Origin of the sequence: Legionella gresilensis (genome assembly GCF_900639865.1) — a bacterium.
Taxonomy (GTDB): domain Bacteria; phylum Pseudomonadota; class Gammaproteobacteria; order Legionellales; family Legionellaceae; genus Legionella_C; species Legionella_C gresilensis.
Map to the genome: position 1 here is coordinate 1 of NZ_CAAAHX010000006.1, position 57,671 is coordinate 57,671.

A 57,671-nucleotide genomic window follows, 5' to 3' on the forward strand; every position below is an offset into this window, starting at 1 on the left:
CTCTTTTTTATCCCAGGTGTTTAGTTGACAAGGCTATAAGTTCTGCCACGATTGTCACACGATTGCAGCCAATTTCGTCAGGTGTTTGACTTAGCAGGGTCTTTAATAAAAGATGCAATTTGAGCTGCTGATAAAAAGCACCGCGCTGATTCCTTTACACCACGTTTTTTATAGTCAAAACTGCGCTCACCCTTTAATTCAAACTCTCGAACATATTTGAGCACTGACGTAAGGCTAAATCCGAATAATTTCGCGGCCACGGTTTTCTTAACATCATGGTACACAACCGCATACACTACTTTTTTACGTAGCTCTAATAATACGTCTACTGACAATTTCCTGTTACTCATCTTAAGAAAATAATTAATAAAATTGCCTAGAATAGCACCTCTAATCATCAACTTTTAGACGCCAGAGTAATAATGAGTTAACCAATGAAAATGGGATTAATACAGATTTGATGTTGAGAAAATAAAAGAGATTAATCTTTAGTGTATTCATTTAATAACTTCAAACTTATTTCAAAAAGCTTTTTAAAATAAGTTTGAAAAAATTTAATAGCGATATATGAATGAATCTACTTAATTAAGAAATTGAGTTGAATTTTTATCAGTCAATTCAGTTGAGCTTTCATCTGATTTAAGAGTAGCGTTTAAATTAAATAGAGAACCTTTATATTGTGATACTGATGAATTTTGTGGCTTGTCATTATCAACTATGCCTAAAGAAAGAAGCTTGGCTTTTAATTCCATCACTTCATCTTCTAATTCAACATTTTTATTTTTTAACTGTTGAATTTGAGTTTGTAAAAAATCACATCGGCTATTTAATTGGTCAATTACTTGTTTATCATTTAATTGCATACTATTTGAACTAGAGAAAATATGATTAAACATTAGTGCTACTGCTTGAGCTTGTTGAAAGCGCTCCCAAGCCTCTTTAATAAAATCTAGAATCTCATAAGGAACTTTTTGAGCTTTCGCATATTCATAAATGTTTAAATATGAATCACTATCTTCATCATGTATTATCATATCTAATTTAGCATTCCCTTTGGTAATAAGGGTTTGAGCAATGTTGGTTTTTTTAGAAAGAATATGATCAGGTCCATCAATAGCTTTTAACATTTTAGCCATTTTTTTATCATAAAAAGAAGTCAGGCCAATTTCTTCAGGCGTGAATTGCATGCCTTCTATAGCTAAAAATTTATGTAATGGAGTGAGCCCTTTGCTGTTACGAATATTTGCATCAGCGTTATGTGCAATTAATAAATCGACTGCTTTTTCTTTTTTTCTTTCTATAGCATAGTGCGAAGGCGTGTCTTGATCTTCATCTTGTGTATTAACATTTGCGCCTTTGTTCAGAAGCATGGTCATAATATCAAGGAATTCATTTGCAGACGCGCAATGTAAAGGGGTTTCGCCATCTTTTGCTGCTATATTTGGATTTGCTTTATATTCAAGCAAAAGTTCGGCTGCAGTCGTATTATTATTAAGTGCTGCAATATGCAGGGGAGAATATTGCTCATCGCCAATTTTAAGATCAACTTGTGCGCCATTTTCAACTAAAAACTTAACGAGTTCATTTTTATTTGAGTGCACTGCAAGATGTAATAAGAAATAATCATTGCCATCAACATTTAATGACATAGTGTTAATGTCTAGCTGCTTATTAGCAATCCAAGATGCGATAGTAGTTATGAAATCGTGCTCAGATAATTCTTTAAAAGAATGCAATAAAAGAGCTTTAGTTACACTGAGCTCAGCACCATACTCTTTTAATAATTTTACTTCATCTGCTAATTGCATCATATAAGCATAATTCACTGGTGTATCACCATTGGCATCATTAAGATGAGTTTGTGCCCCTTTTTTAAGTAATAATTCCATACAATCAGGTTTTCCAAGGGCATAATGCAAAGGCACCTTACCATTATCATCTTGAAGATTGATATCAGCACCATGTTGAATTAACAAATCAACTACAGTAACGTTACCTACGTCGGCTGCATAATGTAGCGGACTTTTATCGTGAAATCTACTTAAGCAATTAACATTTGCTCCATGGTCTAATAATAACTTAATTATTTCAACACTATAAGAGTATGCTGAATTGTAAACTGCCATATGCAATAGTGAAACGTAATCATAGTAAAAACTATAATTATCATACAAATAGTTGATATCATTTTCTGTAGTAGTGATGTAATCTCTTAATGCATCAACATTTTTCTCTTCAATAGCGCTAATTATTTCATCGTTAAGCTTCATAAATAATCCAAATAAACCAAAATTGGGCGCCATTATACTGGCTTTGATAACTTATACAAATGTAAATCAACGATGCATTGCGTCAGAAAAATCTTACTTAGCGATAAGCAAATTTATTTTAGTTTATTCCAATCTCTGAGGAAGAGCTTGCTGGCACAATATCTGATAGCTATTTTATAGTGAATAGTGAGGAAGATAGGTTTTTGAAAAATTTATAGTAAGTAGTTTAATGGTTATCAAAAAGGGTCGTTTTTTGAGAGTAGCAGTAAACCGTACAAGAGACTCAAAAATTGTAGTGTTTATTGCGTCTCAATAGATTCTTCTTAATCTAATTATAAGCATATAAGTGTATGATAAATATACTGTTGATTAATATTTATAACATTTATGGGCAAACGAATAATATATAGATATCCATTTAAAGTTGCTGTCTTTGGCCTACCTGGTAGTGGTAGAGATGCTCTTATTAAGAGATTTAAAACCGGCAAATACTCAGATAAATCTCGAAATTATAAAAGTGATTCAAAAATATTTATTGCTAGGATGCAAGATAAAATTTGCAGTTTATTAATTTCAAGAAATCCAGGTAAACAAAATACATCAATTTCATCTGAAAACCAGAACTTCATTAAAGGTATACTATCTACCGATAGTCAAAAAGATGAGAATATAAAAACACTTAAGGAAATTTTCGATATCCCTATAGGAGATAGAATTTGGCAGGATCATTTACAAAAGCATTATGATAAATTAGCTTCCACGCAAAGTGATTTAAACTTAAGTAAATTTTAGTAATGATCGAGTTTCAGTCATCCGAACTAAATCGTTCATTGATAAAAGCATTTCATTATGATGACAATGCATCTATAGATATTGAATAGTTCCATTTTAACGGTAGTAATGTAATGGGCACTGTTGCAAAAGTATGAAAGCTACGAAAACACAAATTCAGGTCATACTTTAGCTGTATACATAAAACAATTGGTTAATAAATGAGACCTCATTCCGCTTGCCAACCATCCACTTATCAAATTGTCTTTTTCTAAACATTAGCATGACTTCAGATCCTTTAATTGTAGCGAACGCTGTCTTCATAGTCTGAAAGCCTCTGATTGGGTTAATAAGCCGTTTAAGCTTGCCATGGTCAGACTCTAAGCGGTTATTGCGATACTTAATTTGGTGATGCTGAGATAACCGATTTTCTGGTTTTAGCTCTTTAATAGCCTGCGTATAAGCTGGGTTTTTAGCCGTATTGATAATGCTAATATCGCAAGTTGGATTGCTTTTAATAATTTTTTGTAGAAAACGCCTGGCAGATTTTGCATTCCTGCGGTGAGGCAGGTAAAAATCAATCGTACTGCCATGCTCATCAATAGCACGATAAAGGTATTTCCATTCACCTTTGACATAGGTTTCATCAAGATGCCAGCGGCGCGAGTAACGTTTTTTATACCAAGTTAGTTTATGCTGCAAAAGTGGCGCATAATGTTGGACCCCTCGATAAGCAGTCGTGTGCTCTAATTCAAGTCCGCGTTCTTTCATCATTTCCTCTAAATGTCGACAGCTGATACTGTACTTACAGTACTAGCGTACACATTGTAAGATCAATTCGCCATGAAAGTGACGCCATTTGAATGCCAGAGATTTGGTTGAACGCATTTTGTGATTATATTATTCATCAAGTTAGATTAAATTATAAACGAATGTCGTTTTTGCAACAGAGCTAAAATTTTAAAGTACACGGGTATTCCAACGTCCATTGGTATAGGTCGGACCAAAACGTTAGCAAAAGTTGCTAATTTTGTTGCTAAGAAGAAATTAAGCGAGCCCGTCTTTGATATTAACGGCTTTGAAACGATATCGAGTAAGTATACTACAGCTTAATTTTTACAACAGGACCACATTGCCTCAGAATTTATCGAAAAACTACCGTTTGCAGAGTATTTCATTGCTGATAAAGGCTATGATAGTAAAAAATTCCGAGAGCGTATTTACAGGAAATCCTCTAAGCCTGTCATTCGAAGAAAAAGTAATTCTAGGTTTGGCAACGCAGATATAGATTGGTGTTTATATAGATATCGCCATTTGATTGAAAATTTGTTCGCTAGAATAAAACATTTTCAGGCCGTTGCCACAAAATTTGATAAATTAAAGCGCAATTATGTTTCTCTGGTGGCTATGGCATGCCCCTTTTTTATGGTTACCTATGTGAAATGTCAAAAGGCCCTAGTATTATAATCTTTGCATCTCAGCTGCAACTTTTTCTTATTTGGAAATTTTTGCTTTCCATATTAATGGGTTCTCAAAATAATAACAAGTCGTATAATTACAGTTCCTTTTTGTTTTTTAATGAGCAACATCATGTCTAAAGAATTTATTAAAGCTGCCCAGAATGGCGATCTAAAAAAAATAAAACAACTTATTTCTAATGTAGATATAAATTTTACTGAAAAACTTGAAATTTACCCTTCAGACTTTGGGTCTACTTATCAAGTTACTGCTCTATCGGCAGCTGTGACTAACAATCATCAAGAGGTGGTGGAGTTTTTATTAAAAAATGGGGCTAAAGTTGAAGGACTTGATATCGAGAATTACTCATATGACAATTTCAGAACTAATGCTATTTTTGCTTATTGTTTTAATGAAAATATTAAAAATAGAAACCTAGCCATTTTTAAACTGCTTCTAGAATATGCAGTAAATATTAATCCTAAATTTGGCCTTAAGAGTATATTTTCTTTTGAACAGCTTTTTGATCTCTCAGATCGTAGTTATATAGAGAAGCAGTGTATAGGAACTGATGCAAAAGCGTGTCTAGAGCTTTTATTCCATGAAGCACTAATTCGTAATGAGCAAAAAATGCTTCAGGGAATTATAAAACTTCAAAGTAATATTGATATCACCGCATCCTTATTTCAAAAGTACTTAGAGAATCGTAAGCTTACGGAAAAGCAAGTTTCTTCAGTAATGAATAGTGTAGATTTTCTAATTTCTATAAAACATCTCTGGCCAAATGTAAAAAATGATCTCAAAAACTTATTTGAACAAGATATAATTTCTAAACTAGAGACTCTTCCTGAGCAAACGGATGCTAGGATAAAATGCTTAGAACAAACGGTACAAGCAATGAACAATAAAATAGATGAGCAATCAAAAGAAATTCAAGAAATGAAAAAGCTTATTGGCAGTTTATGTAAACTGCAAGAAATAGAAGAAAATAAAAATACGCAACGTTTTTTTAGCTCGTAAGCAAGCATGACAATGGCCTCAGACAATGGGCTTTTCAGGATAAAAGCCCATCATCAGACAATTCTTAAGCACCAGGGGGTGGGATGGTTTATTACATTGGTGCCAAAAATCTTACCCCTACATCAAGATTGGAGGTGATCTTTACACCTTTGGATGCTAATGGAGGGAATTTGTTGACTCTGCTTCGAAATGAACCGGAGTTGTTTGCACTGTTGGAAGGCATAGAATTGGATGCGCCAGCAACTAAAGAATCCCTGGAGCGAATTTGCTTTTATGCTTCAGCTAAAACTCATGATGTGATTGACAGTCATGAAGAAACCCAAATGCAGGGTTATTACAAATGATTAAAGTCCGTAGGCTGGGCTTTGCCGCTCAGCCTATGATTACTGAAATTTTACTGGTTATTTTTAATTTTTATTATCGGTCTGCTCAGTAAAATAATCAGCGTAGCAATAATTGCACCCAGCACCGTGCCAAAACCTAATGACTTTAAACTTCCAATGATTCCGCCTACGAGCATCCCTGCAGCAAGCTCGATGCTAGCGCTTAGAGAGGGGAGTAAAATTTCTGCAATATTATCTTTTGAAATTGCATTGACGTGTTTTTTGTTTTTATAAATTTTTAAAAGAGTCGCGCTTCCAGTAAACCCGCCACCTAAAACTGAACCGATAATCACACCAAAGGCACCGCCCACAAAAATATCAACGTCCAATCCGAATTGATGATCTTTATATCCGGTAAAGAAACCAAATAAGGGAGAAAGATAGGCTCCTGACACTGCACCAACAATTGCTCCAGAAATCCCTCCTGGCACTGTTCCTGCAATGGCCGCCACATAATAAATTGGATTTTTTAACAGGTTCAATAAATTTAAAAACCCATTTTTAATTCGCATATAAATCAGAGGGTTAAATTAACTGTTGTTAATTTAACAAAAATTATAGTGTAATAGCAATATTCCACATTTTTGTATATTCCTTGGATTTAACTTGTGAATAGATTTATACATCTTCATTTACAAATTATATTTGTCTTGATTGGAGCACCTGGATTTGTTTTTATTGATAGCCCTTGGTTCCAGCAACATTATTTTGTAGGACAAGATATTAATAATGTTCTTATGTGCCTTTTTTATTGCTGGATATTTTTTACTACCGCAGATACCAAGCTGTATTTATTAATGATGCTAATAACTGTAGTGAGTTTTGGTGCAGAAATTTGCGGCTCGAAGATTCTAACTGCTTATCAATATCATCTGGACAATATTCCCCTTTTTATTCCTCTTGGTCATGCGGTGGTTTATGCTACAGCTTACCATATATCCCGACATGATTTTGTATGGAAACACCATCATATTTTCGAAGCTGCATTAAGGAAATTGGCATTTATTATCTGTTTTATTTCTTTGATTTTATTAAACGATATTGCAGGATTTTTCTGCTATTTACTTTTCTTAATGCTGGTTGCAACAAGAAAAAAACCTTTGTTTTATTTAACTATGTATGCAGTAAGCTATTATTTGGAATTTTTAGGTACGGTTAGCTCAGCCTGGTCTTATTATTTTGTTCTGGGAAACCACCCTAATTATCCACCAACCTCCATTATACCCTGCGGTATCGCTGGCATTTATATGTTTGTGGATATCGTCACTAATTCAATCTATCTATATATTAAAAAAATTAAACATTATGTGAGTAAAAATTTTAAATCTCCAATGACTGTTGCTAGCTAAACTAGCAAGCCAATTGATTCTCCAAAGAAGCCCAATAATGAGAGCTAGATTATTCAAGTTGTTAAAATTACTAACCAAGCTTGTCTGCCTATCTCTTGTAGTTTTGCGTATCTGTTCGGAGAAATACATCTACCACAAACCTAAGGGTTGTTAATCAAGTCAATCCTATTTTCATAGTTAACTTGTTTATTCTTAGCAAAAATCAGAAATAAATATACACATTAACTAAAAATAAACCTATATTTGCTTTTTACTTTTTCTAAGATTAGTTATTCAATATGCTTATTTATGATGTACATACGCAATCATTTTTAGACGCTTCAACTCATACTGAGGCTGAATTAATAACCAGGATTGCCGGAGAAATCTTAGCAGGTAACTACACGAATTCTTCACGTTTAATTAATACATTTGATTCGCCTTCATTTAAAAGGAATATCCAAACAAAACATATCTTACAACAATGTATTAACGCCATTAGCGCTCAATGTAAACAAAACAGTAGTTTCGCGCTTTAATCTTTAACACGTTGCTAAAATTTGTCTAATATCCATAGCGACTCCATTCTTGATAATATTCCAATCTTGCCTATAAAGAGATATTTTTTCGGTTACACGCCGCTTGTGCTTATCAAGCCATGCCAAAATAGACATGCAAATATGATTTCTCTGCGACCGGCCGGTACGTGCCTGACATCGCTCAATACCGCAAGTTTGCTTCAATTCTCGGTGATAGGTTTCAATTGACCATCGTGCATCAAAAATAGCTTTAACTTTTGCCAGGCTGGGCTCTTCCATCTTAGTATTTACGTAATCAATGCGGCCATTTTTAGCGACAAACTTGAAACCGGTGCCCCAGCCATATCCACGGAGGTGAACCCTTAGCCCTCCATCGGGAATTTCTAAATCACCTAAATTCTCATTGCGGTTAACTTTACGATTTTTTCTAAGCGTCGTTACCCAAATCCATTCGTGATCGCGAACGGCTTTTAAGTTTTTTAAGCTAGAATACCAAGTGTCCATAACAATAGACTCAGGTACTATGCCTCGCTGCTTTGCTAGTGAGCGCATCTCACAAAAATGAGTGTTTTTTGTTTTGCCGTCCGTATCTTTATCGTATATTCGATAATTAATAGGTACAATTTGCTCTGATTCAAGCTCATACCAAAGCATATTGACTAAGCCAATCCCAACAATAATATCATGCGCGTTACCTGAGTACTGATAATTAACCAGCTCTATTTTACTGCTGTGTTGTTTCGACAGTACTATGTCATCCGCAATTAACAAGCAAGGTGTTGTCTTATCAACGTAATGTTGAGCGGTCGACCACACATTACTTGGCCTGAAATTTTTGTCCGACAGCCAGCGACTTATACTGTCATGAGATAATTCTGTGGGGCTCAATTCTGAAAGTGCCAGGCCTGAGTATCTAACACTACTGGCTTGAAGAAATGCTTTATACAATTCCTTTGTGCATTTATGACGAGACATCCTGATAAAAATAATGCGTGACATTGCGCAGAATTATAAATCAATTCTGGCTAAGTGCAAAACTTCTGACTCATTACATTTTCATGTCGTACTCAGTAGGTTTCCCAAAAATCTATCTACGGAAGTAAAATTAATCTTTTTTCTGATTCCATACGTTCCTTTCTATTGAGATCTAAATTCCACATTGGACACGCTCCTACCTAGGTTTGCTGGTAAAAGTTTGTTTTTCTACCTCTAAACCGGGGTCGCGTAATTGTCGAATTGTATCTTTGAAGAAGGAAGCAATACCGCCAGACTGAAAACAACTAGCTACCTCATGCTGTTGTACACCCTGTAATCGCGCTGACATTTTTTGGTCTTCTTCCCTACTAAGATTTGCTTGCCTGCCATCAGGTGTAGTCATCATGATGGTTGGACTAGCAATAACTTTGGCATTTTTAATACCGTGTTTAGATAATTCGTCTACCAGAAGTTGAGCAAACGCAGGTCGATTAGGCGCGGAACTTGCTGCCTGACAGGCTATCAAATCGATAGTGAAAGGGGTGTCTAGTGGCGTGTTGTTTTTTTTCATGTTGATTAATATTTGTTTTGCAATCTCTGCTGCGCTTATTCTTCTTCCAGAGTTATCTGATAAATGATTTGAGCCGCGAGAACAATGGCCAATTAAAGTTAAAATAGTACCCTCAGAAATGGAAAATTTTGCATTATCCGCGGAAAAATTATCTGGTTGAGTCTGAATTAAATTTGCCTCTAATCGTTTAGCGCATTTTACCCCATAACTGCTATAAACAGGCATATCTGCCGCAAAGTCAATAACCACTTGTTTTTTAAGCGGTTTAGAAGGAAGCTGAAGAGAAATTTCGTGGGAAAAGGCGGCCCTTATAGTTGATAATAAGCGAGGAACATCTTGATTAGTGGATGAAATGTCTGTCTGCTTGCTGACGTTGTGAGTATTAGATTGATTACTTTTGACAGTATCATTGGATGAAGAGTCCGTCTGCTTACTGACGTTGTGAGTCGTAGATTGATTATTTTTGAAAGTATCAGTGGATGCAGAGTCTGTCTGGTTACTAACATTGTGAGTCGTAGATTGATTACTTTTGACAGTATCAGTGGATGAAGAGTCTGTCTGCTTGCTGACGTTGTGAGTCTTAGATTCATTAATTTTGACAGTATTTAATTGAGCAATTATATTACTAACAGATTCTGGTGGCAAACAGTTAGCAAGAGATGATATTGCAGAAGTAATCAGATAGTCAGTCACTGAAGAACAGCCCTGCTCCTTAATCTTACTTTTCACAGATGCTAATAAAGTTAAGGAATGGTTAATGTTTTTCTCAAGCGTTCTTGCTTCCTCTTCTTTTTCTTCAGACCGATTTTGGAGCTCTTGAAGCCGATAAAAAGCCTGTTCTTTTGTTAACTTAATAAGCAGATCGATGAAATATAATGCTTCTTTCTTTTCACGTTCTTTTTCTAATTGACTAGTGTTGTAGGTCATGCTAATTCCTAATTCAATGCGAAAGGCAAATAAAAAATTTTTGAATATTTGTATATATTATATACAAATTTTATTAACTAATTATTATGAATTTTTGTTTTACTGTATATGGGATCTAAACTGGCAGTGATATTTATTGAGTAATTTAAACTAGCCTTTAAATGCTCTCAAAAAACATTCGTATTCTGATATTTGTAACTTAGGGTATTACATTTCCCATTAGCTATATACAATGCTTACCTTATTCATTTGGGTTTTGTTTAAAACTGAGGGGATGAGGCTACATCATGTTCATAACTATTTTTGATTAAAAAAGACTCAACTTCTTTTAAAGTGTTTAATTGATAAAAGAGCGATAGCTGTTCTGATGATATCTGATTCCTAAAATAATAACGAATGAGCGAGCGGCTTTGTAAAACAGCTTTATATTCATTTTCAAGTTCAGCTAAACCAGTTAAATGAAGCATAAATAAATCGTTTAACTGATTTTTATCTAATTTGATGGAAATATCATTGATAATTTCCTGAAATAACCAGGGTTTTCCAGAGCCCGCCCGTGCAATCATAAAAGCATCGCACCCAGTGTTTTTGAGTGCCTTTAAGATGGTGTGTTTATCTTTTAAATCACCATTAACAATGATCGGTATGTTTGTTGCTTCTTTAATTAAGCCAATTCGGTCTAAATCACATGGGGTATCATAATTATCATACCATCTACGGCCATGAATAATGATTGCATCCGCACCTGCATTGGTAAGACTTTTTACTAATTCAATATCTTGCTTAGAGCTGTCTTGTAAGCGGATTTTGATTGTTAAAGGTATCGATATTGCGGTACGTACAGCAGTTACAATTCTAATTAGTTGCTCGGGTTGGTCCAGTAATGCGCTACCAGCTCCTTTTTTACGAATTTTTGTTTTAGGGCAGCCACAATTAATATCAATAAGATTGGCGCCTAGTGATGCAAGCTTTTGAGCTGCTGCAGCCATTGTATTTGGCTTATTGCCAGCAATCTGATAACAAAGCGCTGTTTCCTCTTTTGCGCGAAATAGGTAGCGATCTTGGGCTTTATGTTTATGGAGAATATCATAAGCTGAAAGCATTTCTGAAACGCAATAAGCAGGAGTAAAAAAAAGAGAAAATAACTTTCTGAAAGGGGCACAGCTATAGCCGGCTAAAGGTCCCTGAATTAAACGGTTAGCCAAAGTAAAAGAACGAATTGTAAGCGGTGTATTTAAAAAGTCATTCATAGCATACTTATTTTCGCATAATTTGAACTAAAAGTAATTTAAACTGTGGGAGAATAGCTAAAACTACTTATATACTTTATGATGTGATTAACATAAATTGAGTAGTTTAAATAATGGAAAAACGCTATTACTCTCCAATGGAATTGCTAAAAATTGCAACGCAGCATGCTAACTGCGCTGATAATTTATTAAATAATAAGCTAGACGTACAGCTGCACGATTTAGATGAACATCAGGATTGTTTATTAGCTATTATATCGTTAATGTATATTGCTTTTGATTTAACTTTAAAAGCTTACTTAATTCATGATCACCGGCCCATTAAGCAATTTAAAAGTTTATTAGAATTACTTGAATTAAACCGTGATCTTGTATTTTCTTCTCAAGAGCAACAATTACTTAGGATTTTATCCAGGCAATATGCTTTTCGTAAAGGTATTGATTATGAGCTTTGGCAAGATAGACAACAATTCTTAATTTTTTGTCATCAGATTGTTGCTTTATATGAAAAATTACAAGCAATGATGCCACTTGAATTACAAGAAGATTATCAATAATTATTTAGCATAAAACTAATATTAATCATTTATACTAATACGAGTTTTATGCCTAAAAAACTATTTAACTTTTAGCCTTATTGTCATTTTTAATGAAATTATTAATTATTTTTGCAAGTTCGACATAGCCTTCATAGTTAGGATGCAATTTATCTGGAAAATATTTTTGCCAACCCTTTAATGCGTAAAAAGCACCACCTACATCAATGACTTTACATCGGGGGCAAATAGAGCCTGTTTGCAGAAGTAATCCATTTACCATCTGATTTCGACCTAAAAAAAGATCCGCACGCGGCAAAAGAGTACTTATATAGATAGTTGCTTTATTATTTTTAGCATAAAGTTGTTTAGCAATTTGAACAATATTATTCACCGTATCTTGAGGTAAGATACGATCATTTGTACCGATCAGTAAAAAATAAACGTCAGTAGCAGGTATTTTATTTATACGTGCTAATACGTTTTGAGTTGTATCACCACCTTCGCCATCATGTCCTAATCCAAAGGAATCTACATGACTACCGTTAAAATCGTAAGGTAAACCTTGATCTTTAAGTAAGCAACGCAAGAATTGGCCATAACCTCCCCAAGTAATACTATCACCTATCGTATCAAATGTTTTTTTAAATGGCGGTTTACGAGTCATTTCATACATAGCTAACTCATATGTACCTTTAGGAGGTAAATCTTTAGTAGCCCAGTTTACAGCATAAAGCGTATCGCCTGAAGGTAAAGGTGTTAATGCTGCAATACGAAAAATCCAGGTCTTTTTATCTTTAGTTAAACCATACAATGCATCTAAATTAGCTAAGGTGTTTGGTTTTAATGGTGTTAAAATAGAATCGGGTTTAATTGCCGTTAAATTAATAGTGCCTATCTTAGATTTAAGCTTAACAGGTTGGTCAATAACAAGTTTGCATGCGGATGCTGCATGTAAATTAGTAGCCAATAGCAAATTGCTTATAAACAAGGAAAAAATTAAACTTACTGTAGATAAAAGTGAGTGAAGTGATAAGTTAATTAATCTCATTTTTCCTCCTGATTTATGCCTATAAGTAGCAGATTAGTATTGCTGCTAGAATGAGCTTTTGGTTATAATTTCTACAAGAAGCTTTGGCTTTGTAACAAAGCTTCTTGGTTATTCGACTTGGCATCCATTAAATTTCAAGATACGATTATCTTTTTTTGCACAGGGTAAAAGAAATGGAGCAAATAGACCTTAGCAAGATAGAAATGATACAACAGCAAATTTTGCAATTAAATAACTATCTTAATCAACGTATACTTGGGCAAAGAGGGCTGGTTTCACGCTTATTAATTGCTTTACTTGCAGATGGGCATTTACTCGTTGAGGGCGCTCCCGGGTTAGCTAAGACACGAGCTGTAAAAGAATTATCTGCTGTAGTTGAGGGAAAATTTCATCGAATCCAGTTTACTCCCGATTTATTACCTGGGGACTTAACAGGTACAGATGTGTTTCATCCGCAGGATGGCTCTTTTGTATTTCAGCCGGGGCCTATTTTTCATCATCTTCTATTAGCTGATGAAATTAATCGCGCACCAGCAAAAGTGCAGGCTGCATTATTAGAAGCCATGGCTGAGCGACAAGTTACCATTGGAGGCAAGACTTATCCACTGCCAGAGTTATTTCTAGTTATGGCAACACAGAATCCTATTGAACAAGAAGGAACTTATCCTTTACCTGAAGCACAGCTGGATCGCTTTTTAATGTATGTAAAAATTGATTACCCAGATGCGTCGGTAGAGCATGATATTTTAAAATTAGCACGGCGAGAAGCTTTTGGTGCTTATAATAGGCAAAATGCCGATTTTAATATACAACCGCTCGATCAACGCACGCTTTTTGCAGCTCGTCAGCAAGTCTTAAATGTGCATATGAGTGAGCCATTAGAAAATTATTTAGTTCAACTCGTTGTTGCAACACGTAACCCCAGTGTTTACAGCAGTGATTTAGGGCGTTGGTTGCGTTTTGGAGCAAGCCCACGGGCAACAATAGCGCTTGATCGATGTTCTAAAGCACATGCTTGGCTTTCTGGCAGGGATTTTGTTACGCCGGATGATATTCATACTATTGCTCACGATGTTTTAAGGCATCGAATTTTATTAAGCTATGAGGCAGAAGCAGAGGGTATTAATAGTGATGATTTTATTGATTCGTTATTACGTTTAGTAGCAATTCCTTAGGAAAAGCATGACTTACGGTCTTATTACAGAACTTAATGAGTTAATTGCCTTGAGGCGCTTAGTTAGCCGCAAGCGTAGGCACCTGGGTGCTAGAGCCGCAAAAACGGGGAGTCATCTCTCTTTTATTCGTGGGCGCGGTATGGACTTTGCTGAAGTTAGAAATTATCAGGCTGGTGACGAAATACGACATATGGAGTGGCGTGTAACTGCGCGCACTGGCCGACCACATATTAAAGTCTATCAAGAAGAACGAGAACGACCTGTTATACTCATTGTTGACTTTAATCCATCTATGTATTTTGGGACTAGGCACGCTTTTAAATCTGTCATTGCTGCCCGCTTAGCTGCTTTAATTGCTTGGACTGCAATAAGTCAAGGGGACAGGGTAGGGGCTTTATTATTCTCACCCCGCGAGCATAATGAATTTATGCCAAAGTCTCGCGAAGCAGGTGTGTTACCTCTACTTGCCTCTCTTAATCATTATACAAAGCAGTTTCGTCAGGTACAAAACGAAAATAAATCAGTTCCTTTAAACCAAATTCTAAGTAAATTAAATCGTGTAGCCAGGCCTGGGAGTCTTATTATTTTAATCAGCGATTTTTACGAGCTAGATGAAAAATGCGAGTCACACTTTAGTCGCCTAAAACTTAATAATGATATATTAACTTATCACATTTGTGATCCTTTGGAGCTTTCGCCACCAAAACCTGCTTTATATGCTATTACGGATGGTAAACAAGAGTTATTACTAGATACGACATATTCTAAATTAGCTGAAGATTATAAAGCTTGGTGCGACAATCAGCAGTTTAAAATTCAAACTAATTTAAAACGTTTACACATTCCTTATTCTCAAGTAACAGCCCAAACGGATTTATCACAATTAGTGAATCAAACTTTTCCGCGGAGGCAACGTGTCTGACCCACAGGTACTGGCTAAACTGCATGATATTCATTTACCTGATCCAATAGGATGGTGGCCTTTGGCGCCCGGTTGGTATATTGCAGGTTTCCTAATTTTACTAATTAGTAGCCTACTAATTAGAATAGTATATCGGCAGCATAAGTATGCGCGGCCTAAACGGCAGGCTTATCAATTACTAGTTAGCTATGAGCAAGATTTTTTACAAAATGGTGATGTATCTGCTACATGTGCGAAAATTTCCGAATTATTAAGGCGAGTTGCTTTAGTTTACTTTCCAAGACAAGATGTAGCGAGCTTACAAGATGATAATTGGATTAATTTCTTAAATCAAACCTCTAAAAATGTTAATTTTAATGCTGTTCGTGAGTGCTTATTAATTTTACCCTACCAGGGGCGTAGCCAGATGGTTAATTTAAAGCCCTTATTTAGCCGCGCCTATGCTTGGATAAAACAACGAGGTATTCCATGTTCGAATTAGCAGCGCCGTGGCTTTTACTGCTTATTATACTGCCTTTTCTTATTTGGTATTTTCTGCCCCCTGCCGCTTTGATTTTACCAGCTGCATTAAAGCTTCCATTTTATCAAGCGCTACAGTCAATTATTGCTAAAGAAAAATTAACTTTAGCGCGCGCAAATCGCATTGGCTTGTTTTTTATTATTTGGACCTTGATTGTATTAGCAGCAGCGGGACCTCGTTGGATTGGCGAGCCCATACCGTTAGCTCGCGAAGGACGAAATATTATGATGGTCCTCGACTTATCAGGCAGTATGGAACTAAATGATATGCTGCTTAATGGACAACCGGTTAGTCGTTTGACGGTGGTAAAGCGAGCAGCAGAAGAATTCGTGCGAGCACGTGTAGGGGATCGAATTGGACTGATTTTATTTGGTAGTCAAGCATACTTACAAACACCTCTAACTTTTGATAGGCACAGTGTCTTGATGCGCCTTGATGACGCGACCGTTGGTTTAGCTGGTAAAACAACTTCTATTGGTGATGCATTAGGTCTGGCTGTAAAACGATTACAGGATGTCCCACCAGCAAGCCGAGTCATTATTTTATTAACAGATGGAGCAAATAATTCAGGCGTATTAAATCCATTAAAGTCAGCTGAATTAGCGAAACAAGATAACATAAAAGTCTACACTATCGGTTTAGGTTCTGAGGCCGAATTACAGATACCAAATGATCCTTTCTTTAGCTTTAATGCCGGTGCAGATTTAGATGAGCAGACCTTACAAGAAATTGCAAAGCTTACTGGTGGTCGTTATTTTCGAGCAACAGATACTCAATCTTTACAAGAAATTTATAACAAAATAAATAAATTAGAAACAACGTCACATGAACAAGTGAGCGCTCGGCCGAAAAAAGAATATTATCCTTGGCCCTTAGGTATGGCGTTCGTGTTTTTTTTATATTGGCTCAGTGAGAAAGCTGGTTTAATTAACCGATTTCAGCTGCCTTGGAATCGTCGTACTATGAATGAGGTTACACAATGATAGCTGATTTTCATTTTTTACGACCATGGTGGTTAATAGCTCTATTGCCTTTAGCCTTATTAATATGGCAATTAACACGCCAAAATCCACGCTTGGAATCATGGAGTGCTATTTGCGATAGACACTTGCTTGATCAATTAATCCAATCTAAGGAAGTCGGTAAACGCTACAGCAGTCTCTTACTTTTATTAGGTGTGGGAATTTTTCTAATCATTAGTTTAGCTGGGCCTAGTTGGGTTCGTTTGCCTGTTCCTACTTTTCAAGCAATACAGCCACGAGTTATTATTTTAGATGTATCTGAAAGTATGTTAAATACAGATCTGCCGCCTGATAGGTTAACTAGAGCTAAATTTAAACTACATGATTTATTTACTCAATCTAATACAGGCCAATTAGGATTAATTGTTTTTACCGGACAGCCATTTGTTGTTTCACCGTTAACTGAAGATGCTAAAACCATTGATGCACTTTTACCGTCCCTCACGCCTGATATAATGCCTATCGATGGCCAACAGCTAAATGATGCACTTGAGGAAGGTGCTCGATTAATTAAGCAAGCTGGTTTTACTGAAGGTCAATTATTAGTATTAACTGGGACACCGCCGGATACACAAGCTAGTGATGTTGCTAGAAAGCTAGCTACCCAAGGTATTACAACATCTATTATACCTATTGTTACTAATGAATCTTTATCACCTCTGTTTGATTCATTCGTTAAAGCGGGGCAAGGTATAGTTTTATCCTTAAGTAATACGTCAAAAGATTTAAAACATTGGTTAACTACAACTAATAAAGATCAGCAATTTACTCAAAATGAATATAAAGATATTCCTGTTTGGCGTGATGAAGGGCGATGGTTCTTGCTACCGGCTCTTATTTTACTATTACCTTTGTTTCGACGTGGTTGGCTACAGAGGATTGATTCATGATAAGGTTAGTTAGGCTTTTACTATTATTAATAACATGTAATAGCTATGCTTTTACTTGGCAAGATCTTTGGTCAACAAAAGATCAGCAGGGCGAACGATTAATGCAGCAAGGTCAGTTTAAAAAAGCACAAACAACCTTTAACGAGCCTGCATGGCGTGCTAGCGCTGCATATCGTGCGGGCGACTATCAGAAAGCTTCGCAAGCCTTTGGCAATTTGCAAACTGAGCAAGGTTATTATAATCAAGGTAATGCTTTAGCGCATTTAGGTAAATATGAAGACGCAATACAAGCCTATAATCAAGCATTAACATTAAACCCTGGTAATAAAGATGCTTTATATAATCGCCGCTTATTAGAAGATTTATTAAAAAAACAAAAAGAAAAACAAGAAAATTCCGAGCGCAATAAAGAGCAGCAAGCTGATAATCAACAACAAAATAAAAATCAGCAAGATAAACAAGGACAGCAAGATAAACAACAAAATCAGCAAAATCAGAATAGTGCAGATAACCAAAATAAAGATAAACAAAATCAACAGCCTCAACTCCAGCAAAATCAAAATTCTCAAAACAAACAAAATCCACAGGATAAGCAGGCAGATAGTAAAACTTCTGAAAATAAGCAAAATCAAAATACCAATGATAAAAACGAACATACTAAAAAAAATAAGCAAGAAACCACTGAGCAAAATAAACAAGACTCTAAAGAATATGCGAGAGCGAATACTAAGCAATCTCCTCAAGAGCAAGAGAAGGAGCAAGCAAAGGAACAATGGCTACGCTTAATCCCTGATGATCCGGGCGGCTTGTTAAGAGAAAAATTTCTTCGAGATTATATTCGTAGACAACATGGGTGGTATCAATGAAAAGACTAATCTTTGCGTTCATTATCGTAATTTATAGTAACATTATACACGCCGAATTAACGATGCAAGTTGAAGCAACGAAAATACAAAAGGGCGAAACGTTTCGACTCATCATTACGAATGATAAGATGCCAACAGGCGTACCTGACTTAACGCCCTTACAGACAGATTTCACCATTGTAGGTACAGAAAGAAGTACTAACTACAGTATTATTAATGGGACAGCTACTTCTAGTAATCAATGGACAGTTTTGCTATTGCCTAAAAAAACAGGTGTTTTATCTATCCCGGCTATTCGTGTAGGGCAGGAGTATACACCGGCTAAAACAATTGAAGTCACTAACGTTCAAAACAATTCCAATCCAACTACTATCAATAAACAACAAGATGTTATATTAACTGCTGAACTCAGTAACGAACATCCTTACATTAATGAACAAATTATTTATACAGTGAAATTGTATAATAGTCGCCGTTTATTAGATGTTAATTATCAGGGACCCCAAATTGATGATGCTTTATTAATTCCTCTAGGGGATGGGCGGCGTTATCAAGTCGCTGAAAATGGTCGAGTATATTCTGTAGAAGAGCAACAGTATGCTATTTTTCCCCAAAAAAGTGGTGAATTAAATATTATCCCACCTTCTTTTAATGCCTTGATCTATGATGCTATTCCTGAACCAGTCCATGTTCAAGCATCTGCAAGTAAATTAAAAGTAAAACCTATACCTGCGAGTTTTCAAGGAAAAAATTGGCTACCTGCCAAGCAAATTAATTTAACGGAACAATATGATCAAACTACAAACTCTATACAACAAGGAAGTACATTAAGACGTATTATTACATTACAGGCAGTAGGCGCCCCAGCACAGTTACTTCCGCGTTTAACTTTCAATAATACAGATCAATTTAGTGTTTATCCTGAAAAGCCTATTGAGAAAAATAGGTTTCGCCAATTTGAACTTATGGGTACAGCGACTACTAATATTACTTATTTGTTAAATAAATCTGGCAAGGTTACTATTCCAGCTATACAGTTACCTTGGTTTAATACTGTTACAAATAAAACTGAAATAGCTACTTTACCGGCATTAACGTTAAATGTTGTTGATAATGTTGCTAATTCTAATGCAGCTACCACAGCAGTAACAACTCAGCAATCTCAAACTATCCCACCTAAAATAAAGCATGAAACGGATTTAAATAGTATTCAACCTATAAATGCCTTTACCCTAAATGGTAAGAGTAATGGAAATTTGCCTTGGTGGTTAGCAGGAGGCTTTGCTTTAGCATGGTTTTTAACCTTACTCTTATGGTGGTGGACGCGAAAAAGACCAAGTACTCTTGGCCATATAAATAAGAGAAAGGTATTCGCGCAGTTAAAGCAGGCCTGTTTAGCTAATCAGCCTGAACAAGCAAGGATTTCTTTACTTAACTGGGCCCGTTGGCAGTGGCCTGACCTAGAATTTTTAAATTTAGATGATATAAATAAAGTAGTTAGTGATATAGCTTTTAGAAGAGAAATTAATGAACTATCAAAAGCAATTTATCATTCTGAGCAATCTAATTGGAGAGGTGAAAAATTGTGGCAATTGGTTACTAACTATAAGTCAAATTCAACAAGTAGGGCAAATAGAGATAGGCCATTAAAGCCACTAAATCCTCTCTAAATAAAATCTACTACCATCGATACTATTGGGATTTATTAGAGTTAAACACTTAAAAATGATATGGCAATAGCCATATCATCCTAATATTGCGCCTAAATTAATTTTATTTGGTATAACTACTATAAATAGCGTTAGGTTCTTTCATAAAGAAAGCCCAATACCTGTCACCATAAGACCAATGCCAATATTCAGTTGGATAATTAACGAAACCAACGGCGGCTAACGCTTTATTCATAATCGCTCGATTTTGTTCGGCTTGTAGAGAAATCTTTTTTGATGCGGTGCGCGATAAAGAGCCATCATCTTTTATCCAGTCTTTTGGATGAATACCCATATCAACAGGCTGGCCTGCATCATCAATTAAATAAATATCAATAGCTCCGCCTGTAGAATGGGCAGGTATATTTTTTGTATTATCTAAATTAACAACAGGAGATACTAATTTCGTGGTTTCTTTGAAGATTTGTTCTCTGGACTAATTAGGTTGTTGTTTTTTAACTATATTAAAACGCTTATCAAATAGCTTTTTTTGTAAATCGAGACTTCGATATCCTTCGTACAGGCAGAAATGCAAGCCTTTTGGCAGTAGTTTTTGTGCTTGATTAAGCTTTTGATAGACTGTTTTTCTTAGTTTTGTGTAATCGTGATTGTTAGGTATTTCAGGTGAACTACCATAAGCAATTTCTTTCTGATTTTTTAAATTAATTAAAGGCTCACCATTATCTTTAATAGGCACTGCTAATACACTTAGATCGGTAATTAATACAAAATGATTATCTTTGGCATAAACACTATTTTTGTTTGCGCTTAAAAAAACAATAACTATAAAAGATAAATTAAATAGCAATTTTTTCATAAATAAATCTTCTCAATTGCTAGATTAAAATACATTAATTTACTAAATTAAGCACCTTAGCGCTATATAAATACTTACAATGTTAATTAAATATCACCAGTTATGATGCAATTTTACTGATTGTAGGTTATAATAAAATTACTTGCATTCCAGCAATCCTAAATGAAACATTGTTACTACCAGTGCATAACATCCTTCCTTTGTATTCCAAAGTGGCATATTTATCGCGCAATAGACTCCTACGATGCTTTGTTATTGGCTTAATGGATCAAGTATGTGTTTAATTTAAATTGGAAAGTATACATGTCTGCTATAGAAACTGGCCACGTTAAGTGGTTTAATGATGATAAAGGTTATGGCTTTATTAGTCGTGATAATGGTCAAGATGACGTTTTCGTTCACTTCCGCTCAATCGTGAGTGCTGCTGGTCGTAAAACGCTACTCGAAGGCCAAAAAGTAAAATTTACTGTTACAAAAGGTCCTAAAGGGCTACAGGCAGAAGAAGTAACTGCTGTCTAATCTGCTTTTTTTCATCCCCTACCAATAGCTGCCTGTCTGTTATTGGTAGGAAAGATGAAGTTTGTCGCTGATATTTTTTCTAAATAAGAAAGTGCTCTCTTGCACTTTTTTTTTATAAATAAACCTTATTTGCTGCTATTTTTTTCTTAATGTGAGAAGTTAGGGCTTACACCTTATATTTTCAACAATTTACTTAAAATAATGTTCGTATCCTGCTGATAAAACAGTATAATAAATAAAATCTCGTTGCTAGGGACGCGTCTATGAAATATAGGATTGGCTTTTGTTTATTTTTATTTTCACTAAGCACACTAGCAGTACCTGTAGTAGGTAAATTTGAAGCAGCAAAAACGTGTCCAGCTTATCTCTCAAAAAATAAAAAAACTAATCCAGATGGCTTATTTATACAGCCTAATACTCATTATCAAATCAAAGAAGTTAATCGGGAATATAATCCTGACTGGTTTCGTATTGAAATCCCAGAAAATTCCCAATACCCTTTGCGTTGGGTAAGTAGTGATTGTGGCTATGCCTCATTTGAAATTAACCAAGCAAATTGTCAACAAGTCCCTGGTATGGCAGATAGTTATGTATTGGCATTAAGTTGGCAACCAGGTTTTTGTCAGACTTATGGTTATGAAGCAGGAAAACCTGAATGCTTACGACTATCCTCAGATAGCTATCAAGCTAGCCATTTAGTCTTACATGGTTTATGGCCTAATCAAGATGTTTGTGGGCAAGCCTATGGCTTTTGTAATACAAAGCCACAGTCTAATCATTGTAATTATCCAGACTTAGATTTTAGTGAAAAAGTAGCTAACTTATTACGATTACTAATGCCTAGCTTTGCAGCTGGAAGCTGTTTAGAAAGACATGAATGGTATAAGCACGGTACCTGTCAAATCTTATCTAATGACGATTATTTTTCTCTGGCTTTACGTTTAACACAAGAAGCACAAGCGACTTTTTTAGGTGATTATTTGCATAATCATGTAGGACAACGCGTGCCATTAACACAATTAAAAGAAGTTATTGAGCAGTCATTTGGTATAGAAGCAATAAATAAAGTATATTTAGGTTGTAAAAATGGCTACTTAGTTGATATTTTTATTCAATTACCTGCTTTAATTCCATTTAGCGAACCACTTAACTCTTTAATACTCAAAGCAAAAGGTCTTAATCGGTATGATGGTTGCCCTGCTATGGTAAGTATTTCTAATTTTTCTAAAAAAACTTTTCAACCATTCGATTTAAAGAAATTTATAGCAAGATTTAAGCATTAACCTTGCGTGCTGAGGTAAGTTCGTCTAATGTAGGTAAATAAATTTAAATGGACAAATAACTTATGTTGAGGCGCTCATTAATATTATTTTCTCTAATATTATTTTTTACTGGGTGCACTCGAACTTATGTGTCTGTGCCAAAAGCACTTATTCCTGTAGGTAAAACCACACAAACAAAAATACTACCTACCTTTAATGATGTTTTTGTGCAAGGTAAAATGAATGTTAGTTTGCATACAGGGTATGCTAAGTCTAAAGTGATTTTGCGGGGTGACCCGCGTGATTTAGCGCAAATTAATATGTCTGTAGACAACAGTCGATTATTTGTATCACTGTTAGATGCTTTCCCTCAGCACGGCCCTATTAGTATAGAAATTCGCACCCGACACCTTAATACATTTTCTTATCAAGGTATCGGCACCATTAACGGACCGCGTCTGAATTCAGGATTATTAGATTTATTTATCACTAATCCAGGAAAAACTACCCTGGGAGGTAATATAAATTTAGGTCGCCTTGAAGTCCATGGCCCAGGTTTCCTGTCTATTAATGGTATTAAATCATCTAATCTTCAACTTGTTGTCACAGGAAATCCCACCATTCAATTAAGTGGGGTTGTCAACCTTTCAAACTTTGATCTAAGGGGTGATGCTAATATTAGTTTATATTGGGTCAAGAGTGATTGGTTAACGATTCGTGGTCATGGTCATTCTGTTATTCAATTAGCCGGTATTGTTAATAAACTAGATTTAGAACTATGGGATTATGCTCACTTTAAGGGGCGTTATCTACGCGCTAAACGATTATTTGCTAAAACACATCAACGTTCAGTAGCAGAATTATTAGCTACTAAACGACAACATACGTTAGCAACGGATGCGAGTGATATCTATTTTTATGAAATCCCTGATATGAAAACTGATTTTATGGCATTTGATGGTGCAGTACTCGATATGCGCGATTTAAACAGCCCCTTTGTCGAAGAATATACTCGTTACAATAAATAGCTAATTTCTTTATCACAATCTTAAAGAAGCCGATTAAACAAGCTGTCTATATTTGGCTATTTTCTATTTTAGAAAATGACAAACCTCATAAAATTTAATAGTCAAAATTGTTATCGGGCAATTTTTAAACGATATTATCCTCCATTATAGAAAACAATTGATTCAATATGATTAATTATAATACAATAAGCCTAAATTATTTTCTATTTGTTAGGCGGTTGTAATGAAAATTTTTATTCGCTCTCAGGTTATAAAAGAACTCGGTAGTGATTTTGCGAACTATAAAGAAACACTAGAGATGTTTAGGGAAGATCCATCACATAACTCGCTTAATTTAGAAAAATTACATATTAAAGGTGCTCAGCCTCTCTATAGTATCCGAGATAATCAAGAAAGAAGAATTATACTTTCTTTAATTAAAACAAAGTTAGGGGAACAGGTTTGGGTCGTGACAAAAATTCTTACCGGCCATGAGTATGAAGAACTTAAAAAGGGCGGTGGCGCAGTAGGTTTAAGTGCCGAAGAGAAAAAAGAGGTAGAGAAAGCCTGTGAGGTAGGTTCAGGTAAAGAAGAAAAATCAAAGTTGGAAATCAAAGTAACAACTCAAATAGAATACGTGAGTCAACAATACATCCTCTTCGATGATGAGCAGGAATCATTAAAGAAGGCTTCTTTACCCAGAGTTATCAAGGGTGCACCTGGTTCAGGTAAAACAAGTACGCTTTTAGCATTAATTAAACACAATATGGCCCATTGGGTAGAGCAAAAGCCAAGTGGCCAACTCCCCCGTATCTTAGTGTTGGCAAAATCACAATATCTAATAGAGCAAATGCGCAAGGAATGGCACGAGATGTGTCAAGCGGATGCCAGCATTAAGCCTGAATGGATTGACTGCGTTGAATTTCAAACACCAGAAACTATTTATAAAGCTAATCATCCCGGACAAGCAGTCACATTCCTAGGCGAAAAAGAATTTACTGAATGGTATTTGAAATATGCCAAACACTACAATAGCAATCTAAGAAAATCTCAGATGCCTCTACCAGCGGCTGGTGCCAATGCTTCACTTGTTTATCAAGAGCTGCATACCATGTCAGGTTATCCTAATCTTGCGAAATATAATAAAGGAGTGAATGATAATTTATCTTTATTTCCTGACCCCAAAGCTCGTGAGGCAATTTGGCAAGTTTATCAGACCTATCGCACACATATTGATAACCTAAATAAACTTAAGAATCAGCAGAAAGTAATTGACTTATCTTTTCAAAAAATTGAGCTTACAAAGCAGTATGATTTTATTGGGATAGATGAAGCGCAGGATTTATCCAGGCAGCAACTGCGATCATTAGTACAAATTGATGAAAGCAAGGCTAGAAAGAATTTGGTCCTTTGTGTAGGCGACCATCAACGATTATTCGGTAGCGAGTCAACCATTCCCTATTTGAAAACTCTTTTTTGGGAAGGGGGAGAAAAAAAAGAGGTTATTGAAAATCTAACGACTACTCTGCATGCATCTTACCGTTGCGCTGAGTCGATTGTACGTTTTGCTAATGCAAGCTTATACCTTAAATATCAGGCTATTGGTGGATCAGCAGTAACTGATAATAACGAGCTATCCTTCATCCAAAGTGTGAAACAACAAAAAGAAAGCAGTGTGGATGTGCGGTGGTTAGGTGGCAACGATCCTAAGAGCGAAGCAGAAGATAGTGAAAAGCTTGAGATAGTTGCAAAAAATAATCGCGCCAATGCTGATTTTGTTGTTATCACTAGTCCTAAATATTTTGATGACGCTGTCGAAAAATTTGGCAAGGAGCGAGTTTTTACTGCTAAGCAGATGAAAGGCTTACAAGCTAAAGAAGTATTATTATATCGCTTCTTCGAGCAAGATGGCTTTAGCGAGGCTAATAAGCCTATAAGCCAGGAAAAAGAAATTGATTTAGGACAAGTTTTAAAAGAAGGAAAAATACCCAAAGGGTGCGATACTGGCAGTATCTGTCACAATAACATTTTTAATGAACTTTTTGTGGCCATTACGCGCGCCCAAACCTCGCTTATTATTTATCAACCGCTTGATAGCAAGAAACACCGTGATATTGCAGCTATAGGTAACCCATTACAAAAGCTAGCTAATGAAAGCACTGCAGATTATACTCCAAGCCAAGAAGTCAAGGTCTCTTCAGAAGAAGACTGGCGTAAACGTGTTGAGGACTTAAAAGAAAGGGCGAAGTCTGATCCTGATCCTAAATTACGTGAGATGATTCTTGAGATTGAAACACGTTATTTAAAAACCCCATCTGAAATGAAACAAGAAGTAACAGAAAGCAAGACAGGAATTACTTCTTTTGAAGAATACCTAAGTCGGGTTAATCCTAAAGTAGCTGATTCTAAGACATCAACTGAAGAACCTACCAAAAAAACTTATAAAGGAAAAAAACAACAAACGCAGAAACCAGTTACACAGACAAGTGCTAAAAGCCAACCACCTAAACCACCAGTTAAAAAAGAAATTCAAGAAGATTTTTCTCAAGTAATGAAAAAAGAATTAGCTTCACTTGGTCTTGAAGAACAGCTCAATTTAATCTTGGAATATATCATTAAAGGACGAGTAGAGGCCATTGAGGAACTACTGAATTTTCCATTTCAGGAGCTTAAGGATTATCAGAGCTTAAGCAAAGAGGAGCAAATTGCACAAAATTTACCTGCTAAAGTATTAGTAAGATATTTCAATAGTAAAAACATTGATGGAAAGGCATTACCGGAGCCGTGTTTGCAGGCACTAGTAGCTTATACAAAACAAATAAGCTCTTGGCCCAAATTACAAGTAAATAAAGAGCGCCAAGATGTCTTTATGGCCATTCTTTATTATCGCTCCAATGAATGGAATTTGCCGCTAGCAGCTTCAACTAATATCATTAAAGCGTTTGCTGCAGATCAAGCTACGTTTAATTTTATGAAAGGCTATAGGCAAGTAAGGCGTAATGATTTTCATTCAGCTCTGGCGAGAGGTGACATTCAGGTTGTATCAAAATTACAACGCTTAAGTTTGATAAATACACAAGATGGCGAATTTGGAGACGGTGGGACTCCTTTACAAGTGGCAGCCTATAATGGCCGGGTTGCTTTAATCGAGTCACTATTAGCAGCAGGGGCAGATATTTCTTATGCTAATGAAAGGTTCGGAACTGCTCTTCATATGGCAGTTTTAGGTAATAAGCCAGATGCAATAGCTAAGTTAATAGAAAAAGGCGCTCAAGTTAATCAATGCATTGAAGGCGGTGAAACACCACTTAATTTTGCATTACTAAAGTATAATAAAGAAGCCGCTCTCGCATTAATTGAACATGGTGCTGATGTCAATCAAGTCAATAATGATGGCGAAACCATGCTTCATTATGCATTAAAAAAGGGTCAAATAGAAGTAGCCATCGCTTTAATTAAAAAAGGCGCTGATGTTAATACATTTAATGAAGAGGGTGATACCCCACTTCATATTGCAGCAAGAATAGGTAATATAGAAGTCATTAATGCACTATTAGAAAAAAATGCTGTAGTGAATCAACCTAATAATTATAATCGTAGAGATACCCCCTTACATGATGCAGTCAGAAAGAACCAGGTAGAAGCCATTAAAATATTGCTAAGTAAAGGTGCTACATTAAATGAGCTTGATTTCTTTAAGCAAACTCCCCTTTACATCGCCGTGGATAGAGGTTTCACAGATGCTGCTAACATTTTAATAGCTAGTGAAGGCATTAATGTTAATAAAATTTGTAGTGAGCTTAACGAGTCGCCCCTTTATGCAGCAGTTTACATGGTCAATGAAAAGCTTGTTACTGCTTTAATAGATGCAAAGGCTGATATCAATCAAGCTAATGATGTAGGGGAAACTCCTCTTATCGTAGCGGCTGCAACTGGTAATGTTGAAATAGTTTCCGCTTTAATTGCTATTGAAGAATGCAGTTTTAAGCCTTATAAAGCAAGCATTGAAAAAATAGAAGAGATGGTTAAAAATTATGGCGATAACAGTACAAAAGAAAGAGCTAAACGTTTTATAGAAAAAAGAGAAGCCGATAAAGACGGTGAACTTAGTATTTTACCACATGAAATTGCTGCTATTTTCGGCCATGAAGAAGTAAAAACGCTTATTTATAATAAAATGATTGAGCAGGAAATAAAAAATACCCATCAATATGCCTTTTTTAGTATTGGAGTAGAAGGTAGTGGTGACGAGCCGATGGAAAAGGGTAATGAGATGTCAAAGCGTTAATAGTCTAGATATAAATTTACTCTAGAAATTAATCTAAGCTTATCTGAACAGGAATCCCAAAAACTTGATATTCTTTTGGTAGCGGTTTTCGAGGTGCAATGATGGCAATTAATTTATTTTGCCGCGTTGCGAGAGGATTCGTTTCTGAGGAAGGAAGTTGCTGTGCATAGCGAGGATTATTAATAATAATGCCTGGTATTCGCTCACGGTTAGGCAGTTGAATAGTAACTTTACTTCCATAGGTTGCTACCGCACTATATTTAGGTTCTATATAGGCTTTAATTTTTAAATTATCATCTGTCACAATGGTTAATAGGTTTTTTCCTATAGGAACGTATTCACCAACATGCGTTTCTATGTTCATGACGGTTCCTGGTTGTGGCGCACGAATAGTAAAATTTTTAAGCTGAATTTTAAGTAATTTTATATCGCCTTCGATTTCTACTAAGCGGCGATTATAATTAACTTCTAATGAAGTATTCTGTTGTAGTGAGCTTTCTAACATTTTCTGTTTGATACTGGCATAATTTTGCTGAGCCGTCGTATAGTTTTTTCTTGCTTCCTCTAATTGCAGTGTAATTAAATTGCCATCTTTGAAATGCTCTTTAAATCTTTCATAAGTTTTTTTACTATCGACCATATCTTGTTCGGCTACCTTTAATGAATTAATTAACTCCGATTGATTAACTCTTTTTAAATTAACAATTAACTTACTAATTCTTTCCCTTTCATTAATTAAATAAGTTAATTTGTTATTTAATTTCGGTGAACTGATTTCTAATATTAAATTCCCAGGACGTACAGATTCACCAGCACTAACTGATATACTATGAATATACCCTTCATCAGGTGAACGAATTAATAAGGTGTCATAAATGACAGTGCCACTAAACCGAATAAAAAAATAGTCTTGTATTAACCTAACAGTTAAGTAGCCTAAAGGAAGACATAGAAGAAGAACCACCAAAAGCCACCGCAATCTGGCTAACTTACGAGCGCCAGGCGGTGGCGCAGGAATTAAGGGTTTTTTATTTTCTATCCTTAAAAGTATACCCATATTATATAATCTGTTTATTTATTTTGTTTTTTTAATTATATACCATGGTGCCATAGTTGAAGTCCGATGTGATTTAAATAACATTTCATTAATAATAAAGGAAGCAGAAACAAGTCTCATTATTTGTAGATAAATGGGCATAATTAATATCCAGCCTAACATCTTAGCATCGCTTTTCGGTCGCTCTGACACAAGAATTAAAAATAAAGCAAATAAAAAATAATCTGCTATGAGATAGTAGATATAGATTAATACATGTATGGCGATTAAAAAGCCAAGGTTATAGGTAATGAGTAGCCAAAGTGTGTATAACATAATAACGAAGGGTAATGTCAGCTGGAAATATAGGCTATACCAAATCATGAAAATATTTTTTGTGCGTCCTAAAAATTGAGAATTAAATTTTCGCCAGTGTCTACGTACATAGATGTAATACAAATCGCCATCCCAGCGCATGCGTTGTTTTAATAACTTGCGCATGGAAGTAGGTGCGGCTGTCCAAGCCACGGCATAGGGTTCATGCACAATTTTTAAGTTTGGATAACGTGCACTATACGCATGAATACGCAAGGTTAAATCTAAATCTTCTGCTGTACCATTTAACCAACCACCCATCACTTTTAAAAAACTTGTTCTAAAGACGCCAAATGCACTTGAAATGTTATTCACAGCATTGACTTCACTTAAACCAAAGCGCCCGAGTTGAATTCCAAGCATATATTCTATAGCTTGTAATCTGGTTAATATTGAATCTTTAAAATTTCGAACGCGAATTGCGCCAGAAACGGCTACAACATCGGGGTCAGCAAAATGGCGAGCTGCTTTACTAATAGTTTGATTATCAACAGATGTATCGGCATCTAGCATAATTAAGACCGTTCCCTTTGCAAGCCTTAATCCAAGGTTCATAGAATTAGCATGCCCACCACGAGTTAATTTTTTTACTAACCTAAATTCACGATTACGAATCCCTTGATAAGCCTTTACTAATTCTTCAGCAAAAAAAATACTAGCTCTATTCGTACCTGAACTATCGAAAATAATAATGCTTTCTATTTTGCCGGGATAATTTTGTTCTATTAACGATTTTATTGTTATGTTTAATTCTGCTTTACTTTCACTGTAGGCGGTGATAATGACGGTCACTAATGGATAACTATTTGAATAGGTAGATACGCTATATTTTTTTAACCAGCTTCTTATACTTGATAGAATAACAATAATGCTATAGGGGATCTCCATAAAAATAACATAGGGAAAGAAGAGAAGTGCAAAACTAAGATTTTGATTATTTTTAAAAATAGAAGTTAGATGATAAGCTATTTCATATAAAATATCACTGTTCATAGGTTGTCCACCCATGTAATTCGGCTAATAATGAGTTTTCATTTAAATTTAATTTAATGATCTCATTCGAGGAAATATAGCTTAAGCTAATATCGATTTTTGATTCCTGCAGGTGCCAGTTTTTTTCAGTGAAATTTCTTATTTTTTTTATAATATGCGAACTTGCATGCTCATCAGTCATCGGTAAAAAGAATATAAGCTGATTTTCCTCTTTGGTACAAAGATCAATGTCTCGAAATACGGTCCGCAATTGCTCAAAAAATTCACCTAAAAGCTTTTCCATTTTTAATAAACCAAGCTGTACCATTAAATCATCGGTATTTAGAATATTAATAGCGAGTAAACTAAAAGAAAGGTTATTAAATCGTTTAGCCATTTTTATATTCCATTTAACAATAGCCATAAAAGCATTGAATTCTAAAAATTTAAAAATTTGAGGCAATTCTTTAAATAAATTCTGTCTAACTCCAGTGATAATATTAATACCATAGCGATCAAGATTGTACTCATATAATTTTCTAGTTAGTAAATCTTGTGGCATAGATTGCTTTTTACAAACAAGGCAAGTTACATTAACTTCATATTCAAAAAAAGAATGCTTGCAATTTAAGCATAATTTGTCTTCCAAGGGTTTATCATAATCAATGCCAATGTGTCTTAATTTGGTATGACAGCGGCTACATCTTAATTGTTCGCGTAACATAAACTCAGAAATAGGGCCAATATGGCCACAAGTAAAGCAATGAATAAATTGTTGTTCTTGAATATCGACAGAATGGCAGTTTGGACAATTACTTGTAAAATTTAAAAGACCTGCATGGCAGCTCGGGCAAGCTTGTATTTCACTATGTGCGGCCCCTTGTTTTAAAAATCCGCTTGTGACTAGGTCTTGTAAATATTCCCACGTATCTTCCTTTTGCGGTTGCCCAAATAAATCAAGTACTGGATAAGTAAAAGCTTGTGTTACTTGATGATTTAACTGAGGTAATAAACGTAATTTAGGACGCGTGAATAAATAACTTAATATAAACCATTCATATTGGCCAATAAATTGATTATTTTCATTAAAATACAAACGTTGAATACGTTCATTAATATCATTTGCAATAAGAATGGAATTATTATCAAAAGGGCCATCAAAGAGTGGCATTAATTCTGGTGAGGTTATAAATTCGCCCAAATAAAAAAGAGGAGTTAGTTGATAGTAGCTTAGCTTGCGCAGAGCAATCAATTTATCTTGCCAATTCGATGTTAAATCAAGTATTACGGAAAAACAACCCCGAGTGGGCAGGGCTTGGACAGAGTATACAGTAGTGAGCTCTTTATTAGTATCTGTTACAGATTGAATAGGCGCTTTGTCACTTATAAGGTATGTTCTTTTAAAAGAAATTCCTTTAACAAACTTTTTACCCTCATTTGTAATTACGTAAGTAAAACATTTCTTCGTTAGTAATTCTGTTTGCGATAATTGTCTCTTGCAATCTAAACAGGTGATTGTTTTTTCTGCGAAAGAAGGCCTGTAAAAGGGAAGCTCATTTTTTAATTCAAATGATTCACTGGCTGCCGCTTGAGATTCAAATTTGGTTTGGCAGTAGGGACAATATTTGTTGTTATTTGGATCAAGAGACACTTTTAATATGCTGCTCTTACACACAGTACAACGGATAAGTTCCGCACCGGAAAGGGCTGGTGATTGGCAAGTTGGACATAATTGAACTTCGCCAATTATTAACTGAGGTTGTAACAAGCCATCATCAGCCATTGTTTCTAAAAAGGCCCAACTATCTTTTTCTTCATTATTGGGATTTAAAAAACGTACTAAAGGGTACTCAATGCCCGAGGGCACATGATAGTCAATAAAACCTGTTAATAAATAGTCTTTACGAGTGAATAAATAACTTAAAATTAATTGCTCTAAATAAGTTATAGCATGCGTATACTCGGCTGAAATTTGAGTAATAAGCTCATTTATTCGGTCGGCTATTTCAAGGGCTTTTTCATCTAATGGGCCGTCATACAAAGATGAAAGCCGTTCATCAATTTCGCCTATATAAAAGAGAGGAGTAAGTTGAGCATTTGGCATTTTTCTTAGCTGCTGAAGCAAAGTCCATGAGGTCGTTTGAGTAACTTTAAGAGCCAATAAGAAACATTCATTAGCAGAAAAATCATCTAATGTTTGAATATATTCCACTGAGTGGGACGGCGTAAAATCGGCGTCTAAAGAATAGTTCTCATCAGCCAAAATAATTATTTTTTTATTGCTCATTAAACTGTTCCTTCAGCTATACGAACATTGGAATTCTTAGGAAACTACTATTAATTCTCATCCAAAAAAGACTTTAGTAGTTTTAGAAGAATTCTATTCTTTCTTTATTTCATTATAAGCAATAATTTAAAAGCTCTCTAAAAATGAGCCTTTATTTCATACTATTTTTTAGATTGCAAAGGTTGGAAGTTGGTTTTAATAGATTGAATAATAACTTCAATATCATTATCTAATGGTAAAACATGAGCCGAATTAGGTAACCAGTGAGTTTTAATATGAGCTTGATTTGCAAAACGCTTAGCAACTTGCTGACTATTAACTACTTTATCGTGGGCTCCTAAAAATAAATCAGTAGGGCATTTGGGTATGATAAATTGAAACTCTTTAATAAGCGTTAATATAGTAAGGCTAGCTGCTAGAGGAATTTGGCGATAAGCAATTTCGCCGCCTTTAAACTCATCTAAATTAAAGCCCTTTTTAACAGTCATTTGCTGATAAATTTTTTCTTGCTCAGGAGATAGGTAAATATTTCCTGCCGCACTGCGAAGATTACGGAAGCCCATACCTTGCAAAAAATGAATTAACCACATTGTTTTCGTCATATTTAGGGTTAAATCTAAAGCTGGTGCAAGGAGATATAAGTGTCGCAAGTCGAATTTATTACTTAAATGGCAACCCAGAAGTCCGCCTAAGGATAATCCTAAAACATCAATATATTCATATGTCTCTACCAAAGAGGCGCAGGTTTGTTCAACAAACTGCAATAGTTCGCTGTCTTTTATCTGGCTAAATGCTTGAATACTCTCTACATGGCCTGGTAAAGCAGGGATAATTAAACTATCGTAATAATCCTTAATATGAGGTAATAAAAATCGGTAAACGCCAGGCGTAGAGGAAAATCCATGCAGAAGTAAGAGTACACTGCGATTTTTCCGATTGTTTAATTCTATGGGTGCTATAATGTCCAAATCTTCATTACTGATTGTATATAGCTGCGTACCCATATAAATACAGCGCAAGTCTGCATGCTTCATTAAGCCACCTTAATTGCTAAAAAAGTGTAAAAATTAAACCAAAATGGTTTATAATTAACTTAGTTGCAGTAAAATTTAATTTAATTACACTAGTAATACAATTTAATTATTTAGTGATGTTAATAATTGAGTCAAGCATAATACAATTAATTAAGCTTGCAATTTGATTGCTTTAAAGTTAATCGAGGTATTTATTATGGCTTCAGCTCCATCTCCGGCAGATACTATGGGTATCATGAGTCCTTTAAGTGCTGATTCAATACAGGCAAATGCGCAAGAGTTAATAGATTTAGCATTCCCAGAGGCTGCTAATGATGATTCAGAAGAAAAAAAATCTGATAAAAAACAGTCTAATTCTAAGTCTCAAAGTAATTCAAAGGATAGCTCAGATAATCCTTTAGATACATACCAACAAAGTTTTTCTGAGCAAAGTGGTGGCGGGGCAGACGCAGCTGCAGGAGTCGACGCCTCTGAAGTAGCCGAAGTAGCAATGTTACTTTGATAAAGCCTTTTTTTAGAAGCCCTAACATCGTTAGGGCTCTTTTCTTGTTGTGTCAAGTTTCTATTAGCTTATGGGGTAAACTTTCCAAACGCCCCGCTTGTGTCACAACCACATAATTTAATTTACGTTGTAGTTCTGAAATGGAATCTGCCCCTGCATAAGTTAAACCAGAACGTAGACCTCCAATAATATCCGCAATTATAGCTTCTTGATTGTTACGATAAGGTACTTCAGCGGCGACCCCTTCTGCTGTCTTCCATTCATGCATCTGGCCTAAAAATTCTTCTTGGGCTTCCCGAGATGCCATGCCTCGGTAACGTTTAACTTTTGTTCCATTTTCTTTAGTAATAATGTCGCCTGGTGTTGGTTCAGTGCCTGCCAGCATGCCACCAATCATGACAAAATCAGCACCAAATGCTAACGCTTTAACAATATCTCCGGATGTACGAATACCACCATCGGCAACAATTGAGCGGTCGGTACGCGCGCAATCTTGTATACAAGTTAACATGGGAATACCAAAGCCGGTTTTAATTCGAGTGCTACATACGGAGCCGCCGCCAATACCTGCTTTAATGATATCAGCACCGCAAGAAGCTAGATAATCAGCTCCGGCATAGGTTGCAACATTACCTGCCATAATACACCGAGAGCCTAATACTTGCCTTAGGCTTTTTAGAGTTTTACCTACATATTTAGCATGGGCATGAGCGACATCAACACAAAAGTAATCAGCACCTGCATCCCTTAATGCCTCAGCACGTTGTAGTTCTGCTTCGCTACAACCGACAGAAACAAAAACAGAACCCGTGCATCGCTTAAATTCGGCAATGTTATCTTCAATACTTAAAAAGCGGTGTAGGGCACCAATACCGCCTTTACTGTGCATAAAATTAGCCATCTTACTTTCAGTAATAGTATCCATATTGGAGCTAATGACCGGCAGTTGTAAGCTAAGCTTACTCAAGCGGTCAGTCATACTAATATCAACGACTCGCCTTGATTCATGATGATTATAAGAAGGGACTAATAATACATCATCAAAGGTGATGGCATGATTGTTCATCGGTTATCCTCTTTTAAAAGACGTACTATAAATGCTCAGCTGCATAATAAGCAAGTCTTGATCGTTCGCCGCGCAGCAGCGTCATATGCGCGCTATGCTCCCAATGCTTAAATCGATCAACAGCAAACGTAAGTCCTGAAGTAGTTTCAGTTAAATAAGGCGTATCAATTTGCTTAATGTCACCTAAGCAAACAACTTTGGTACCCGGGCCCGCACGGGTTACCAAGGTTTTAATTTGTTTAGGTGTTAGGTTTTGGGCTTCATCAATGATAATAAATCGATTTAAAAAAGTTCGGCCCCGCATATAATTTAAAGAGCGAATTTTAATTTTATTTTGTAAGAGATCTTGGGTTGCATTACGCCCAAAGCTACCCCCTTCCTGCGAACTATGCAGTACTTCTAAATTATCCATTAAAGCGCCCATCCAAGGCGTCATTTTTTCTTCCTCAGTGCCAGGTAAAAAGCCAATATCTTCGCCAACTGGAATAGTTACACGAGTCATAATAATTTCGGTATAACGATTTTGATCTAGGACTTGGGTTAAACCAGCCGCAATCGTAAGTAAGGTTTTTCCAGTACCAGCTGAGCCTTGCAAGGTGACAAAATCGATATCAGGATCTAGTAATAAATTTAAAGAAAAATTCTGTTCTCTATTACGCGCGTTAATACCCCAAACTGTATGCTTTGGTTGCGTATAATCACGAGCAACTTGAATAATTGCATGCTCTGCTTCAATTTTTTTTACAATCGCTTGAAATTGATTATCTTCAGTACTTAAGCAGTCATTAGCATTCCAATGGTGAGTAATAGGCCCACTAATTTTATAAAAACTTTTGCCATTTTCTTGCCAAGCATTCATATCTTTAACATGCGTATCCCAGAAATTATTCTCCAAGAAATGTAAGCCACTATGTAAGAGACTAACATCATCAAGCACCTGATCATTGTAATAATCTTCCGCTTTGATGCCTAAAATACCTGCTTTAATTCGTAGATTAATATCTTTAGAAATAATAATAATTTGCCGCTCAGGATATTTTTTTTGTAAGCCAAGTGCCGTAGCTAATAACGTATTATCAGGTTTATGGCCGGGCAACGTACTTGATCCTATTTGCTCAAAATCATCTGTTTGGAAAAACAATCGCCCGGTCGTTTTATTACTGTCATGATGTAGGAAGCTAGGAATAGGCAGACCTTCAACGATTTGCTTGTGAGTTGCACCACTCATCAATTCAACCAACATTCGGTTTGTTTGTCGAACGTTACGGGCTACATCAGAAAGTCCCGTTTTATGGCTGTCTAATTCTTCTAAAACAACCATGGGCAAATAGATATCATGCTCATCAAAACGATAAATTGCTGTTGGGTCACTCATCATTATGTTTGTATCGAGCACAAAAAGCTTGTTTTTATATCCTTTGTTATCCATAACCCACTCCATCAGCCAAAGTATTCATTGTGATAACCTGACTAGCCGCCGTCAAGGTCTCTTTATAGTATTGTTAGCTCTTAATTTTTTAATGTGAATCAATGCTTATAACGTTAGATTCTTTCTGTAACTGTTTTAACATAGCTAATACTTCATCAACATGATCAGGTACGCTAACTTTACGCCATTCATAAGTTAAAATACCTTGAGGGTTAATAAGAAAAGTACTACGCTCTATCCCCCTTACTTGTCTGCCATACATATTTTTCATTTTAATAACGTCAAACAATTCACATAATGTCTCATCACTATCACTAATAAGCTCAAAGGGAAATGATTGGTTTAATTTAAATTTTTCATGCGATTTAATACTGTCACGAGACACACCAAATACTAAAGCATTTAATGCTTGAAAAGTTATATAGGAATCACGAAAATTTTGTCCTTCGGTTGTACAACCTGGTGTTGCATCTTTCGGATAAAAATAAAGTATTACCCATTTACCTTGGTAGTCAGCTAAATTGGCGCTAATACCATTTGTTGCTGTAAATTGAAAATCGGGTACCTTCTCACCAATTTTCATGATCTCTCCTAATTTTAAATACACTTTTTATTTTATATTTATAAATTCAATTCAACAAACAAATTTAGTGAGTGATCAATTTTTACTATTAGATGGCTGTATTTGGCACATCTTACACTCGAACCCAATTCTGCACCAAGATAATCATGATCTATATATCAGATTTATAGGTAGTGTATTTAATTAATAAGCCATAAATAGGGATGTGTTATAAATATTTTGTTTAATGATTTTTCATTTAGAATATTATTTTATAGCTTCACCAATTTTCCTAGCCGATGTTATACTCTCACTTTTAGTATTTTAGTGTTAGGCGATTAATGAGTAGTAAAGATCACGATGCCTCTATAGCCCTAAATAAGAAAGCTCGTTTTGATTATTTTATTGAAGATGAGTATGAAGCAGGTTTAGTACTTGAAGGCTGGGAGGTAAAAAGTTTACGGGCTGGTCGGATAAATTTATCTGATGCTCATGTTATTGTTAAGAATAATGAAGCATTTTTATTAGGCGCTCAAATTCAGCCATTACCTACTGCTGCAAAGCATTTATATCCTGATCCTATCAGGACACGTAAACTTTTATTAAATAAGCAAGAATTAAATAAATTAATTGGTAGCGTGGAAAGGCAAGGTTATACCTTAATTCCTTTATCGTTATATTGGCGCAAAAATCGTGTAAAGATGAAATTAGCTTTAGCAAGAGGTAAAAAAACGCATGATAAACGTGATACCATCAAAGAGCGAGATTGGCAGCGTGATCGATCAAGATTATTAAAAAAAAATAATTATTAATTGAAAAGGGAACTTAGTTCTTGAAATTAAGTAAATAAAACATTGACTAAGTTATTACAAATTCTAATTATAATAGACAAAATTAAAGGGCTACAGGATAATCAGATTGACAATAAATAGACATCAGTCTTTAATCTAAAAGTATCTCTATTTTCAAACTAATGACATTTATATAAAATTTGGCATACTAAAATGCTTAAATTTTAAGCAATAACAAGATATAAAAGGAATTTTTTAACCTAAGGAGGGGACTATGTCATATTGCACAAAGTTGTGCAGGATTTTATTTATACTAGCATTCTTTTTACCTATTATGGTAAGAGCAGAAGTGCCTGTTAAATCCATGGTAATTTTTGGCGATAGTCTTTCCGATACGGGTAATACTACGCATCTTTTAAAAAGTTTACGGCAAGAAGAAAGTCCCGCTTACCTTGTTTATCCTGTAAAAGTATTTGTTATTAACAAAATGACTGAATTTGCGGAAGACTATTATATTCCTCAAATTCTTCTCGATACAGGTATAGATATAGTAACTGACTTTTTTGATACAGGGGTTGGGCCTATGCTTGCCTCCCTTATTTCTAAGGTTAAAAAAGCGCCAATTTTACCTGGTGAACCTTACTGGCAAGATCATTTTTCGAATGGTCGGGTATGGGCTGAATATTTGGCACCAATGCTTTATGTAGATAGAGAAGATAAACGCTATTTTGTTAATAATGCATTTGGAGGTAGTTGGACTGTTACCTATGATCATCAATTAACAGTATGGAATTTAATACGCCATCCATTATTAACAGTAAAAAACTTAATTGTTGGTAAGTTAATTCCTCCTAGCTTAGGGTTAAATGTCCAAGCTCAGTTATTAATTAATGAGAATTTAAGTGATGAACCAGTTTATTTTCTCTTCATTGGTGGTAATGATTATCTAAACACGTTTAGATTCGAAGATAATTACGAACCCACTAAATTAAGCGCTTATATAGATAATGTCATTACAGGCTTAGACTATTCATTGCAAAAGTTAGTTAAAGCTGGTGCTAAACGTTTTGTTATTTTAGGCGTGCCATCAGTAGGTGTTGCACCTAAATATAACAATACAGCGGATAGTGAATTGTTAAATTTTGTGAGTCAGACTCATAATGAACGTTTGGCGCACAAAGTGACTGAATGGCAACAAACTTTTCCAGATGCTGATTTTCTCTTTATCGATATTCAGCCTATTTTATTTAAAGCAATCGAAAATCCTGAACTTTTTGGGTTTAAAAATGTAACTGAAGCATGCATAGATATTAAATTCCCTATGTATAAAGTGTTAAACGATTCACCATTTAAGGGTAACTTCGTGCTTGAATATGCTGAAGCGCTACAATATCAAGATAAAAGTTTTGCTCCCCATGAGAAAAATTATCACGTTTGTAGTAATCCTGATGATTATCTCTTTTGGGATGAGATTCACCCAACTACTAAGGCGCATTTATTCTTAGCCGATGAAATTTGTTTATTAATGAAAGCGCATGGCTATAAAGCGAATTGTGCGCAGCTTATAAAAAGCTAATCTTTAAATAAAGCTATTCGTTATGGCATACTGCACGGTTTCTAATTTAAGCAGTATGCCAATACTTGAGATTAAATTAAGGAGTGATGCGATATGTGTGGAATTATAGGCGCAATATCCCAACGCGATATTAGCCAGATTTTATTAGCAGGGCTTAGGCGTCTTGAGTATCGCGGTTATGATTCTGCAGGTATCGCAGTTATCGATAATACAGGTCATCTGAAACGGGTCCGTATTCAGGGTAAAGTACAAGCTTTGGCTGATGCTCTGCAAGAAACAGCTATTAGCGGCAATATCGGTATTGCTCATACACGCTGGGCAACTCATGGAAAACCTTGTGAGGAAAATGCTCATCCTCATCTTTCTAATGGGCAAATAGCGGTTGTTCATAATGGCATTATTGAAAATCATGATGTCTTACGTGCGCAATTAGAAAAGGCTGGCTATGAATTTTCTTCGGAGACAGATACTGAGGTAGCAGCTCATTTAGTTCATTACCATTACCAACAATATGAAAATTTATTACGTGCTGTACAAGAATCCGCAAAATTAATGCATGGCGCATTTGCTTTAGGTGTTATTCATGAGCAATGTCCACATGAATTGGTAGCTATTAGAAAAGGCAGTCCACTTGTACTTGGAACAGGTATTAACGAACAGTTCATAGCTTCTGATGCTCTAGCTTTAGGCTCATTCGCTGAGAAAGTGACTTACCTTGAAGAAGGGGATAGTGCACATTTACATAATGGTAAAATTGATATTTATGATAACAATGGTCAGTTGGTAAATCGCCAGGCGCATGCATTTGATGGTGATAGTCAAATTATAAATAAAGGCAACTATCGTCATTTTATGTTGAAAGAAATCTATGAGCAAAGCAAAGTTTTAGCAGATACTCTAGAAGGCCGCATTGCCTCCCAGCAAGTTGTAAGAGCAAGCTTTGGCGTGGAGGCTGCCAAGTTATTTAAAGATATTAAACAAATTCATATTATAGCTTGTGGGACGAGTTATCATGCTGGGCTTATTGCTCGCTATTGGTTGGAATCTTTAGCCGGTATTTCTGCCCAGGTGGAAATAGCAAGTGAATATCGCTATCGAGATGTGGTAGTTAATAGAGGCACACTTTTTATTGCTGTTTCTCAATCTGGTGAAACTGCTGATACATTGGCAGCCCTACACAAAGCTAAGTCTTTAAATTATTTAGCCACTTTAGCTATTTGCAATGTTTCAACAAGCACTTTGGTTCGTGAAGCAGATTGTGCTTTTTTAACTCGGGCAGGTATTGAAATTGGGGTAGCTTCAACCAAAGCATTTACTACTCAATTAGCTGCTTTTTTAATGTTAGCTACAGCATTATGTAATGATGAACGTGCTACGGAAGTACTAAGTCAACTTAAAGAGTTACCAGCTTGTTGTGAGCGCGTTTTACAAATGGATAAACGTATTGAATCTTTATCACAATTGTTTATAACTAAATCACACGCACTTTTCTTAGGTCGAGGTGTCCAATATCCTGTCGCTTTAGAAGGAGCATTAAAACTTAAGGAAATTTCTTATATCCATGCTGAAGCTTATCCAGCAGGAGAATTAAAGCATGGACCTCTTGCTCTCGTTGATAATGCAATGCCAGTTATTGCCATAGCGCCTAATGATGAGTTATTAGATAAGTTAAAATCGAATTTACATGAAGTTAGTGCTCGTGGCGGTCAATTAATTGTTTTTGTTGATGATTCACAAGCGTGGCAGCCTAATGGTGCACAATTAATTCCGGTTCCTACGTGCGGGCATTGGATCGCACCAATAATTTACACTATTCCATTACAATTACTTGCTTATCATGTGGCAGTAGCGAAAGGTACAGATGTTGATCAGCCACGTAATTTAGCAAAATCAGTTACTGTTGAGTAATTTTTTATATCTGTTGGGCTGCGCTATGTTTAGCCCAACCTACCTTTTACTAAATTAAGCTCTGCGAGGTTTGCAAGATAGGCTTCTTGATTTCACAAACGAAGTGCAGCCAAAAAGTTAGCAATATTCTAAATGCCTTATGACTGAAACTGTTTAAGCAGTAGATAGTTTAAAATTTAGAGTTCTGTTATTGAGTTTTCCTTGGCGCACTTAGATTGTGGCTCCCAAAGAGCTACAGTAGCACCTGTAGGATCCGTAATTATTGCAAAGTGCCCATAATTTCTTATAACTGTCATAGGTGTTTTAATAGATGCCCCCAGTTTTTGCGCTTGGTCTAAAATAGAATCAAGATCATTAACAGAGAGGTAGCTTAGCCACTGCGCAGGGGCCTTACTTGCCTTATCGGAAGGTATTTGCTTGATACCACCAAATTCCTTATCGTTTTTAATAATCATAGTATAGGTTGAACCATTAATATTATGTTCTATAAATTGCCAGCCCAATAATTTAGTATAAAAATCCTTAGCCTGGTTTACGTGCGGCGTTATTAATTCATGCCAACAGAATGGATGAGAGCTTAAGATGGACATATATATTCTCATAATCTGGATTAGGCAATTATATAGAGATTAATTCATCTAATATACGCAAACTATTTAAAGCATTTAAAAATGCTGTTGCTAAAGTTCGCAAAACAAATAGTAATGAGTGTATAATAGCAAGGTTTTAATTAATGTTTTGCGAGGATGTGAATGGCTCAAGAAATGCTATCGGCTGCAGAGATTATAGCGCAGGAACTCAAAGTTCAGATCGCACAAGTAGAGGCGGCTATTCGTTTACTTGATGAAGGTGCGACAGTGCCCTTTATTGCACGTTACCGAAAAGAAGTGACAAACGGGCTTAACGATACTCAATTAAGAAAATTAGCTGAACGCCTACACTATATTCGTGAATTAGATGAACGTCGTAATGTTATTTTACAATCAATTCGTGAGCAAGATAAATTAACACCTGAGCTTGAGCAGTTAATTTTAGCGGCAGCAACCAAAACGCGCCTCGAAGACCTTTATTTACCTTATCGGCCAAAACGTCGTACTAAAGCACAAATGGCTAAAGAAGCCGGCTTAGAACCTCTAGCAGATAATTTGCTGCAAGATCCTACACAAGAGCCCTTACAAACAGCAAAGCAATACATTAATACTGAGCTTGGTATTCTTACGAGTGAAGACGCTTTAGAAGGCGCTCGCCAGATTTTGATGGAACGGTTTGCAGAAGAGCCTGAGCTTATAACAGAGTTACGTGAATACTTGTGGAATCATATTACCCTTAAGTCTACTGCTGTAGGGAATGAGAAAAAAGTTAATAATGCAACTAAGTTTAGTGATTATTTTGATTACGCTGAACCTATTAAAAAAATTCCTTCCCACCGTGCTTTAGCTTTATTTCGGGGGCGCCGTGAAGGTATCTTACAATTTAAATTAGAGCTTCCTAATAATCAGGAATATGGTCAACAGCGTATTGCTACCTTTTTTAATATTACAAATCAAGGCAAAGTGGCAGATAACTGGTTATTAGAAACAGTAGAAATGACTTGGAAAATCAAACTATTTACTAAGCTAGAACTCGAATTACTTGCTCGTTTACGTGAGCTTGCTGATGAAGAGGCTATTCAAGTATTTGCTCGTAATCTACGTAATTTATTATTAGCAGCGCCTGCCGGTTCGCAAGCAACAATCGGGCTAGATCCAGGTATCCGAACAGGTATTAAAGTTGTAGTAATCGATGTAACTGGAAAAGTTTTAGACTATACAACTGTATTCCCTCTTGCACCTCATAATGAGTGGCATCAAGCCATTGGCGAATTAGCTAAACTCGCGGCTAAACATCATATTAATTTAATCAGTATTGGCAATGGGACCGGCTCAAGAGAAACCGAGCGCTTAGTCAATGATATGATTAAAATGTACCCAGATCTTAAATTAACCAAAATTATGGTTAGCGAAGCAGGCGCTTCTGTTTACTCTGCTTCAGAGTTAGCTGCCGCAGAATTCCCGGATTTAGATGTAAGTATAAGAGGCGCTGTTTCGATTGCACGACGTCTCCAAGATCCATTGGCTGAGTTAGTAAAGATTGAGCCAAAAGCAATTGGAGTGGGGCAATATCAACATGATGTCAATCAAAACCGCCTAGCTCGTAGTTTAGATGGTGTTGTAGAGGATTGTGTAAATTTAGTTGGTGTGGATGTAAATACCGCTTCAGTAGCCTTATTAACGCGTGTTTCTGGGCTTAATGAATCCTTAGCTAAAAATTTAGTCCAGTATCGGGATGAAAATGGCAAGTTTCTTAATCGAGAGCAATTAAAAAAAATACCTCGTATGGGTGATAAAACCTTTCAACAATGTGCTGGTTTTCTACGTATTATCGATGGTGAAAACCCCTTAGATGCTTCAGCGGTACACCCTGAGGCCTATCCTCTAGTAGAGAAAATATTAACCACACAACGCATTTCCCTCAATGAAGTGATTGGTAATTATAATCTTTTGCAAAGCGTTAATGCTAAAGATTATGTGGATGAACATTTTGGCTTGCCGACAATAAAAGATGTTTTAAAGGAACTTGAAAAGCCCGGCCGCGATCCAAGGCCTAAATTTAAAACGGCTAGTTTTAAAGAGGGTATAGAAGACATTAATCATCTTAAAGAAGGCATGATCCTTGAGGGTGTAGTTAGTAATGTTACTAATTTTGGTGCCTTTGTTGATATTGGAGTACATCAAGACGGGCTTGTACACATATCGGCAATGAATAATAAATTTGTTAATAATCCACATGCTGTTGTTAAGGCAGGTGATATAATTAAAGTGAAGGTTATTGAAATAGATAAAGAAAGGCGGCGAATTGGTTTAAGTATGAAACTTGAGGAAGATAAAGCTTCAGTGCATGCTAAAAAAATGACAAAACCTGAGAAGGATAAAGGCGAAAAAACTTTACCTATAAAGAAACCGCTAGCTAAGAAAGCGGATCAACATAAGAAAGGGGTTGTTTCGACTAATAAAAAAGGAATATTTAATACAGCTATGGCAGACGCTTTAGCTAAGTTAAAACGCGGTTCATGATGACTCAAGTTCCTAAAGGTGAAGTTACTATCCAGACTCTTGCAATGCCAGCTGATACCAATGCAAATGGTGATATTTTTGGTGGTTGGCTAGTTTCCCAAATGGATTTAGCCGCAGGTGTTTTGGCTAAGAAGCTATCGCAGGGGCGAGCGGCAACGGTAGCAATTAATTCCATGACTTTCCTTAAACCTGTGCGTGTAGGTGATATAGTTAGTTGTTATGTTGAGCTAGTTAAGCTAGGAAAGACTTCTATGACAATAGATGTTGAAGTATGGGCTGAACCTGCTGCAGGTTTTGGTAAGTTTCGCGTTACAGAAGGTACATTTGTTTTTGTCGCAATTGATGACTATGGCAAACCTAGAGAGGTACCTAAACATACATGAGCACTCATTTTGAAAGCTTAAAGAATTGGATTGCTGAGATGGCCAATCTGATTGAAGATAACTCTGATCCAGAGCCTCAGAATTTTACTCCTTTTCTTTATGAACCTGTTTTAGCTCTACAGCTTATTGATTTAATAGCTTCCTTAAAGGAAGAAAATAGTGCTGAGGAAAATCCTTATTATTCTGCTTGTATCTTTGCTATTGATATTTGTGTTGCTCAATTACAATCAGCTCAAGAAACAGGAAATAAGTTAGCAATGAAAACATTAAATCAACTAATGGATCATATGGCTGACGCAATTTTAACGAGTAAACATTCTCTTGGATTTTGGTTGCCTATTTTAAATGCTTTTTATGATGTGCACATAGAGCTCTCTCCCAAATTACGTGAGGCTTATCTAACTTTGGCTGAGGGCGATGATGAAAATAGTGATGCCAGTGATGAAGTAAATCATCTAGATGCTATTAAAGATATGATAGAGGAACTGTCTAATTTTTCTGCTTTTGATATTGCCGAAAATTTCTTTGCACAGAGCCATGCTATGCCTGCTGATTTTTTTGTTGATTTAGTCATCGATCTCTATAGTATTGAAGAAGGTCATGAAATTGCTCTTCTTACTTTATTACATCCCAAACCTGCTGTAAGAGAAATAGTAATTGCCACATTTGAGCACTTAATGTCCAGGATCGTTTTAAGTTCAGTCTCATTATCTCGCTTACAAGCAATTAAAAATTGGTACTCAACCCTTTATCATGAGCAATTTAACCGCTGGATTAAGGAACAACGGAAGCAAGGTGTGTTTTTTAATACTAATAAAGGCGTTCCTATCGTTAAAATAAAAGCTAGTGAGGTTGATGGTAGTGGTGCCCAAGGTCTATTTATTCATATTAAAGAAGGCAAAAAAAATCGACTTTGTGGCTTATTGCTCAAGCATGGTTTAGGTATTAAAGATGCTTGGTTAACACCACCTATTAAAGTACAAGACATTAAAAAATATTATGATGAAACATTTGATGACAATATTACTTTAAGGGAAGTAGATCTGACTTATTTGCAAACAATAACAGAGCATTTCCTAGGCATTACGATTGAGCAAGGTGGTATGCCTGATCTGCATTTATTAGAAATTCAAGAACTTTTAAATATAAACTTTTATCCTCGCATAGTGGATGTAACAGGATTAATAGAGGAATTAAGTGTCCAAATCTCTCCTTTTACACCCGATAAAATGCAAATGTCATTTAAACGTTCAAAAAATTGGCTTGTTACCAAGCCCTTTACAGAATCTTGGTATATTGAAAATGCTAACGTTGATAAGTTAGTTAATCGTTGTAGTAGTTTTGTAGATGGTGTAAAACTTTGTGTGATTGAAGATGCTATTAAAGCTGTTATAGAGCAGGAAATGGAGTTAAATCGGGAGAAATGGCTTTTTCATTTTTTATGGATTACCATGTGGCTTAAAGCTAAAGCCCGTAAAAATGAAAAGACCTGGCAAGATAGTTTTTTTATTGCATACGCCATTTATAAAAATATGCCTCTATCTTCTATTCCTTTAATACATGAAATTAGTCGACAAACAGTTATTAATAGTATTGAAACGATGCATGATCGTCGCACTTATTTAAATCCTGAGTAAATTTTCTTAAAAAATGATGAGCATTACCTGTGGATAACTTAATGTTTAAATTTTGAATTAATTTTAAATAAATATGTTTATTTATCCTAACTCATTGTATTTAAATATTAATTTATAAGAAGTAAATAATGCTTAATTATCATTCTTGTGGATAACTTTGTGAATATACTATTCATACTTAAAAAATTTAATCTACAATTAATTGAGGCTTTAAAAATCTGATGAAATAGTAGTAAATCAAGTCTAGGCATATATTTCTAAAATTAAAAGTAGTTATAATAAAATTTATTAATGAATTTAACACATGGATTTTGCTCTAAATCTAATCATTATTGTTGCTGATCAGCTTATGCTGTTCATTATCAACATGCTAGTTGCTAGACATGCTGGCGAAGCTTTGTTTGGCGATTACACTGTAGCAACAAGTTCACTTTTTTTAATTGCGACCCTGATTACTTTAGGAATTGATTCAATCATTGCTTACTATGTTCCTAAGTATTATGTGCAAAGTAAATACAGCAATATTGTGAGCTTAACACAGCAAGTTGCACGTTTTTTAAAGCCACTTTATTTATGGGTTATTACATTGGGATGTATTGGAGCCGTTACCCTTATCGCTTTAGCATCTGCTCTTAAAAATATAACTCTATTTGATATAAGCCATCCCTTATATTTGTTTCTTTGGGGCACAGTTGCTTTATCTTTATATACTATCTCAATGCAGTACTTTCGAGCTATTAATTATATGCGTACAGCAATTTTATTAAGCTTACTGCAGACAATTTTCTATTTTATTTTAAGTTTAATTATTTATTTTTATCTCTATCCAGCCATCCTCCATGATAATAAGCACTATTTTCCTCATATCATGCTAATAGGTTTTATTTTAAGTTACTTATTGATATTGGCAATTGTTACGGTTTTATATAAGCGCTCAGACATACATTCATTTAAACCAGAGTCAGCAAATACAAGTATAGAGTGGAGGGAGAAAATATATGGTTACACGATTCAAAACTTAAATCGCTATATTTTTACTGTGATTCCATTAATAGTTATGGAATGGTTAGGGAATAAGGAAGGCTCAGTTGGCTTATTTGCAGCTGTCACCTCCATTATTGCAATTGCTGCTATTGCTATTGCTCCAATAGGGATATTGATTGGGCCAGATATTTCTGCTTCTTTTGCTCAAAGTCGTGAAGCACTTAAGAAAGTAATTCAAAAATACTTACTAATTTGTGTTAGTATCGCCTTAATCGTGATGTTAATCCTTGGCCTGTTTGCTAAACAAATTTTATTACTGTACCAGTCTCATTTTACTAATGCATTACCTTACACTTACGCATGCTTGATTAATATCTTAACTTATTCAATCACAATGCCTTTATCAAAAATGATTCAGTATTCTCATAGAGGCAGTGAGATTGGAGCTAAGCTGACACTCAGCCTATTACTTTTTCAGTTTGTTGCCTGCATTATTTTAATCAGCTGGTTAGAGCTTTTAGGAGCCATTATTTGCTATATTGGGATAAACATTATCTATATTATAGCAATGTTAATTTTAGGCTTAAAAATTTATAAAAATGACCCTTTTGGTAGCGCAAAAGTATAAGTCCTAATGTTTAGCGATTTATTAGCCATAGAATTATCATAATAATTAAACTAATAATAATTGAGGTAGTAATTGGAAAATAAAAAGTAAAATTACCTTTTTTTATGAGAATATCCCCAGGTAACTTGCCTATACCTAACTTTTTTATCCAGGGCCATGTTAAACCTAAAAGTATTAAAATAACTCCCAATCCGATAATAATTTTTTGCATAAATATACCTACCTTAACTAACTGAAAACTATTAATTTTTGTTAAACATTTAAAAATTAAGCCTATTTTATAGGCAGAGTTATTAATTTTAAGCTTGATTTTTGGTTTTTAATTTCTCTACAATGCCTTGTCTTATCTTTTGATGTGAGGCTATAATGAAAAATAATAAAGCTGTCTCAGTAAAGCAAGATAATAAAACCTTTAAATCTAACAAAACAATCATCGCGTCTCTCTTAGCAAGTAGTTTCTTTTCTCCAACAACGTTCTCTGAAGTAAAAGCCGATTTTGGAAATTTAATAAAGCAATCAGATTTTTTAGTTAATAATCATTTTAGCTCTGTAGCTACAAAAGAGGTAGAGAGTTTCTTTATTAATGGTGGGGATGGAAGTGATGGCGGTGATACTAACAATATTGAACCTGGCATCTCTGGTCTTGGCGGTGTCGGGATGCCAAACGGTACGAGCGGTGGTATAGGTGGAGAGCCTGGTGCTGAAGGCGGTTCTGCATTAAATGGCGGGCAAGGCGGTGAGGGGGCAATATCAAGTGGAGCGGGTGGCGCAGGCTTCTTGAAAGGTGGTTCTGGCGGTAAAGATGCTTTTGGCGGCGGTGGCGGCGGAGGTGGTGGAATAGATCAATTCACTGGCCAAGGCAGGGGTGGTGGAGGAGGTGGTGGCGGCTTTCTGGATATTAGTGCCGGTGCTGGTGGTGGCGGCGGTGGCGGCGTGGGACAAAACTTTCTTTTTTCTCCAACAGAAATTGGTGCACACTTAGGTGGCAATGGTGGCCGTGGGGGTGATGTAACTACAGTTGGTGTCTTAGGTGGTGGTGCTGGTGGTGGCGGAGCTGGTGGAAGTGCAGCTATTTTTAATGTAGCTGTAACTAATGGTGTTAATGCATTTGATAATATTGGTGGAGATGGTGGCAGAGGCGGAAATGCTGTTGGCAGCGGTGGCGGTGGTGGCGGCGGTAGTGGCGGCACCGGTCTGTTATTTACTCAAAACGCCAATTTAACCAATGTTGGTAATATAGTTGGTGGCAATGGTGGCAATGGTGGCAATGGTGGTGGCGATAGTGGTACTGACGTTTCCGGTGGTACAGGAGGTTCTGGAGGTGACGCAGTACAAATTTTTGCAACAAGTAATCAGATTATTAATATAGGCATTATCGAAGGCGGCAATGGTGGTAATGGTGGTGCAGTTGCCAATAATCCGAATATATCGGGCTCAGGTGGAATTGGTGGTTATGGTTTATTGATTACTGGAAATAGTCATATTAATAATAGTGGCCTTATCAGCGGTGGCAGTGGCGGTGCGGGTGGTAACGCAATTGAAAACGCAATAGCCAGTAGTGGCGGCAACGGCGGAAATGCCATTAATGCCACTGATGGCGGTGTAATAATAAATTCAGGTGTAATCCGCGGGGGCAATGGCGGCACAAGTGGCCTCTTTACAACTACGCCAAGTATAGCAGGTAGGGGTGGTGCTGCCATCAGCGGCAGTAATCTTAACATTATAAATCAAGGCAGTATTGAAGGAGGATTTGCCAGCGACAATATTGGTGAGGATTTATTCAGAGCCCCTGCTATTGAATTTTTAGATGGCGTGAATAGGCTTGAATTACAACCGGGTTTTTCCGTTTCAGGTTTAGTAATTGGCGTGGCTGGCGGTGATGATGTATTTGCTTTAGGCGGTAATGGGAGTGCTATTTTTGATATATCCTTATTGGGTACAGGTGGTCAATATCTCAATTTTAATAGTTATGAAAAAACAGGAAATAGTGACTGGACTTTAGTTGGATCTTTACCCGAGCCTAATATTATTACCCTATGGACCATCAATCAAGGCAAATTAAGTATTTCAAGTAATGAGCAGTTAGGTGACAATTTAAGTTTGCTAACTTTAAATGGTGGCGTTTTACAAACTACCGCATCTATGACTATGGATAGGCCTATTACTTTAGCTGCAGAAGGTGGTACGTTTGAAACATTAGCTGATCTTACTATAGGAAGTAATCTTAATGGTGTAGGCAGTTTAATAAAAACTGGGCCAGAAACATTAATATTATCAGCAGTAAATACCTATATAGGACCAACTATTATAGCTAATGGTACTCTTGCTTTAAATAAAGCAGGTGATTTAGCTAATAGTAGTGGTATTAATTTAATTAATTCAGGAACAGTATTTGATATTGCAAATGCTAATGATAAGAGAATTATACAATCATTAGCAGGTGTAACAGGTAGCTTAGTTAATTTGGGTTCAACTCATCTCATTATTGATCAAGCCATTACAACAACCTTTGCCGGTGAATTTATAGGCACACAAGGATTTACTAAACAAGGCACAGGTACTCTTATTTTAACAGGTATATCACCAGCTTACTTAGGGACTGTCTTATTAAATGCAGGTAATTTAGTTGTCAACGGAATATTAGGTGGTGAGATAGACATAGGTTCAAGTGGACGTTTAAGTGGTAATGGCACAGTGGGAACAACACGAGTCACAGGAACCATTGCTCCGGGAAATTCCATTGGTACATTAACTGTTGCAGGTAATTATGAACAACTGCCAAGTTCAATTTATGAGGTAGAAATTAATCCTGCAGGTCAAGCAGATTTAATTGCTATAACAGGTACAGCATCTATATTACCCGGATCGGGAGCTTATATATTAAAAGAGCCAGGGCTTTATTTGCCAGGTACTCGTTATACTATTCTGACCGCAACAGGTGGTGTTAGTGGAACTTATAGTAACTTATTACAGAATCTACCATTTTTAAATTTAGTTCTTAATTATGATAGTAATAATGTCTATTTAGATATTGTTCGTAATAATAGATCATTTGCTTTCTTCGGTAATACCCCCAATGAAATTGCTACGGCAACTGGTGTTGAAAGCTTAGGTGTGGGCAATCCTCTTTATAATGCTTTTTTAAATTTCGATAATGTGCCCTTGCTCAAAACGACATTAAATAATTTAAGTGGTGAAATCTATTCTTCTACATTAGGTGTCTTACTCGAAGAAAGCCGCTATATACGTGATGCTATTTCTATGCGTCTAGATGATCAAGCGAATTTCCTTCCGCAAGTAAAAACCATGACAGGTCTTACTTTTTGGGCGCATGGTTTTGGTGCCTGGGGTAAATTAGGCGGTAACTACAATGCTAGTGAACCAGAACGTTCTACACAGGGCTTTTTTATAGGAGCAGATCAAGAAGTCGGTATAATAGGGCGGGTGGGCCTTGTAGGTGGCTATAGTCGCTCAAATTTTGATGTCGATCGCAGAAATTCATTTAGTGAAAGTAATAATGGTCATGTAGGTCTTTATGCTAACGCTTTTTATAATCGATTTGTTGCCAATATTGGCGTAGCTTATAGCTGGCACGAAATTAGTACTAATCGCAGCATTAGTTTTCCTTATTTTAATGATCACTTAACTAATAACTACAATGCTAACACAGCCCAAGTATTTGGTGAGCTTGGCTATGATTTACAAGTTAACCGCTTTTCTATAAAGCCGCTCATTAATGTTGCTTTCATTGATGTTAGTTCAGATAGGTTTAAGGAATACGGGGGAGCAGCAAGCCTAAGAGCTCGACAAGCTTCACAAGACATGACCTATACAACGTTAGGTATAAGAGAAAAAGGCCTGTTATATACAACAGATAACTATGCACTTAATCAACGTCTTTTCTTAGGTTGGCGTCATGCATACAATAGTTTAACGCCCCAAACTACATTTAACTTTGCATCAGGTAGTTTGCCATTTTTAATTGGTGGTACACCGGTTGCTCGCAATGCACTTCTTGTGGATGCAGGTGTTGATGTAGCACGACTTGCTAATGATGTACATTTAAATATTTCCTATTTTGGGCAATTTGGTTCTCGAGTCAAGGACAATGGTGTGGCTGCGAGGTTAACTTGGAGCTTTGATGGTCCAACTCCTCAAATAAAATAATTTATTAGGGTTTCGCCGGGCCATGGCCCGGCCTACAAAATTAGCTTGAAACCTCGGTAAGGCGGGCTCTTAATTATAAGCAATCGATTGGATCTTTAAAAGATAGGTTAGGTCTTTGCCCAACAATAAAACTAACAAGCAGGAATAGTTAATAAATATTATGATGGAATACTATTTTCCACTACTTCATTTTTCTTCTTACTACTTAACAAAAGCTCTTCAGCATGATTACGTGTTTGCTCAGTAATCGTTAAACCACCTAACATGCGAGCAATTTCATCAATTTTATCTTTTTCAGATAGAGCAACAATATGGGAATACGTCTGCTGATTATCACTAAATTTTTCTACTACAAAATGATGATGAGCAGCTGCGGCAACCTGAGGTTGATGAGTGACACAAAATACTTGTAGTCGTTCACCTAATTGGCGTAGAAGTTGACCTACTAACGCTGCTGTTGCGCCTCCTATTCCTACATCAACCTCATCAAAAATTAACGTCGGCGTTGCACCTCGCTGCGCAGTAATCATTTGAATAGCTAAGCTAATCCGAGAGAGTTCGCCGCCTGAGGCGATTTTACTTAATGAATCTGGCGCCATACCGGGATTAGTGCAAACCTTATATTCTACTTTATCAAGACCATAAGGTTGCATTTTATCAAGGCTAGTTATTTCGATAGATACTTTACCTTTAGGCATCCCTAATTGTTTTATAATTTTACTTATTTCATTGGCCAATTTTTCTGCATGGATAACTCTAGAATTGTGGAGTTTAAGTGCTTCTTTCTCATAAGTTTGTAATTGATTTTGATAATGTTGCTCTAAAAGTTTAATCTTTTCTTTTGCATCTTGATAAGCTTGGAGCTCTTCTTGTAAACCAGTAAGGTGGTGAGTAATTTGCTCGGGCCCTACATGATATTTACGTGCCATATGGTGGATAGCACTTAAGCGATTTTCTATCTCTTGTAAACGCTCAGGATCAAGTTGTATGCGCTCACCAAAATGTTGAATTTCATCTAATGCTTCTTCACATTGTATTAAAGCGCTACTAATCAATTCTAAGGCATTTTTAATATTAGTTTGCTCTTGAGGTAAATCCTGAATTAAGTGTAAAACCAGATTAAGTTGCTGGTAAATACAAGGTTCATTATCTGCGTTTAATAACTGAGAAATTTGTTGGGTATAATGAGTATAATCTTGCGCTCGATGCAGTAATTGATGCTCTTCATTTAATTGTTTAATTTCGTTTTCTTGCAGAGCAAGGTTACTTAATTCCTCAATCTGAAATTGTAAAAGTTCAATTCTATCTCTAGAACTTTCATGCGTTTTTAATGCATCAATTTCATTTTTTACTTTCTGACATTGCCTGTAAAGATGATGCACATTGTCTACAAGCTTATCATGATTTGCGAACCTATCTAACTGCTCACGATGAGTTTGATGCAGCATTAACGTTTGATGCTGATGCTGACCATGAATATGCACTAACATTTCACTTAGTTCTTTAATTTTTTGCAAGGGAAAAGGTTGGCCATTAATATAAGAACGGGAACGTCCTTCGCTATAAATAACGCGCCTTAAATAAACTTCTCCCTCCTCATAATTAAGATCATGTTGTGTTAACCAATGAGCTGGCTCGCTGGCCTTATCAATTTGAAAAGTGGCGTGAATATCACATTTTTCTTCACCGTATCGAACGACTGATGCATCTGCTCGACCTCCTAAGGCTAAAAGCAGCGCGTCAATCATAATTGATTTTCCTGCTCCTGTTTCCCCGGTAAACGCACTCATTCCTCTAGTAAAATCAAGTTCAAGCAATTTAACGATAGCAAAGTTTTCAATACGTAAATCAATGAGCATAGCTTATCCTTGATGCTTTGATTCCCAGCCAAGTTTTATTCTTAGCGTATCATAATAATGATAATCACATGGATGCAATAAGCGAAGCTTTTGTTTATTTTGTTCAATACAAACCTGTTGCCCAGGTTTAACCATTCTCGATTCATGCCCATCACAGCTAATCCGTAAATCAACTTCATTGTGATCGCTAATAACCAGATCGATAATCGAATTAGCGTCAATGACTAAAGGCCGAGAGCTTAAACTATGGCAAAACATAGGCACTAAGACAATGGCATTTAATTGTGGATGCATAATAGGACCACCTGCGGATAAGGAATAAGCAGTTGAGCCGGTAGGTGTCGCAAGAATCATTCCGTCTGAACGATAGTGACTGACAAATTGCTTATCAATATACACATCGAATTCAATTAAGTGCGTATCACTACCTCGTCCTAATACTACATCATTTAAGGCATTGCCATGAAAGTAGGTTCTTGTTTTATCGTGAATTGTAGCACTTAACAAAAAGCGCTTTTCTTCTAAGTAATGCCCGTGTAAAACAGCCTCTAGTTGCTTTTCAATGTCAGTAGGAGAAATATCAGTTAAAAAACCTAAACGACCACGATTAATTCCTATCACTGGCACATCAACTAAAACAGCCATGCGTGCTGCGGATAGTAAACTACCATCGCCGCCTACAACCACGATTAAGTCCTTTTTTAGCCCCATTTGCTCATGGGCTATAATGGGTAAGTTGGTAACAAATTTATGAGCAGTATCACTATCTATAAATACTTCAATTTTTTGGGCGTCTAAAAAATGACTAAGACGTTGTAGCGTCTCATTGATCTCCTGAGTCGCCCGATGCTGCCTTGCATAAAGAATAACGCGCTCAAATTTAGGTTTCATAGTGATTAGCTTTTAATTATCCGCATTAGCTCGTGATGTACGTTTACGATCTGTTTCATTTAATTCTTTTTTACGTAACCGAATAGATTGCGGTGTTACTTCCACTAATTCATCATCATCTATAAATTCTAATGCCTGTTCTAATGATAGCTTAATGGGTGGTGTAAGAAGAATATTTTCATCACTACCCGATGCCCGGATATTGGTTAATTGTTTTTCCTTGGTTACATTCACAACTAAATCATTATCACGAGCATGAATGCCTACAATCATGCCTTCATAACACATGGTTTGTGGTTCAATAAATAAGCGGCCTCGCTCTTGTAGATTAAAAAGAGCAAAAGCAGGAGCCATACCTTGGCAATTGGCAATTAAGACACCATTATTGCGTTTACCTAATCGACCTTTAACTGCTGGACCATAATGATCATAAACATGATACATAAGTCCTGTTCCAGAGGTACTAGAAAGAAATTCAGTATGAAAGCCAATTAAACCGCGAGTAGGAATAATATAATCAAGTCGCACACGGCCTTTACCATCTGGAAGCATATTTTGTAGCTCACCGCGCCGTTCACCTAGTTTTTCCATAATAGTACCTTGATGAGCTTCTTCAACATCAATGGTTAGACGCTCATAAGGCTCTAGATATTGCTCATTTTCTTCCCGCATAATCACTTCAGGTTTGGAAATCGCTAATTCATAACCTTCTCGGCGCATGGTTTCAATTAAAATAGATAAATGGAGTTCGCCACGGCCTGATACTCGAAATTTATCAGGATCAGCGGTATCTTCAACCCGCAAAGCAACATTATGTAGTAACTCCGTGCCTAAACGCTCTCGTAATTTACGGCTGGTAACAAATTTACCTTCTTGGCCGGCAAAAGGAGAATCATTCACTTGAAATGTCATGCTAATTGTAGGCTCATCAACCATTAAAGGAGGAAGGGCTTCGACCTGATTAGGATCACACAAGGTATCGGAGATATTAAGTTGCTCAATACCAGTTACAGCAACAATGTCACCAGCGCTCGCCTCTTCTATTTCAATACGTTCAAGGCCTTTAAAACCTAATAATTGTAATAAGCGGCCACTGCGAATTTGACCATCTTTATCAATGATTTTAATCGGTGATTTAGCTTTAATGTGACCGCGGGTAACCCGCCCGATGCCAATGGTACCCACGTAAGAAGAATAGTCTAAGGAGCTGATTTGCATTTGAAAAGGACCATTTTCATCTACATCTGGAGATTTAACTTTATCAACGATTGTTTGTAATAAGGTAGACATATCGGTTGCTTCATCATTTAAATCAAGCTTGGCATAACCATTTAAAGCAGATGTATAAACTACGGGGAAATCAAGTTGAGTGTCATTAGCGCCTAGATTGTCAAAAAGATCAAAGACTTGATCCATGACCCAATGCGGCCTTGCGCCTGGTCGGTCAATTTTATTAATGACGACAATCGGATTTAAACCACGAGCAAAGGCTTTCTGCGTGACAAAACGAGTTTGTGGCATTGGCCCATCAACGGCATCAACTAATAGTAAAACACTATCAACCATGGATAAAATGCGCTCTACTTCACCACCAAAATCAGCATGCCCTGGCGTATCAACAATATTGATTTGATAATTTTGCCAATAAACACAGGTGTTTTTAGCTAAAATAGTAATACCGCGCTCTTTTTCTAAAGCGTTAGAGTCCATAATGCGTTCAACACGGGGTGCTCGTTCATTAAGGGTTCCTGTTTGTTGCAGTAACTTGTCAACTAAGGTAGTTTTACCATGATCAACGTGGGCAATGATAGCGATATTGCGAATCATTTCAATCATAAAGAGCCTTGTATTTAAAAATGATGCGATTCTAACCTACTTGTAATAGGAAGTCGCCTATTAAGCTATTTTTATACCTAGCAGGATAGAGAAGATAAGACTAACTAATACTAGTGAGTATTAATTAGTCATTATAACATGATATTAAAATTCATGGATATATTTTAACAGTAATCACATTTTCTTTACCGCTGAATCATCAAGTTCTATTCCAGGATCAGTTTGCTCAACAGTATTTTTTTGAGAGGTTTTATCATCCATACTCACATTGTCTAGAGTTGAATCTGGTGTCTCTTTTGTTGAATCTTTAGACATAGGCTTAAGGCCGAAATTTGTCTTAAGGCTTTTTTCAAAAGCAGTGTGCATCTCGTTTAGGGCTTTCGGTATGGCGCCGTCGTTAATTTCATTAAATGTTTTTTTAATTGTTGATTGTATATTTTTAACACCTTCTTTAGCATTTTGCGCTTTTAGTACCGCGTCGTCTTTAATTTCATTAGCTCTGCTTAAAACGCCAGCTCCAACTGCGCGCCAACCCCCGTTTTTTTTAAACGTTTCGCTA

At 36.0% G+C, this 57,671-nt stretch carries 48 protein-coding genes and 2 pseudogenes (1 of these 50 running past the window's edge); 27 read left to right on the top strand and 23 right to left on the bottom strand.

Features of this window, described 5'->3' with window-relative positions; translation table 11 throughout:
- Positions 1 to 77 precede the first annotated feature (77 nt).
- Entirely contained in the window at positions 78 to 401 is a 324-nt protein-coding gene (locus E1P04_RS08525) for a COG3415 family protein (RefSeq protein WP_165482717.1), read from the bottom strand.
- A 180-nt stretch (positions 402 to 581) separates the two neighbouring features.
- Positions 582 to 2,270, bottom strand: a complete 1,689-nt coding sequence (locus E1P04_RS08530; RefSeq protein ID WP_165482718.1) for an ankyrin repeat domain-containing protein — start codon at positions 2,268 to 2,270, stop codon at positions 582 to 584.
- Positions 2,271 to 2,657: 387 nt separating this feature from the next.
- On the opposite strand from E1P04_RS08530, the gene E1P04_RS08535 reads away from it, so the two are divergent.
- Positions 2,658 to 3,062 (top strand): hypothetical protein, encoded by a 405-nt coding sequence (locus tag E1P04_RS08535; protein WP_131782504.1) that lies wholly within the window; start codon positions 2,658 to 2,660, stop codon positions 3,060 to 3,062.
- Between the two features lie 168 nt (positions 3,063 to 3,230).
- On the opposite strand, the pseudogene E1P04_RS08540 reads toward E1P04_RS08535, so the two are convergent.
- Positions 3,231 to 3,929, bottom strand: a pseudogene (locus tag E1P04_RS08540) (IS6 family transposase).
- Positions 3,930 to 4,175: 246 nt separating this feature from the next.
- Between E1P04_RS08540 and E1P04_RS08550 the strand changes: the two are divergent.
- The 3 genes and pseudogenes from E1P04_RS08550 to E1P04_RS08560 all read left to right on the top strand — a co-directional run.
- Positions 4,176 to 4,482 (top strand): annotated as a pseudogene (locus E1P04_RS08550) (transposase); the annotation flags it as partial.
- 149 nt (positions 4,483 to 4,631) lie between these two features.
- Positions 4,632 to 5,519, top strand: coding sequence for an ankyrin repeat domain-containing protein (locus E1P04_RS08555; RefSeq protein ID WP_165482719.1), 888 nt, complete (start codon positions 4,632 to 4,634; stop codon positions 5,517 to 5,519).
- 83 nt (positions 5,520 to 5,602) lie between these two features.
- Positions 5,603 to 5,863 carry a hypothetical protein gene (locus E1P04_RS08560; RefSeq protein WP_131782506.1) on the top strand — a complete coding sequence of 87 codons (261 nt, stop codon included), beginning with the start codon at positions 5,603 to 5,605 and terminating at the stop codon, positions 5,861 to 5,863.
- A gap of 50 nt (positions 5,864 to 5,913) precedes the next feature.
- Here the strand turns inward: E1P04_RS08560 and E1P04_RS08565 are convergent, their stop codons facing one another.
- Entirely contained in the window at positions 5,914 to 6,414 is a 501-nt protein-coding gene (locus E1P04_RS08565) for a hypothetical protein (RefSeq protein ID WP_131782507.1), read from the bottom strand.
- A 96-nt stretch (positions 6,415 to 6,510) separates the two neighbouring features.
- On the opposite strand from E1P04_RS08565, the gene E1P04_RS08570 reads away from it, so the two are divergent.
- Together E1P04_RS08570 and E1P04_RS08575 are read left to right on the top strand one after the other, a co-directional pair.
- On the top strand, positions 6,511 to 7,251 hold the full coding sequence (locus tag E1P04_RS08570; RefSeq protein ID WP_131782508.1) for a hypothetical protein: 741 nt from the start codon (positions 6,511 to 6,513) through the stop codon (positions 7,249 to 7,251).
- 278 nt (positions 7,252 to 7,529) lie between these two features.
- Positions 7,530 to 7,769 (top strand): hypothetical protein, encoded by a 240-nt coding sequence (locus E1P04_RS08575; RefSeq protein ID WP_131782509.1) that lies wholly within the window; start codon positions 7,530 to 7,532, stop codon positions 7,767 to 7,769.
- Positions 7,770 to 7,772: 3 nt separating this feature from the next.
- On the opposite strand, the gene E1P04_RS08580 is transcribed toward E1P04_RS08575, so the two are convergent.
- The 3 genes from E1P04_RS08580 to E1P04_RS08590 all read right to left on the bottom strand — a co-directional run bounded on the left by E1P04_RS08580 (position 7,773) and on the right by E1P04_RS08590 (position 11,492).
- Complete coding sequence (locus tag E1P04_RS08580) at positions 7,773 to 8,744, bottom strand: IS701 family transposase (RefSeq protein ID WP_131782510.1); 972 nt, start codon at positions 8,742 to 8,744, stop codon at positions 7,773 to 7,775.
- A gap of 196 nt (positions 8,745 to 8,940) precedes the next feature.
- On the bottom strand, positions 8,941 to 10,242 hold the full coding sequence (locus E1P04_RS08585; RefSeq protein ID WP_131782511.1) for a hypothetical protein: 1,302 nt from the start codon (positions 10,240 to 10,242) through the stop codon (positions 8,941 to 8,943).
- A 260-nt stretch (positions 10,243 to 10,502) separates the two neighbouring features.
- Positions 10,503 to 11,492 (bottom strand): tRNA dihydrouridine synthase, encoded by a 990-nt coding sequence (locus E1P04_RS08590; RefSeq protein ID WP_131782512.1) that lies wholly within the window; start codon positions 11,490 to 11,492, stop codon positions 10,503 to 10,505.
- 113 nt (positions 11,493 to 11,605) lie between these two features.
- Here E1P04_RS08590 and E1P04_RS08595 point away from each other — a divergent pair, with 113 nt between their 5' ends.
- On the top strand, positions 11,606 to 12,049 hold the full coding sequence (locus E1P04_RS08595) for a hypothetical protein (RefSeq protein ID WP_131782513.1): 444 nt from the start codon (positions 11,606 to 11,608) through the stop codon (positions 12,047 to 12,049).
- A gap of 64 nt (positions 12,050 to 12,113) precedes the next feature.
- Here the strand turns inward: E1P04_RS08595 and E1P04_RS08600 are convergent, their stop codons facing one another.
- Positions 12,114 to 13,079, bottom strand: coding sequence for an SGNH/GDSL hydrolase family protein (locus E1P04_RS08600; protein WP_131782514.1), 966 nt, complete (start codon positions 13,077 to 13,079; stop codon positions 12,114 to 12,116).
- Between the two features lie 173 nt (positions 13,080 to 13,252).
- Here E1P04_RS08600 and E1P04_RS08605 point away from each other — a divergent pair, with 173 nt between their 5' ends.
- From E1P04_RS08605 to E1P04_RS08635, 7 genes are read left to right on the top strand one after another with little or no spacing between them, the layout of a single operon-like run.
- Entirely contained in the window at positions 13,253 to 14,254 is a 1,002-nt protein-coding gene (locus tag E1P04_RS08605; protein WP_131782515.1) for an AAA family ATPase, read from the top strand.
- 7 nt (positions 14,255 to 14,261) lie between these two features.
- Positions 14,262 to 15,176: a DUF58 domain-containing protein gene (locus E1P04_RS08610; protein WP_131782516.1), complete on the top strand. Its 915-nt coding sequence runs from the start codon at positions 14,262 to 14,264 to the stop codon at positions 15,174 to 15,176.
- Positions 15,169 to 15,657 (top strand): DUF4381 domain-containing protein, encoded by a 489-nt coding sequence (locus E1P04_RS08615; RefSeq protein WP_131782517.1) that lies wholly within the window; start codon positions 15,169 to 15,171, stop codon positions 15,655 to 15,657. The genes E1P04_RS08610 and E1P04_RS08615 overlap by 8 nt, the downstream gene beginning before the upstream one ends.
- Positions 15,645 to 16,679 (top strand): vWA domain-containing protein, encoded by a 1,035-nt coding sequence (locus E1P04_RS08620; RefSeq protein WP_131782518.1) that lies wholly within the window; start codon positions 15,645 to 15,647, stop codon positions 16,677 to 16,679. Before E1P04_RS08615 ends, E1P04_RS08620 begins: the two co-directional genes overlap by 13 nt.
- Positions 16,676 to 17,608, top strand: coding sequence for a vWA domain-containing protein (locus E1P04_RS08625; RefSeq protein ID WP_131782519.1), 933 nt, complete (start codon positions 16,676 to 16,678; stop codon positions 17,606 to 17,608). The genes E1P04_RS08620 and E1P04_RS08625 overlap by 4 nt, the downstream gene beginning before the upstream one ends.
- Entirely contained in the window at positions 17,605 to 18,474 is an 870-nt protein-coding gene (locus E1P04_RS08630; RefSeq protein WP_131782520.1) for a tetratricopeptide repeat protein, read from the top strand. Before E1P04_RS08625 ends, E1P04_RS08630 begins: the two co-directional genes overlap by 4 nt.
- On the top strand, positions 18,471 to 20,144 hold the full coding sequence (locus tag E1P04_RS08635; RefSeq protein ID WP_131782521.1) for a BatD family protein: 1,674 nt from the start codon (positions 18,471 to 18,473) through the stop codon (positions 20,142 to 20,144). The genes E1P04_RS08630 and E1P04_RS08635 overlap by 4 nt, the downstream gene beginning before the upstream one ends.
- 103 nt (positions 20,145 to 20,247) lie before the next feature.
- Here E1P04_RS08635 and E1P04_RS18035 read toward each other — a convergent pair whose 3' ends face one another.
- Both E1P04_RS18035 and E1P04_RS18040 read right to left on the bottom strand, forming a co-directional pair.
- Positions 20,248 to 20,607, bottom strand: coding sequence for a M15 family metallopeptidase (locus E1P04_RS18035; protein WP_282433115.1), 360 nt, complete (start codon positions 20,605 to 20,607; stop codon positions 20,248 to 20,250).
- A gap of 12 nt (positions 20,608 to 20,619) precedes the next feature.
- On the bottom strand, positions 20,620 to 21,000 hold the full coding sequence (locus tag E1P04_RS18040; RefSeq protein ID WP_242604417.1) for a M15 family metallopeptidase domain-containing protein: 381 nt from the start codon (positions 20,998 to 21,000) through the stop codon (positions 20,620 to 20,622).
- A gap of 303 nt (positions 21,001 to 21,303) precedes the next feature.
- Here E1P04_RS18040 and E1P04_RS08645 point away from each other — a divergent pair, with 303 nt between their 5' ends.
- From E1P04_RS08645 to E1P04_RS08660, 4 genes are all read left to right on the top strand, one after another.
- A complete protein-coding gene (locus E1P04_RS08645; protein ID WP_115332360.1) occupies positions 21,304 to 21,519 on the top strand; it encodes a cold-shock protein in 216 nt (71 codons plus the stop codon).
- A 263-nt stretch (positions 21,520 to 21,782) separates the two neighbouring features.
- Entirely contained in the window at positions 21,783 to 22,802 is a 1,020-nt protein-coding gene (locus E1P04_RS08650) for a ribonuclease T2 family protein (RefSeq protein ID WP_131782522.1), read from the top strand.
- 128 nt (positions 22,803 to 22,930) lie between these two features.
- Positions 22,931 to 23,809, top strand: a complete 879-nt coding sequence (locus E1P04_RS08655) for a GIN domain-containing protein (protein WP_131782523.1) — start codon at positions 22,931 to 22,933, stop codon at positions 23,807 to 23,809.
- Between the two features lie 223 nt (positions 23,810 to 24,032).
- Positions 24,033 to 28,076 carry an ankyrin repeat domain-containing protein gene (locus E1P04_RS08660; protein ID WP_131782524.1) on the top strand — a complete coding sequence of 1,348 codons (4,044 nt, stop codon included), beginning with the start codon at positions 24,033 to 24,035 and terminating at the stop codon, positions 28,074 to 28,076.
- A 28-nt stretch (positions 28,077 to 28,104) separates the two neighbouring features.
- Here E1P04_RS08660 and E1P04_RS08665 read toward each other — a convergent pair whose 3' ends face one another.
- From E1P04_RS08665 to E1P04_RS08680, 4 genes are all read right to left on the bottom strand, one after another.
- A complete protein-coding gene (locus tag E1P04_RS08665) occupies positions 28,105 to 29,133 on the bottom strand; it encodes an HlyD family secretion protein (protein ID WP_131782525.1) in 1,029 nt (342 codons plus the stop codon).
- An 18-nt stretch (positions 29,134 to 29,151) separates the two neighbouring features.
- Positions 29,152 to 30,480, bottom strand: a complete 1,329-nt coding sequence (locus E1P04_RS08670) for a glycosyltransferase family 2 protein (protein ID WP_131782526.1) — start codon at positions 30,478 to 30,480, stop codon at positions 29,152 to 29,154.
- On the bottom strand, positions 30,470 to 32,746 hold the full coding sequence (locus tag E1P04_RS08675) for a TackOD1 domain-containing metal-binding protein (protein ID WP_131782527.1): 2,277 nt from the start codon (positions 32,744 to 32,746) through the stop codon (positions 30,470 to 30,472). Before E1P04_RS08675 ends, E1P04_RS08670 begins: the two co-directional genes overlap by 11 nt.
- Positions 32,747 to 32,907: 161 nt before the next feature.
- Positions 32,908 to 33,780 carry an alpha/beta hydrolase gene (locus tag E1P04_RS08680; protein ID WP_131782528.1) on the bottom strand — a complete coding sequence of 291 codons (873 nt, stop codon included), beginning with the start codon at positions 33,778 to 33,780 and terminating at the stop codon, positions 32,908 to 32,910.
- Positions 33,781 to 33,976: 196 nt separating this feature from the next.
- On the opposite strand from E1P04_RS08680, the gene E1P04_RS08685 reads away from it, so the two are divergent.
- The gene (locus E1P04_RS08685) at positions 33,977 to 34,282 is read left to right on the top strand and encodes a hypothetical protein (RefSeq protein ID WP_131782529.1); all 306 of its coding nucleotides are present in this window, start codon (positions 33,977 to 33,979) and stop codon (positions 34,280 to 34,282) included.
- Between the two features lie 52 nt (positions 34,283 to 34,334).
- Here the strand turns inward: E1P04_RS08685 and E1P04_RS08690 are convergent, their stop codons facing one another.
- The 3 genes from E1P04_RS08690 to E1P04_RS08700 all read right to left on the bottom strand — a co-directional run bounded on the left by E1P04_RS08690 (position 34,335) and on the right by E1P04_RS08700 (position 37,360).
- Positions 34,335 to 35,348: a guanosine monophosphate reductase gene (locus E1P04_RS08690; protein WP_131782530.1), complete on the bottom strand. Its 1,014-nt coding sequence runs from the start codon at positions 35,346 to 35,348 to the stop codon at positions 34,335 to 34,337.
- A gap of 25 nt (positions 35,349 to 35,373) precedes the next feature.
- Positions 35,374 to 36,777, bottom strand: coding sequence for a PhoH family protein (locus tag E1P04_RS08695; RefSeq protein ID WP_131782531.1), 1,404 nt, complete (start codon positions 36,775 to 36,777; stop codon positions 35,374 to 35,376).
- Positions 36,778 to 36,865: 88 nt separating this feature from the next.
- Positions 36,866 to 37,360 (bottom strand): peroxiredoxin, encoded by a 495-nt coding sequence (locus E1P04_RS08700; RefSeq protein ID WP_131782532.1) that lies wholly within the window; start codon positions 37,358 to 37,360, stop codon positions 36,866 to 36,868.
- Between the two features lie 320 nt (positions 37,361 to 37,680).
- Between E1P04_RS08700 and smpB the strand changes: the two genes are divergently transcribed.
- The 3 genes from smpB (at position 37,681) to glmS (ending at position 41,614) form a co-directional block, all read left to right on the top strand.
- Positions 37,681 to 38,151, top strand: coding sequence for an SsrA-binding protein SmpB (gene smpB, locus E1P04_RS08705; RefSeq protein WP_131782533.1), 471 nt, complete (start codon positions 37,681 to 37,683; stop codon positions 38,149 to 38,151).
- Between the two features lie 253 nt (positions 38,152 to 38,404).
- Positions 38,405 to 39,706 carry a lysophospholipase/glycerophospholipid:cholesterol acyltransferase PlaC gene (plaC, locus tag E1P04_RS08710; protein WP_131782534.1) on the top strand — a complete coding sequence of 434 codons (1,302 nt, stop codon included), beginning with the start codon at positions 38,405 to 38,407 and terminating at the stop codon, positions 39,704 to 39,706.
- A 93-nt stretch (positions 39,707 to 39,799) separates the two neighbouring features.
- Positions 39,800 to 41,614, top strand: a complete 1,815-nt coding sequence (glmS, locus tag E1P04_RS08715) for a glutamine--fructose-6-phosphate transaminase (isomerizing) (RefSeq protein WP_131782535.1) — start codon at positions 39,800 to 39,802, stop codon at positions 41,612 to 41,614.
- A gap of 176 nt (positions 41,615 to 41,790) precedes the next feature.
- On the opposite strand, the gene E1P04_RS08720 is transcribed toward glmS, so the two are convergent.
- A complete protein-coding gene (locus E1P04_RS08720) occupies positions 41,791 to 42,204 on the bottom strand; it encodes a VOC family protein (RefSeq protein ID WP_131782536.1) in 414 nt (137 codons plus the stop codon).
- A gap of 162 nt (positions 42,205 to 42,366) precedes the next feature.
- On the opposite strand from E1P04_RS08720, the gene E1P04_RS08725 reads away from it, so the two are divergent.
- From E1P04_RS08725 to E1P04_RS08740, 4 genes are all read left to right on the top strand, one after another.
- Positions 42,367 to 44,727: a Tex family protein gene (locus E1P04_RS08725; protein ID WP_131782537.1), complete on the top strand. Its 2,361-nt coding sequence runs from the start codon at positions 42,367 to 42,369 to the stop codon at positions 44,725 to 44,727.
- On the top strand, positions 44,727 to 45,110 hold the full coding sequence (locus tag E1P04_RS08730) for a hotdog domain-containing protein (RefSeq protein ID WP_131782753.1): 384 nt from the start codon (positions 44,727 to 44,729) through the stop codon (positions 45,108 to 45,110). Before E1P04_RS08725 ends, E1P04_RS08730 begins: the two co-directional genes overlap by 1 nt.
- Positions 45,107 to 46,747 carry a hypothetical protein gene (locus tag E1P04_RS08735; protein WP_131782538.1) on the top strand — a complete coding sequence of 547 codons (1,641 nt, stop codon included), beginning with the start codon at positions 45,107 to 45,109 and terminating at the stop codon, positions 46,745 to 46,747. The genes E1P04_RS08730 and E1P04_RS08735 overlap by 4 nt, the downstream gene beginning before the upstream one ends.
- Positions 46,748 to 47,051: 304 nt before the next feature.
- Positions 47,052 to 48,359: an oligosaccharide flippase family protein gene (locus E1P04_RS08740; RefSeq protein ID WP_131782539.1), complete on the top strand. Its 1,308-nt coding sequence runs from the start codon at positions 47,052 to 47,054 to the stop codon at positions 48,357 to 48,359.
- A gap of 10 nt (positions 48,360 to 48,369) precedes the next feature.
- Here E1P04_RS08740 and E1P04_RS08745 read toward each other — a convergent pair whose 3' ends face one another.
- Positions 48,370 to 48,570: a DUF2905 domain-containing protein gene (locus E1P04_RS08745; RefSeq protein WP_131782540.1), complete on the bottom strand. Its 201-nt coding sequence runs from the start codon at positions 48,568 to 48,570 to the stop codon at positions 48,370 to 48,372.
- Between the two features lie 155 nt (positions 48,571 to 48,725).
- On the opposite strand from E1P04_RS08745, the gene E1P04_RS18235 reads away from it, so the two are divergent.
- On the top strand, positions 48,726 to 52,526 hold the full coding sequence (locus E1P04_RS18235) for an autotransporter outer membrane beta-barrel domain-containing protein (protein WP_165482720.1): 3,801 nt from the start codon (positions 48,726 to 48,728) through the stop codon (positions 52,524 to 52,526).
- Between the two features lie 158 nt (positions 52,527 to 52,684).
- Here E1P04_RS18235 and recN read toward each other — a convergent pair whose 3' ends face one another.
- The 4 genes from recN to E1P04_RS08780 form a co-directional block, all read right to left on the bottom strand.
- Positions 52,685 to 54,385: a DNA repair protein RecN gene (gene recN / locus E1P04_RS08765; protein WP_131782541.1), complete on the bottom strand. Its 1,701-nt coding sequence runs from the start codon at positions 54,383 to 54,385 to the stop codon at positions 52,685 to 52,687.
- Between the two features lie 3 nt (positions 54,386 to 54,388).
- Entirely contained in the window at positions 54,389 to 55,276 is an 888-nt protein-coding gene (locus tag E1P04_RS08770; RefSeq protein ID WP_131782542.1) for an NAD(+) kinase, read from the bottom strand.
- Between the two features lie 12 nt (positions 55,277 to 55,288).
- Entirely contained in the window at positions 55,289 to 57,112 is a 1,824-nt protein-coding gene (gene typA / locus E1P04_RS08775; RefSeq protein WP_131782543.1) for a translational GTPase TypA, read from the bottom strand.
- A gap of 174 nt (positions 57,113 to 57,286) precedes the next feature.
- Positions 57,287 to 57,671: the 3' portion of a hypothetical protein gene (locus E1P04_RS08780; RefSeq protein WP_131782544.1), read on the bottom strand. 302 nt of this gene lie beyond the right edge of the window; 385 of the gene's 687 nt are visible here — the last part of the coding sequence; its start codon lies beyond the right edge, outside the window — the gene reads right to left on this strand; its stop codon occupies positions 57,287 to 57,289.

Excerpts from the sequence above, each read along its gene's own strand:
- E1P04_RS08530 (WP_165482718.1), bottom strand. The coding sequence starts at position 2,270 with ATGAAGCTTAACGATGAAATAATTAGCGCTATTGAAGAGAAAAATGTT.
- E1P04_RS08535 (WP_131782504.1), top strand. The coding sequence starts at position 2,658 with ATGGGCAAACGAATAATATATAGATATCCATTTAAAGTTGCTGTCTTT.
- E1P04_RS08555 (WP_165482719.1), top strand. The coding sequence starts at position 4,632 with ATGTCTAAAGAATTTATTAAAGCTGCCCAGAATGGCGATCTAAAAAAA.
- E1P04_RS08560 (WP_131782506.1), top strand. The coding sequence starts at position 5,603 with ATGGTTTATTACATTGGTGCCAAAAATCTTACCCCTACATCAAGATTG.
- E1P04_RS08565 (WP_131782507.1), bottom strand. The coding sequence starts at position 6,414 with ATGCGAATTAAAAATGGGTTTTTAAATTTATTGAACCTGTTAAAAAAT.
- E1P04_RS08575 (WP_131782509.1), top strand. The coding sequence starts at position 7,530 with ATGCTTATTTATGATGTACATACGCAATCATTTTTAGACGCTTCAACT.
- E1P04_RS08580 (WP_131782510.1), bottom strand. The coding sequence starts at position 8,744 with ATGTCTCGTCATAAATGCACAAAGGAATTGTATAAAGCATTTCTTCAA.
- E1P04_RS08585 (WP_131782511.1), bottom strand. The coding sequence starts at position 10,242 with ATGACCTACAACACTAGTCAATTAGAAAAAGAACGTGAAAAGAAAGAA.
- E1P04_RS08590 (WP_131782512.1), bottom strand. The coding sequence starts at position 11,492 with ATGAATGACTTTTTAAATACACCGCTTACAATTCGTTCTTTTACTTTG.
- E1P04_RS08595 (WP_131782513.1), top strand. The coding sequence starts at position 11,606 with ATGGAAAAACGCTATTACTCTCCAATGGAATTGCTAAAAATTGCAACG.
- E1P04_RS08600 (WP_131782514.1), bottom strand. The coding sequence starts at position 13,079 with ATGAGATTAATTAACTTATCACTTCACTCACTTTTATCTACAGTAAGT.
- E1P04_RS08605 (WP_131782515.1), top strand. The coding sequence starts at position 13,253 with ATGGAGCAAATAGACCTTAGCAAGATAGAAATGATACAACAGCAAATT.
- E1P04_RS08610 (WP_131782516.1), top strand. The coding sequence starts at position 14,262 with ATGACTTACGGTCTTATTACAGAACTTAATGAGTTAATTGCCTTGAGG.
- E1P04_RS08620 (WP_131782518.1), top strand. The coding sequence starts at position 15,645 with ATGTTCGAATTAGCAGCGCCGTGGCTTTTACTGCTTATTATACTGCCT.
- E1P04_RS08625 (WP_131782519.1), top strand. The coding sequence starts at position 16,676 with ATGATAGCTGATTTTCATTTTTTACGACCATGGTGGTTAATAGCTCTA.
- E1P04_RS08630 (WP_131782520.1), top strand. The coding sequence starts at position 17,605 with ATGATAAGGTTAGTTAGGCTTTTACTATTATTAATAACATGTAATAGC.
- E1P04_RS08635 (WP_131782521.1), top strand. The coding sequence starts at position 18,471 with ATGAAAAGACTAATCTTTGCGTTCATTATCGTAATTTATAGTAACATT.
- E1P04_RS18040 (WP_242604417.1), bottom strand. The coding sequence starts at position 21,000 with ATGAAAAAATTGCTATTTAATTTATCTTTTATAGTTATTGTTTTTTTA.
- E1P04_RS08645 (WP_115332360.1), top strand. The coding sequence starts at position 21,304 with ATGTCTGCTATAGAAACTGGCCACGTTAAGTGGTTTAATGATGATAAA.
- E1P04_RS08650 (WP_131782522.1), top strand. The coding sequence starts at position 21,783 with ATGAAATATAGGATTGGCTTTTGTTTATTTTTATTTTCACTAAGCACA.
- E1P04_RS08660 (WP_131782524.1), top strand. The coding sequence starts at position 24,033 with ATGAAAATTTTTATTCGCTCTCAGGTTATAAAAGAACTCGGTAGTGAT.
- E1P04_RS08665 (WP_131782525.1), bottom strand. The coding sequence starts at position 29,133 with ATGGGTATACTTTTAAGGATAGAAAATAAAAAACCCTTAATTCCTGCG.
- E1P04_RS08670 (WP_131782526.1), bottom strand. The coding sequence starts at position 30,480 with ATGAACAGTGATATTTTATATGAAATAGCTTATCATCTAACTTCTATT.
- E1P04_RS08675 (WP_131782527.1), bottom strand. The coding sequence starts at position 32,746 with ATGAGCAATAAAAAAATAATTATTTTGGCTGATGAGAACTATTCTTTA.
- E1P04_RS08680 (WP_131782528.1), bottom strand. The coding sequence starts at position 33,780 with ATGAAGCATGCAGACTTGCGCTGTATTTATATGGGTACGCAGCTATAT.
- E1P04_RS08685 (WP_131782529.1), top strand. The coding sequence starts at position 33,977 with ATGGCTTCAGCTCCATCTCCGGCAGATACTATGGGTATCATGAGTCCT.
- E1P04_RS08690 (WP_131782530.1), bottom strand. The coding sequence starts at position 35,348 with ATGAACAATCATGCCATCACCTTTGATGATGTATTATTAGTCCCTTCT.
- E1P04_RS08695 (WP_131782531.1), bottom strand. The coding sequence starts at position 36,777 with ATGGATAACAAAGGATATAAAAACAAGCTTTTTGTGCTCGATACAAAC.
- E1P04_RS08700 (WP_131782532.1), bottom strand. The coding sequence starts at position 37,360 with ATGAAAATTGGTGAGAAGGTACCCGATTTTCAATTTACAGCAACAAAT.
- smpB (WP_131782533.1), top strand. The coding sequence starts at position 37,681 with ATGAGTAGTAAAGATCACGATGCCTCTATAGCCCTAAATAAGAAAGCT.
- plaC (WP_131782534.1), top strand. The coding sequence starts at position 38,405 with ATGTCATATTGCACAAAGTTGTGCAGGATTTTATTTATACTAGCATTC.
- glmS (WP_131782535.1), top strand. The coding sequence starts at position 39,800 with ATGTGTGGAATTATAGGCGCAATATCCCAACGCGATATTAGCCAGATT.
- E1P04_RS08720 (WP_131782536.1), bottom strand. The coding sequence starts at position 42,204 with ATGTCCATCTTAAGCTCTCATCCATTCTGTTGGCATGAATTAATAACG.
- E1P04_RS08725 (WP_131782537.1), top strand. The coding sequence starts at position 42,367 with ATGGCTCAAGAAATGCTATCGGCTGCAGAGATTATAGCGCAGGAACTC.
- E1P04_RS08730 (WP_131782753.1), top strand. The coding sequence starts at position 44,727 with ATGACTCAAGTTCCTAAAGGTGAAGTTACTATCCAGACTCTTGCAATG.
- E1P04_RS08735 (WP_131782538.1), top strand. The coding sequence starts at position 45,107 with ATGAGCACTCATTTTGAAAGCTTAAAGAATTGGATTGCTGAGATGGCC.
- E1P04_RS08740 (WP_131782539.1), top strand. The coding sequence starts at position 47,052 with ATGGATTTTGCTCTAAATCTAATCATTATTGTTGCTGATCAGCTTATG.
- E1P04_RS08745 (WP_131782540.1), bottom strand. The coding sequence starts at position 48,570 with ATGCAAAAAATTATTATCGGATTGGGAGTTATTTTAATACTTTTAGGT.
- E1P04_RS18235 (WP_165482720.1), top strand. The coding sequence starts at position 48,726 with ATGAAAAATAATAAAGCTGTCTCAGTAAAGCAAGATAATAAAACCTTT.
- recN (WP_131782541.1), bottom strand. The coding sequence starts at position 54,385 with ATGCTCATTGATTTACGTATTGAAAACTTTGCTATCGTTAAATTGCTT.
- E1P04_RS08770 (WP_131782542.1), bottom strand. The coding sequence starts at position 55,276 with ATGAAACCTAAATTTGAGCGCGTTATTCTTTATGCAAGGCAGCATCGG.
- typA (WP_131782543.1), bottom strand. The coding sequence starts at position 57,112 with ATGATTGAAATGATTCGCAATATCGCTATCATTGCCCACGTTGATCAT.